Consider the following 57,671-nt stretch of genomic DNA (forward strand, 5'->3'; position numbering starts at 1 on the left):
GCGAGCATCGCCAGCACCTCCGGTGGTGGTTATGAGAACCTGGTCATTGGCACAAGCAGTGTCACCACGACCATCCTGGATCAGACGGGTTCGGATAATCCTCCGGGTGCGGAAGACACTGCAACAGTATCGATTACCGGTCCTGATACAGTACCTGAAGGCAACAATGCGACGTACACCGTGACGCTCGACAGGGCGCCAGCAAGTGACGTAACGTTGACGGTGACGCTGACTCACATCGACACGGTATCGGGTGATATCACCAGCGTGCCCGCGAGTGTGACAATTGCCGCCGGTAGCACCAGTGCTACGTTCGACGTAGGTACTTTCGATGATACGATCTCAGAGTCTGGCGAGAACTACAGCGTAGCGATCAGCCTGCCGGCAATACCCGGCGGTGGTTTTGAGAATCTGATCATCGGTACGGGTAGCAAGACTACGCAGATCGTTGATAATGATAATGCACCTGCTTCAATCAGCGGTGCAGTTACTCTACAGGAAGATACAACTTATACATTCAATATTGCTGATTTCAACTTTACCGATGCTGATTCGGGAGATTCATTACAGACCGTAAGAATTGATTCCATTCCTAATGATGGAAAACTTTACTTAAACGGCTCTGAAATAACACAACTGATGCTTGATGCGGGTGATGTAATTGTAACTGCTGCGCAGATAACCAGTAATGAGTTCACGTTTATACCTGATCAACATGAATCAGGGTCTAATGATTACTCTGCAACAGGCACTGGTGATCAATTAACTGATTATGCATCGTTTAATTTTAGCGTGAGTGATGGCATTAATTGGAGCACCTCTCCTGCAATAATGGCTATCGATGTTACGCCAGTGGCGGATGCACCAACGCTTGATGTAAATGGCACGCAGGCATCTGATGGAAGTAATCTTATTGACTTGATCAATATTCCCAGTGGAATCGGTTTAACAAAAACAGTATTTAGTAATGTAGGCGGCGGCGCATTAATGGCGAGTGATACGCTAGAGGCCTATACAGATGGACTAACAGGTGGTGTTACCACATTAGAAACACAACCTTATCGAGACGGTGGGAATGGTCCAGATAATATCCCTCAATACAGCGTCGAAGTAACTAAGGGACTGATTTATTTAGAAGCTGGATCAACGATCTCTTTTTCTGGTTATAACGATGATGCGTTACTGATTGAACTGGGTGGCAATACCTTGATTAGCACCACGGGTGATGCTTGGGGTAACTATGATACAAGCGTGACAGGCACTACTGCGAGTACGGGTGATGGTAGTGGAACAGTTACTACTGCTGGTGTGTTCACTGTACCTGATACAGGTTACTACACGCTGGAGATGTATATCTATAATCATAGTGGCCCAGGAGATCTGTCGGTAAACGTCTCTCTGAATGGTGCGCCATCGACACCACTGGATACTACTAACTTTAACTTATACACAGACATTTCTGATGTTGATAGCAATAACGGTCAACACTCTGAATTTGAGTTAACGAGTGGTTCTGATGGTGGTTATTTCCCGATCGAGCTCAATAAGGGGTACGAGGGAACACCTATTAAATTGACATCCATAGATGCAGCGCTGGTAGATGTAGATAGTTCTGAGACTCTTTCAAGTATTGTGATTTCCGCCATACCAGAAGGGGCAACGCTATCGGATGGAACTAACAGCTTTACTGCTAGCGCAGGAAACACCACTGTTGATGTCTCAGCCTGGAATCTGGATTCCCTTACATTTGCTGGTACTGCGGACACAGGTGGTGATAGTACGGTCTATACCTTAACCGTTACAGCCACTTCGCTAGAAAATGCTAATGGCGATACGGCACAAACTGTACAGCCACTTGTCATAACCGTACTTGATACGTCGCCTGTTGCAGCGAATGATTATGATGTGCTTGGTATGGGTGGCGTTGCAAATGGTAGTGTAATAACCGGTGCTGGTGGCGCTGGGGATGGCGCCGATACATTAAATACAGAAGATTCTACTGTTCAGGTTACGAGCGTTAGCGGGCAGAGCTTTTCTGGGAGTAGTCTGGCTCTGGAAGGTGACTACGGCATTCTGAATATTTCACAGGATGGTAGTTATAGTTACGCCTCAAACTTGATAGGCAGTGGCAGCGCCGGCCAAAATAACGGTGGCTGGTCAGGTGTTGCGCTATACGGTTTTGTCGGTGGCGAAACCCCAATTAATGCAAGTGGCCCTAGTGTCTTGTTGGAGGCTTCGCTGTTAGATGCTACTCATGCTGGAAACGTGAATGTCAGCAGTGGGCGCGCAGGTATCTCGGATACAAAGATTAATGCGAGTGGAGAGCAACTTGTTATAGATCTTGGTGGCCAAGTAGATTCAGCGGTTATGCGAATGAATGACTTTGGCAATAGTGATCAAGTGACTTGGTATGCTTTCAATGCAAAAGGTCAAGAGGTCGGTAGTGGCTCTCAGTTTGGTACTAATGATGATGTAACTGTTACTGGTTCAGGTCCGATTCAATATATTGTTCTTGATCAAACTTCCGGTTCTGACTCTGAGTTGCAATATATTCAATACACTGCGCTGACTATGCCAGTCTCTGATTCGTTTAATTATGTACTAAGTGATAATGATGGTGATAGTGATAGTGCTGTGCTAAATGTTGTCACGGAAAGCACGGGTAGCGGTAGTACGCCAGTTGCTAATTCTGATACTAACACGGTCAATGAGGCGGGGATCGACGGCATAGGCAGTGCGTCTTCAGCAAATACCGAAGTTGCAACAGGTAATCTCTTTGCCAATGATACTGGCTTAGATGATGGTGGTGTACGGATTACGGCGATCAATGGCGACACCAATCTTGTGAGTGGTATGAATTATATCAATACCACCTACGGCCAGTTGGCTGTCAATACCAATACGGGTGAATATATCTATACCCTTACCAGTGCCTATGGACATGATGGAACTGTAGCGGAGAATGCCAACGCAATCGAGTCATTTACCTATGTAGTTACTGATGGAAATAATGACAGTTCATCATCAGCGTTAACTATTAATATTGTTGATGATTCCCCTGTATCAGGTGGAATCATTCCGCAGGTTATTAGGCCAGAGCCTATTGATACGATACTGACTATCGTGTTCGATAAGTCGGGAAGCATGGGGGATACTGTTCTTGATGCGAATGGCGACCCAATCAGTCGATATGACTTGGCGATGCGGGGTGTTGAGGAGTTGGTTAATACCTATGACTCGTTAGGACAGGTGCGTGTCAACGTTGTGATGTTTGATGCGAATACTGTGGGCGGCGTTAGCTCATGGTTTACCAATGCTACAGATGTTTCTGACTATATTGATAACTATGGTCCTGGTGGTGCCACTGACTATGATGATCCTTTGAGATCACTTGTGGCTGATTATACTCCACCAGTCGGCTTTACACCGGATCAAAGCTTCGCGTATTTCATGTCGGACGGCAACCCGAACACATCCACCTATCAGACAGAAATTACTAACTATGAAACCACTTGGAGAGGCTGGGCTGATACGGTCTATGATACTGTCTATAGCATAGGTATTGGTGCTGGTGTGAGTAGTACATATTTGGATATGGTGGCATCTGAGAAGCCGGATGGTACTGAAAATACCATTATTATTCCTGATGAATCTCTTTTGGTTTCCCAACTCCTGGATACCATACCTCAAGTTCAGAGTGGACAGATCAGTGTCAGCGGATCAGGTTTAAACTCGTTTATTGCGGGTTCCGACCAGCCTGGACAGGTTCTCACTGTCACAATTGATAATGTAGACTACGATACTGATGCTGTGTTGAGTTCGGACTCCTATGATAGAACCAGTCCAGAGGTTTCTAATGGTGTACTCACCGTCACAACTGCACGTGGTTCAGTGCTCCAGGTAAATATGGATACCGGCGAGTATGATTATTTTGCGACTGCTGATAACAATGGTGGGAACGATTTTAAAGAAATCGTCAGAGCACTTTACGCAGATGCTGATGGGGATACCGCACAAGCTTCAGCTACTTTCCTGGTCAACCAGACAGATGGTGTGCATGAGAATGATGAAATACTTCTCTATGATTCCAGTAGCCCGATTGACGGGGGAGTTGGGTTTGATACGCTGATTATCCCAAGCAATGATGATTTGGATTTTAGTGGTATTAATAATCTGAGTAACATTGAAAGAGTTGATCTTTCCTATGGTGATCATGAGTTGATTAATCTGAGTATCAACGATGTGATTGATATGACGGATGGCAATAATCAGCTTGAAATACTAGGGGAGAATTCAGATGCCGTTTCATTGTCAAGTGTCGAATGGCAAGCGACGGGCAGTACTGTGACGCAGAATGGCCATCAATTCACCGAATACCAGGACAGTGGTTCAACGGTTACGCTCTTGATTGAGGATACGGTCAACGTCACGATTGTCTAGCTACTAACGATCAACGGTAAATAGGTGCCGAAAAAGTATCAGGGGTCGGCGATCGGCCCCTAATGCTTTTTCTATAGAGAAAATCCGGGGAAGGTGAAGCGCACGATCGTTGAGCAAAGGTGTGGAATTTGTGCTTTGCAGTGTTTAACAATTGGGTTTAATTGCGACGTATTCTTTTTTAGAGTTGGATGGTAGAATTCTCGTCACTGTTTTGTGACGAATATCAAGTTTTGGAAAGATTCAATGACGAATAAGAATATATTCAAGGGGCTTGTTGGATTTCTTGCGTGTGTGGCGGTACAGAATAGCACTGCGACAACCCTTGAACAGGCCATTCAGCAAGCATTGAATACCAATCCTGATATACGTATAGAGACCAATGAACTGCTCTCCAGAGGAGAGGATGTTGAACAGGCTAAAGCGGGGTATTTACCAAAGGTCGATATTACTGCGGGCTATGGGTATGAACGAAGCGATAACAACTCAACCCGCTCTGCTGGTTATGATAGTCGTGACCTGACACGAAAAGAGGCGGCTATCAATCTTCAGCAGATGCTGTTTGATGGTTATGCCACTGACAGTGAAGTGGAAAGGCATCTGGCTCGCCAGTCTTCTGCGGGTTATCGGGTAGCAGGAGTCAGCCAGAATAAAGCGCTCGAAACAATTGAAGCCTATTTGGACGTTCTGCAGCTGCAGGAGTTGTCGGCACTCTCTGTTGAAAATCTGGATTCTCATAAGCGGATTTTTGAACAGGTTGACCTCAGAAGCAAAGCGGGTATTGGCCGCAGTTCAGATCTGGAGCAGGTGCGCGGTAGACGTGCCTCTGCAGATGCTAGCAGGCTTTCTGATTTGGCCAACTTGAAAGATGCTGAGTCAAACTATCTGAGCATTGTTGGAGACCTTCCTAGAGATCTTGTGCCCGTTCCCTCGCTTAAAAATACGCTGCCCAAAACCCTTGATGACGCCGTTGCGATCGCCCTTAAAGAACACCCAACACTCTTATCAGCACAGGCCGATGTCCGTGCAACGCTGGCCCAAAAAGAGGCGGCTGAAAACAATTTTTACCCGCGTTTTGATCTCGAAGTAGGAAGTACCTGGGGTGAAGATCAGAATGGTGTGACAGGGGTTGATAAGGATCTCACCGCCATGGTGCGGATGCGTTACAATCTTTTTTCAGGCGGAAAGGATCGTGCCCGCCAAAGACAGACGGCCCATTTGATTAATGAAGCCAAGGAAGTAAGAAATAGAACCTACCGTCAGGTCGTAGAGAGTTTAAGATTGTCCTGGACTGCCTACGAGGCAACACAGGCTCAGTTAATCTCTTTGAAGCAACATCTGGTTTCTAGTCAAAATACCCGCGATGCCTATACGAAGCAGTTTAATATTGGTAAACGCACCTTGATTGATTTGCTGAATACTGAAAATGAAGTATTTGAAGCAAAGCGTGCCTACCTTAAAGCTAAAAAGGACAGTCTCTATTCCGAGTACCGAATTCTGGTAGGTATGGGCAGGTTGCTTAATCAGGTGAGTGTGGCTGTTCCTACAGGAGAAGGGCAAGGTGATGCAGCATTAAAGCCTTATGCTGATCTTGCGCCACAGACCGTGTTGGCAAGCGAATTTTTGGCTGATCAGGAAGCCGTTGATCAGATCGATAAGCAGATACAAACTGATGAGAAGATCGTTGCTGACATAAAGGCACAGATAGCTAGTTGGAAGCAGGCCTGGGAAACTCAGGATATGGATCGCTATTTTGCGGCCTACTCATCTCACTTTGTCCCTTCAAACGGCATGCCCCTTCAATCCTGGAAGCTTAGCAGAAAACAGGTGATTACGAAGCCAGCCTGGATTAGGCTGGAGATTGAAAGCCTGGATGTCCGTGTTGATGGTATGGTGGCCAGTGTACAGTTTATTCAGCGGTATAGTGCCAGCAATTTCCAAGATGTTGTTAATAAGCAACTTGAACTACGCCTGGAAGAGGGCACATGGGTGATTACGGCTGAGACAGTACGTTAATCGGTTCTCTCTATGGTTCGTGATATCAAGGGCACTAGTTAAAGCTGGTGCCCTTTTTTAATCGAGATTTTTATCTGCTTTACCCACCCGTATTCTTCAATAACTCGCTCTGGTTTGGCATTAGATGGGAATTCCGGAATAATACCCCCGTTTTTAAATGAAGGCATTGGGGCGCCATGTTGATATTTTTCCCCCTGCAAGGGTAGAAAAAACTGAGGACGCACCCATATTGGAATGCAGTATCTATAATAAGAAAAGATGAAGCACTGAATTAAATACACGTATTCAGTTGTTATTTGCCACTAATATCATCAAGGAATACAGATGGTTAGCGTAACGACCAACCTTCCCGACAGTGATGCTCTGGATGAGCGGGATATTCGTGTCTGGTTGGCGGGACTCTCGGTCAAGCGAAGTGCGGCTGAGATGGAGAAATTGCACGAAGCCTGCGATCTCGCCTTTGAAATTCACCGTGAAGGTGTGGAAGTAACAGGGGAGACGACCCTGCGACACGCGCTGGCGGTTGCTGAAATCCTGGCAGACATGGATCTTGATTGGGAGACATTAGCGGCAGCCATTCTTCATGATGTTCTGCCGGGTGACCAAGTTAATCTCTCCAGACTTGAAAAACTGTTTGGAAAGAGTGTTTCGCGAATGGTCAGTGACATGGCCCGTATTGGCTTTGTTTCTCGGGGTAGAGGCAGTAGCCAGCACGACAAAGAGGCGGAGCATACGGAAAACCTGCGCCGCATGCTGCTCAGTATTGCCGACGATATACGCGTGGTTTTGATTGTCCTTGCAGAACGTCTGCATATCATGCGCATTCTGAAGTCTTTGCCCGAATCGATGCGGGTTCGTGAGGCCCGAGAGACGCAACAGATCTATGCGCCTCTGGCCAATCGTCTGGGCATCTGGCAGATAAAGTGGGAGCTCGAAGATCTGTGTCTTCGCTACCTGGAACCTGAAACCTACAAAGAGATCGCCCACAAACTGGATGGTCGGCGTGCGGACAGAGAAGATTATATTGATGATGTGATCGATGATCTCCAGTCAAAGTTCTCTGAACTGCATATCAATGCTGAGGTGACTGGTCGACCGAAACATATTTATAGCATCTGGAAAAAGATGAAGCGTAAATCGGTACCTTTCGAGCAGATCTTCGATTTGCGTGCGGTGCGGGTTCTGGTTGACTCTGTGGCTGATTGTTATGCTGCCGTTGGTGTTGTGCATGGATTGTGGCGTCATATACCGGGTGAGTTTGATGATTACATCGCTACACCGAAAGCGAATATGTACCGTTCAATTCATACGGCGGTAATTGGGCCTGAAGACAAGACGCTCGAGATTCAGATACGTACCCACGATATGCATGAGCACGCAGAGCTTGGTGTGGCCGCTCACTGGCGTTACAAAGAGGGTGGAAAAAAGGGCGATGCAGAGTTTGAGCGGCGCGTATCCCTCATGCGTAACTGGATTGAGGTTAAGGATGATCCTGCCGGATCGGATGATTTTGTTGATAACCTGAAGAGTGAATTTGAATCGCGGCAGGTTTATGTACTGACCCCACAGGGGAAAGTGGTTGAGTTACAAAAAGGGGCAACCGCCGTTGATTTTGCCTATGCGATACACTCAGATGTTGGACATCGCTGCCGAGGCGCCAAGATTGATGGCAAGATCACGACACTGACACACCCGCTGGAAAGTGGCCAGCTCGTTGAGATTTTGACAATAAAAGAGGGGGGGCCGAGTCGTGACTGGTTGAGCCCTCATCTGGGTTACCTGAAGACCAGTCGGGCACGCAATCGAGTCAGACAGTGGTTTAAGCACCAGGATTATGAGCAGCACCTGCATGATGGGAAGATCAGTCTCGATCGGGAGGTCGGCCGTCTCGGCATGCCAAAGCCTGATCTGAGTATTGCTGCCAAGCGATTTAACTTTAAAAAGACAGATGATCTGCTGGCCGCAATAGGCCGGGGTGAGGTGTCTCCGATACAGGTCGCTGGAATGGGTGCTCCACACCCAATTCCTGATAAGCCGCCTACCAAGGTGGTCTCGATTACTCACCGTAAGGCAGGTAAGAAAAAAACAGGTAATAAGAGTGAGGTGGTCGTTGAAGGTGTGGATGATTTGATGACCCATATGGCTCGCTGCTGCAAGCCAGTACCCAATGATGGGATTATCGGGTTTATCACCCGCGGGCGTGGTGTAACGGTTCACCGCACAGACTGTAGCAAGATCACTCACTTGAAGGGTGATGATCAACAGCGTTTGATCGATGTGTCCTGGGCTGAGGAGGACTCATCAAACGTCTACCCTGTGGATATTCGGATAGAGGCGACAGACAGAAAAGGGTTGCTGAGGGATATATCGGCCATTCTTACCAATGAAGAGGTCGATGTGCTGGGTGTAAATACCCAGTCTAATAGGAAGTTGGATCGCGCTAATATGCGGTTTACGGTAGAAATCTCGAGTATGCGTCAACTGAGTCGATTGATCGATAAAATTTCCCAACTGCCGGATGTATTGAGTGCCCGGCGTGATGTCTGAACTTTGTTTGGTCCGTCTGCGGGATTGATATAAATGGCTTGGCTAAAGAATCATAAATTGCCTGTTTCCCCTGCAGCAAGGTAAACTAAGCGTTGGTTTTGTAAATAGAAAACAGATTCTCTCGGGCGCTACCGCCTTTTTCCGACAATCCTTTAACCTGACCTTCGAAATAGGGCGTTAATCTGGAATGTATGAGTAGAATCTGCACACGTTTCTTGCGTAGCTCTGGAGCTGGGCATGTTTTCTTATTGTTTGAAATAATTGGAGTTTTTAATGGCGATCGAGCGTACATTTTCAATAGTAAAACCTGATGCAGTAGCGAAAAACGTTATCGGTAAGATATACAGTCGTTTTGAAGAGGCGGGTCTCAGAATTGTTGCCTCAAAAATGTTGCAGTTGTCTCGTGAGCAGGCCGGCGAGTTCTATGCCGTGCATAAAGAACGCCCATTTTATAATGACCTGGTCGATTTCATGACTTCTGGTCCCGTTATGGTTCAGGTGCTTGAGGGTGAGAATGCCATTGCCAAGAATCGTGAAGTAATGGGGGCAACCAACCCTAAAGATGCAGCTCCTGGAACGATTCGTGCGGATTTTGCTGAAACCGTTGATGAGAATGCCGTTCATGGTTCAGATGCGCCAGAGACAGCCAAGGTGGAGATCGATTTCTTCTTCCCGGAAGGTGTTTGCGAAAGATTGCGCTGAGGTTGTTTTGACCCGCCTGAATATCCTTCGCAAGGTATTATTTGTGCGAGGTGGCCTGTCTCTGGTTTGGGTTGGCCACCTTAACGCCCCTATGCCTGGAGTAAGGTAATGCAGGTCATGATGCGAAAGACCAATCTACTGGAGTTTGACCGGAAGGGAATGGAATCCTTTTTTGAAGGGCTCGGTGCTAAAGCTTTTAATGGCCGAAATGTCCTGAAGTGGATTCATAAGCATGGCGTCACAGATTTCGACGCGATGACAGACCTCTCCAAGAAATTGCGCGAACAACTTAAGCAGATCGCGGAAGTCAGGGTTCCCGAAATTGTGTTTGAGCAGCCGGCATTGGATGGAACCCATAAATGGGTGCTTGAGCTGGACTGTAACAATCGTATCGAATCCGTTTTTATTCCGGAACCGAATCGCAGCACACTTTGCATCTCCTCCCAAGTTGGCTGTGCACTGGACTGCAGTTTCTGTTCAACAGCGCAGCAGGGTTTTAATAGAAATCTTACTGCGGCTGAGATTATTGGTCAGGTCTGGGTGGCTGAGCGGCAGTTGGGTAAGTCTCTGACCAATGTGGTGTTGATGGGGATGGGAGAACCGCTGGCCAATTTTGATGCCGTAGTGACTGCCACGAACATCATGCAGGATGATCTGGCCTATATGCTCTCAAAATATCGGGTAACTATAAGTACCTCCGGTATTGTACCGGCTTTGAAGGAGTTAACTGCGGTATCTGAAATGAGCCTAGCTGTATCATTGCATGCGCCCAATAATGAATTGCGTGATCAGCTGGTTCCGATAAATCGTAAATATCCATTAGAGATGTTGATTCCTGCTTGCAGGGAATACCTACGCGGTGACAAGCGGCGCAAGGTGACCTGGGAGTACGTCATGCTCGACGGAATCAATGACAGTGACAAACAGGCCAAACAGTTAATTCAGTTGCTTGAGGGAACGCCATCCAAGGTCAATCTTATTCCATTTAATCCGTTTCCAGGTACTCACTATCGATGCTCTTCACCTGAGAGAATTGATGCTTTTCGGCAGCGTTTGATCAAGGCCGGAATTGTTACGACAACGCGTAAGACGCGGGGTGAGGATATCGATGCAGCCTGTGGTCAGTTGGTCGGTCGCGTAAAGGATAAGAGTAGGCGCGAATTGAAACAATCAGGAGGGGTGCATTGAACGTGAGTCTGAGATTTATTCTAGGATTGTCGTTGCTTTTTCTCGTGGCGGGCTGTCAGCAAGGAGGCGTCCGACCTGATTCTACGTCTACTGATCCAATGTCAACGGACACGGTAAATAATACCGGACAGTTTGGTGTTAACTCACGCACTGGCGCGGGTGATGTTTATGTCAAATTGGCGATTGCCTATATGCGTGAAGGGCACCTTGATGTAGCTTTACAAAAAGCTAATCAAGGTCTTGAGATAGAGCCGAACAATGCAGAAGGCCACAATGTCATTGCCCTGCTCTATGATCGCCTGGGAGAGAAGGGGCTGGCCGAGGATCATTTCAAACGTAGCTTGAAAGTAGATCCTAAAAATTCTTATGTGCTGAACGCCTATGCGACCTTTTTATGTCAGCAAACGCGTTATGAAGAGGCTGACAATACTTTCCAGAAAGCGCTCAAAAACCCACTGTATAAAACACCCGAAGTGGCCCTGACAAATGCCGGTATCTGTTCTGAGCGTAATAAGAATTTAACGCAGGCAGAGGCCTATTTTCGCAAGGCATTAAATTACAATCCAAAGTTTTCTGCTGCGCTGATGCAGATGGCGCGGATCAGTTTCGAGGTTGGCGAGAACCTGTCATCTCGAGCTTACCTTCAGCGTTATCTGGAGATTGCCAAGCCCAATGCAGCATCGCTTTGGTTAGGTATACAAAATGAACGAATACTGGGAAATCAAGACGCGGTCTCCAGCTATACACTGATGCTGAAAAACCGTTTTCCTGACTCGGCAGAAGTACTCCTTCTGAGGGATTCTGAAAAATAATGAATGCCGCTGACAACAAACATGAAGAACCGATGCCGATAATTGAAGGCCCAGGAAAGCAGCTCCGGGATATCCGGATTGCGAAAGATCTGGATATCAATCGGATAGCCAGTCTGCTGCATCTGAATGTGGGGCTGCTTAAGGCGTTAGAGGCAGATGATTTTAGTGCGCTCCCGGGAACAGTCTTTGTTCAGGGCTATCTGAAAAATTATGCCCGTCTGCTGGATACACCGGCTGAGCCGATTCTCGAGGCCTTCCAGCAATTTCGCCCACAAGGCGAAGAGAAAATGGATTTAAAGGCCGCCAAGATCAAGCATGAAGTGCGTAGTAGCCATACTGTAGTGCGCCTCATCACTTGGCTGCTGGTGATTGGCATTATTGCGTTGGTCGTTACCTGGTGGCGTGGTTACCTGCAATGGCCAATTGATTTGGGTTTGGAGACAAACGGTACGCTTAACGAGCAACAAATCGATGAGGGTCAGTCGAGTGAAACACTCCCCAGTGAGATAAATGGTTCGGTGGCATTACCCCCTTTGCTGGGCAAGCCTGAAATTCTGGATGCACCCCTTTCAGAAACCTCAGCTTCCAACGAGCCGGGTAGTCAGGCAGAAACCGTGGTGCCACCTGAACTGGCAGAGATACCCATCAGTGAGGAGGCCGCACGTTCTGTTCAGCCTGAATCCCCTGCTGTAGCTGAGACTGAACGCGAGGTGACTGAATCTACCGAATCGCCTGCCGTTGCTGTGTCGGCGGCTGCTGAAAAGACCACTGATGAACCACCAGTACCTGGAGTTATTAATAAGGTAGAGGTGCTTTTCTCGGATGCGTGCTGGACGGATATCCGGGATGCCTCTGGTGATTTTAGATCGGTGGGTAATAAGGCGGCGGGTGAGCGTTTCGTATTGGGTGGTGTACCGCCCTATAAAATGGTGTTTGGAAATGCTGCGGCTGTGAAGATCACGGTTAGTGGGGAGTCCTATGACCTGGCGCCTTATACTCGCGGAAACGTAGCGAGGCTTACCCTCGATCCTAGGTAGCCGGATATTTTAAGTCTTCAAATGACTCGACGTGGAACAGTTTTCAGCTTTGCTCGAAGAAAAGAGTCCGATTAGTAAATTCAAAGAATTAACCTAAGTACTGAAAAAGTAATGGCAAAAAATATACAAGCCATCCGTGGCATGCACGATATCCTGCCGGATCAGTCGCCACTATGGCATTTCTTCGAGCAGAAAATAAAATCGGTTCTTGAGAGCTACGGTTATCGGGAGCTACGCACCCCTGTTGTTGAGGTAACGGAGCTTTTTAAACGATCTATTGGTGAAGTGACCGATATCGTTGAAAAAGAGATGTACACATTTGATGATCGCAATGGGGATAGTTTGACACTCCGACCCGAGTGTACGGCCAGTTGTGTTCGGGCGGGGATTGAAAATGGCCTTTTCCATAATCAAGTTCAACGGATCTGGTATTACGGCCCCATGTTTCGGCATGAGCGTCCCCAGAAGGGTCGGTATCGTCAATTTTATCAGATTGGTGCAGAGGCCTATGGTCTTGCAGGGCCTGATGTCGATATAGAAATTATCCTGCTTACCAATCGATTCTGGGACGCGTTAAATCTGGATGGGCTTGAGTTGCAGATTAATACGCTTGGAACGTCTGAGGAGCGGGCTGTCTACCGTGAACAGCTGGTTGCTTATTTGTCGGCTCACAGTGAACAGTTGGATGAAGATAGCCAGCGTCGCCTTAACAGTAATCCGCTCCGTATCCTGGATTCCAAGAATCCTGACATGCGGGCGTTAATTGAGAGTGCACCCTCACTGATGGATCATCTAGGCGAAGAATCGAGGGCGCATTTTGATTCTCTTTGCTCGGGACTTGATGCGGCGGGTGTGGCTTATGTAATCAATCCACGTCTAGTGCGCGGATTAGACTACTATGCGCGGACTGTTTTTGAGTGGGTGACGGACAAGCTGGGCGCGCAGGGAACGGTCTGTGCAGGAGGCCGGTACGATGGTTTGGTTGAGCAGTTAGGCGGGAAGCCTACCCCGGCTATTGGCTTCGCTATGGGCGTAGAGCGGTTGATTGCCCTGCTTGAAGAAGAGGGCGCTCCAGATCTGCAGAACCTGGATGCCTATCTTGTATTGGTGGGTGAAACCCCTCAGCAACAGGGTGTTGTCCTGGCAGACCAATTGAGAAAAGCGGTGCCAGGTTTAAGATTAATAACCCATTGTGGTGGGGGTAGCTTCAAAAGTCAGTTCAAGAAAGCCGATCGAAGTGGTGCTCGAATAGCACTGGTACTCGGCGAGGATGAATTGGCGCAGGGCGTTATAGGAATCAAGTTTTTACGCGAAGATGTTGAGCAGCAGCAAATAGCGCTCGATGACTTGGCAGATTATCTGAAAAGCATTTTCTGAGAGAATTGAAAGGTATCTGTTTTTCAGGATTGAATTTAGAGCCCTTATTGGGCAGTGGGAGAGGTTGAGATGGTCGATGTGAATCTGTCTGAAGAAGAGCAGGTTGAAGCGCTCAAAAAGTGGTGGAAAGAGAACGGTAAATCAGTCGCTGCAGGCATCATTATTGGTCTGGGAGGTGTTTTTGGGTGGCAGTACTGGTCGCAATATCAACAAGAAATGGCTGAGCAGGCTTCACTGCAATTTGAGCAGTTGACACAAAGCGTGGCCGCCAATTCCCCAGTGGCTGTCGGTCAGGCTGAGAACATTATTGCATCACATCAGAGTAGTGCTTATGCCGTTTTTGCCGCACTCAATCTGGCCAAGGTGAAATATCAACAGGGTGACATCACCGGTGCCAAGGGGCAGTTGCAATGGGTCATCGATAATGCCGATGATCCGTCGTTGCAACAGATAGCGCGATTAAGACAGGCGCGCATTATTCTGAATGAGGGGCAGGTAGATGAGGCCGCTGCATTGATTGCTCAGGCGCCTGTCGATAATTATCGGGGTGATGTTGCGGAGTTACGTGGAGACATAGCACTCAAGCGCGGTGATAAAACTGCAGCCAAAACGTCCTATAAAGAAGCCATTGAATATAAGGTGAGTAATAACGCTTTAGTTCAGATGAAGCTAGATGACTTGGCTGCAGCAGAATAATACTGAGGATCGCCCTATGATGCGTTTTTTCACCGTTCCATTTTTAGCGCTCCTGTTGAGTGGTTGCGGCTCCATGTCGTCCATGAACCCTATAGACTGGTTTGCTGATGAAGATAATTCAGAACCACCGGCCGAGTTGGTAGAGATTGAAAATGCTGTGGCTACCCGTGTGCTTTGGACGGCCTCCGTCAGCGGTGGTTCAGATGAGCAACGGGTCAAGCTGGTGCCTTATGTAAACGATGGCAAGGTTTATGTCGCCAGCAGAAAAGGCGAGGTCAGAGTGCTGGATGCTTCAACCGGTAGGGCCGTTTGGTCAGTAGATACGGACCTGGAGATATCGGGTGGACCTGGTGCTGGAGAAGGTTTGGTTCTTATTGGTACCAGTAATGGTGAAGTGGTCGCGTTGGATGTGGCATCTGGTTCAGAAAAATGGCGCGCCCGAGTAAGCAGTGAAGTGCTGTCAGTACCGCGGGCTGCTCAGGGTGTAGTGGTTGTCCATACGATTGATGGCAAGCTGTTTGGTATTGATGCGGCCACTGGATCACAAAAGTGGCTCTATGATCGTTCCACCCCTGTGTTGACGCTTCATGGTAGTAGTTCGCCGGTGATAATTGGTAATCGGGTCATCTGCGGTTTTGCCAGTGGAAAGCTGGTTATGCTTAATCTGGCCAATGGTGATCTGCTTTGGGAAATTAGCGTAACGGCTCCCAGCGGACGTTCAGAGTTGGAGCGCATGGTGGATATCGACGGTGAACCTCTGGTGGTCGGTGACGTGGTCTACGTTACGACTTACCAGGGCGAAATGGCCGCAATATCGATTGATACCGGTGTCGTCCTGTGGCGCCGCAAGCTTTCATCCTACGCGGGTATGGGTGCGGATTTTTCACAACTCTACGTGTCGGATGATACCGACCATGTATTGGCTGTTGATCCGGGAAATGGCGCTGCGCTTTGGAAAAACCAAAAACTTCAATATCGTAAACTTACCGCGCCCGTTGAGCTGACAGGTACGGTAATGGTGGGTGATTTTGAAGGTTATCTGCATCAGTTATCCCGTGAAGATGGTCGCTTGATGGGGCGTATTCGAATTGCCAAGTCAGCGATCTCCACTCCTCCTATCGTCAAAGATGGCGTGGCCTATATCTACGCCGATAGTGGCGAGATAGCGGCCGTCACGATCTCTGATCGCTGAGTATTAATGTGACAAATATGCTTCCTGTAATTGCCTTGGTCGGTCGCCCGAATGTGGGGAAATCGACCTTGTTCAATCGTTTGACCCGAACCCGTGATGCGCTTGTGGCTGATCAGCCGGGGCTGACCCGTGATCGTCAGTATGGCATCGGAAAAATGGGTGATCGCCCCTATGTGGTGGTTGATACCGGTGGCTTGAGCGGTGAAGAGGGTGGTGTTGACCAGCTAATGGAGAAGCAGGTTCAGGCGGCAATAGCTGAGGCGGATCATATCCTGTTCTTGCTGGATGCACGCGCGGGTTGTACGCCGGCAGACCAGGTAATTGCAGGACAACTTCGGCGCACAGGAAAGCCGATTCATGTCGTCGTCAACAAAAGCGAAAGTCTGGATGGTGATGTTGCCGGTGCAGATTTTTTCTCGCTGGGACTGGGTGAACCGTTACCTATTTCGGCGGCACATGGTCGCGGTGTTCGGTCGCTGATCAATGAGTTGCTGCAAGTTCTTCCAGGTGAATTCGAAGACGTTGTGGAAGAAGACAAAGGGATAATGATTGCCGTGGTCGGAAGACCGAATGTAGGTAAATCAACCTTGGTTAATCGCCTTTTGGGTGAAGAGCGGGTTGTTGCCTTCGATCAGCCCGGTACTACTCGTGACAGCGTTTTCATTACTTATAGCCACGACGATAAACCCTATACCTTGATTGATACTGCCGGTGTCAGACGTCGTGCCAAGGTGAGTGAAGTCATTGAGAAGTTCAGTGTCATCAAAACATTGCAGGCTATTGAGCAAGCCAATGTTGTGATGTTGGTGTTGGATGGTCAGCAGGGTATTGGAGAACAGGATGCAACGCTGGCCGGCCATATTCTCGAGAGCGGGCGTGCTCTGGTTGTGGTCATTAATAAGTGGGATGGGCTGCAGAGTGAGCAGCGTGATCAGGTCAAAGCCGATATTGAGCGGAAATTGCCCTTTCTTGATTTTGCCGTGAAGCGCTTCGTCTCGGCTCTTCATGGTTCAGGTGTCGGAAAGCTCTATGAGGCGATCGACAAGGCCTATGCCAATGCAACGCGTAAGCTCGCAACACCAGAATTGACGCGCATACTTGAGTGGACCGTGCAGGAGCATCAACCCCCCATGGTTCATGGTCGTCGTATCAAATTACGCTATGCCCATCAAGGTGGTCAGAATCCACCGATTATAGTGATTCATGGTAATCAGACTGATTCTGTTCCCATGACTTACAAACGCTATTTGATAAATCGTTTTCGCGAGGTCTTGAAACTGAGCGGCACCCCTATACGTCTGGAGTTTAAATCAGGCGAGAATCCCTTCAAGGATAAAAAGAATAAACTGACCCAGCGTCAGGTGCAAAAACGCCAGCGACTGAAGTCTTTTACCAAGCGGAAATAATCCTTCTTCGGAGGTCAGACAGTTTCAGTCTGGCCTATCTCGTTATCGTCATCATCCTCATCACTGCTGGCCCGGCTCAATCGCAGGAAGCTGACCAGTGTGAGTATTCCCATCAGGGCAATCGAGAGTGCCATGGATAAGGGTGATCCATCATGGTAGTGCCCTACCAAAACGCCAATAACGGCGGCGAAGGACATCTGTATAAAGCCCAGAAAGGCTGATGCAGTCCCGGCCATATGAGGGAATGGCGCCAAAGCCCCGGCCATGGACTGTGGCATCACAATACCGACGCCCATCATATAGATCATTTGTGGCACAACGATCGCTGCCACATGGTGAACCTCCGCGATCGCCAGTGCTGCCATGGTGACTCCGCCCGTTACGGCAACAAGTGAACCATAGCCCATGAGTCGGTTAATGCCGATACTTCTGACCAGGCGCCCCGCAATCAAGGTGCCTATCATAAAGCCAGCAACGACCAAGGCAAAAAAGAGTCCGTATTGCTCCTCTTTGTATCCAAGAAAGTCGATGATTACAAAGGATGAGCCGGAGAGGAACGAGAACAGGCCGGCAAATACGAAACTACAAGAGAGAGTGTACCAGCGCCATGTCCGGTGTTTCAGCAGGGTCGTGTAGTTCTTGATCAGATTACTGACGGAAATAATGTGATGACTTCCGGGGGGGGCGGTTTCCGGAATACTCATTCCCAGTAGCATTACACCCACAACACCATAGGCTGCCAGAAAAAGGAAAATAGATTGCCAGCCAAACCATACGGTTAAATAGCCTCCTAATATGGGTGCTGCCGCTGGTGCAACGGCCATGGCGGTACTGATGTAGGAGAGCAGTCTGGCCGAGTCCTTCGGGCCATGAATATCCCGAACCATTGCGCGCCCCAATACGGGGCCTGCACTCCCCCCAATGGCCTGAAAGAGTCTTAAGGTCGAAAGCGTGGCGATCGATTCAGCAAATACAATGGCCACACTGCTGAGAAGAAACAGGAGCAGTCCGCCCATCAGAACCGGTTTTCGGCCAAAACGATCAGACAGCGGCCCGTAGATCAATTGCGCCAATGCAAAGCCGATCAGGAATATGCTGAGTGTGTGCTGCACCTGATTGATGTCGGCGTTAAAACTTTGCATCAAAACCGGGAAAGCCGGGAGGTACATGTCGGTTGAAAGTGGCCCAATGGCCACAAGTGAGGCAATGATGGCTGTGGCCAAGAGTGATTTAGGCGATGTCATGTAGCATTCTTAACCTGTTTCTCTTTAAAACGCAATGGTTGCAGATGAAACAAATATATTGACGTTTATTTTTGCAGGAAATACAGATGCGAAGGTTGTGCGTAATATCCCTGCAAAATTTTAAGCATGCCGAAGCGAGACATTACTGTTCTGAGGATGTAGTGAGTACTGAAGAGATGATGCGCCCATTCGAAATGCGGGTTTCCAGTGTGTCGCCGGGATGGGTATTCCTCACGTCATCGAGCACGTCCTTACCGGGTAACAGGTAGGTAATGGAGTAGCCTCGATCCAGGGTCCCTAGTGGACTTAGTGCGTTGAGTTTTCCGGCAATCAGTCCCAAGTCATGATGCTTTAGGTTCATATGCCCCTTTATGATTCGCTGTAGGCGGTGGTGAAGTGTTGTACAGCGTTCATCCTGTTGCTTGAGTCGGGTTGTGGGCGTTGTACTTTTCAGTTTGGTTTTTGCAAGCTCAAGTGTTGTTTTCTTAGTGCTGATAATGACACTGATACGGCGGTTAAGTTGTACATAGAGATCATCCAGGTATTGCTGTTGTTGTTGCAGGCGATTCCCGGGATGCCCTCTCAGTAGCCGTTGTTCGAGTGCCTTGAAAGATGCCGTTTTATGTTGAGCCTGGCGCGCCGTCGCTAGCGTGACTCGGCGACTCAATGTGAAGAGCTTTTCCTGTATCTCTTGTTGGTCAGGCGTTGCCAGTTCTGCGGCTACCGAAGGGGTTGGGGCGCGCAGGTCGGCTACAAAATCGGCAATGGTAAAATCGACCTCATGCCCGACTGCAGAAATGAGAGGGATCGAGAGATTATGGATGGCCCTGGCCACACTTTCATCATTAAAGGCCATGAGATCTTCCAGAGAACCACCGCCTCGGGTCAAAATCAGCAGGTCACAATCGCGTCGTCTTTCGGCGAGGCGGAGTGCATTGAGGATTGAGCGCGGCGCCTCTTCACCCTGTACAGCGACAGGATAGATCAGTAGTGGAACAGCGGGAAAGCGTCGTTTGAGGACAGTGACAACGTCCTGAATGGCTGCGCCAGTGGGTGAGGTGATAATGCCAATCCGCTTGGGGATTTTTGGCAGTGTTTGCTTATGTGCGCTGTCAAAAAGACCTTCCGTCTGAAGGTCTTGTTTAAGTCTCTCGAAGGCCTGTCGGAGATCGCCTTCTCCTGCGGGTTCCATATGCTCCGCGATTAACTGAAATTCGCCCCGTCCCTCATACAGACCAACACGGGCACGAATCAGTACTTTAAGTCCGTTTTTTGGCTGAAAACGCAAGTATTGCCGCTTCATGCGGAACATGGCGCAGCGCACTTGAGCGTGCGGGTCTTTAAGGGAGAAATAGATATGTCCAGAGGCCGGTGAGGCCAGGTTGGATATCTCACCTTCCACCCAAAGGAGTGGAAAACTGCCCTCCAATACAGCTCTGACCTCGCTGTTAAGACGGGAGACGGAGTAAATATCGCGCTGAAAATCCGCTTCTAGATCGTAAGAAGGCATAAATCCGTCGTTTTGTGTCCAGTTTGCCTATAATTAAGTGCTAATTTAAGTTTACCTCGAATTAGCAAGATTTTATAATACTCTGTTTACTGAAAACCTTTCACTTGGGAATCGATTATGCGCCTAGTTCAGGAAGCCCTTACCTTCGATGATGTTTTGCTCCTGCCGGCCCACTCCGCAGTACTACCCAAAGATGTGGACCTGAGCACCCAGCTCACCCGTGAGATTCGCCTCAACATACCGCTGATCTCTGCTGCAATGGACACGGTGACAGAATCCCGCTTAGCCATCTCAATGGCGCTGGAGGGGGGTATCGGCATCATGCATAAGAATATGACGGCCGAACAGCAGGCCGCCGAAGTCCGTATAGTCAAACGCTATGAGAGCGGCATTATTGTTGATCCAATTACAGTTGATCCCTCTATGACTATTGGTGAGTTGGTCACGATTACCCAGGCCAACAAAATCTCGGGTGTGCCGGTTGTTGACGGTGACGACTTGGTTGGTATTGTCACCAACCGGGATGTACGTTTTGAAACGCGTATGAATTTACCTGTTTCTGCCATCATGACGCCCAAAGAACGCCTGATTACAGTGAAAGAAGGCGCGGATCGAGAGGAGGTTTTGGTTAAACTCCAAACCAACCGTATTGAGAAGATATTGGTCGTCAATGATGCCTTCCAGTTACGAGGTATGATCACTGTCAAAGATATCCAGAAGGCAAAAGATTATCCGTTTGCCTGTCGTGATGATCAGGAAAGATTACGTGTAGGTGCCGCCGTAGGTGTAGGTGAAGGCACCGAAGAGCGGGTGGAAGCTCTGGTCAAGGCAGGTGTGGATGTGATTGTGGTTGATACCGCACATGGACATTCCCAAGGTGTACTGGATCGCGTTGCTTGGGTTAAAAAACATTACCCGCAAGTACAGGTGATCGGCGGTAACATCGCGACGGCCGCTGCGGCTCGTGCGTTGGCAGAGGCGGGTGCCGATGCAGTCAAGGTGGGGATTGGCCCCGGCTCTATATGCACAACGCGTATTGTTGCCGGTGTGGGTGTGCCGCAGATCACTGCGGTGGCCAACGTGGCTGAGGCCTTGGAAGGCACCGGTATTCCACTGATCGCTGACGGGGGTTTGCGCTACTCGGGTGACATCGCCAAGGTGTTGGTGGCGGGTGCCCACTCCGTGATGGTTGGTGGCCTGATGGCCGGTACCGAAGAGGCGCCTGGCGAGGTTGAGATCTTCCAGGGGCGCTCCTATAAGGCTTACCGTGGAATGGGTAGTCTGGGTGCCATGCAAGCCAGAAATGGTTCCAGTGACCGCTATTTCCAGGAAGATACCAAAGAAGCCGATAAGTTGGTGCCAGAAGGCATTGAAGGCCGGGTGCCATACAAAGGGCCGCTGATCAATGTGATTACCCAACTGACCGGTGGAATTCGTGCCAGCATGGGCTATACCGGGTGCGCCACGATTGATGAGATGCGTACCAAGCCTGAGTTTGTGCGTGTGACGAATGCCGGTATGCGGGAGTCACATGTGCATGATGTGACGATCACCAAGGAAGCCCCAAACTATAGACAGAGTTGATGGGCTAAAGGGCAAAATTTAAAACCGCAGGAGGGTTGGAGTGAGATTCTTACCATTCTGCGGTTCTTTCGTTTCAGAACAGTTGGAAAGTGACTATGACTAATCAGGATATCCACGCACACCGCATCATGATCCTTGATTTCGGATCTCAATATACTCAGCTGATAGCCCGGCGCGTTCGCGAGGCAGGAGTCTATTGTGAGATCTGGCCTTACGATAACTGTGAAGAGGCGATTAAAGAACAAAATCCTGCGGGTGTAATCTTGTCAGGTGGCCCGGAATCGGTGACAGCCGACGACACTCCTCGCGCCCCTGATATGGTGTTTAAGCTCGGTGTACCGGTATTGGGTATCTGCTACGGTATGCAAACCATGGCGGCTCAGCTCGGCGGCAAAGTCGCCAGCTCTGCGGCGCACGAGTACGGCTATGCGCAAGTAAGAGCCAGAGGCCACTCGAAGCTATTGCGCGATATCGAGGATCACACGACACCTGAAGGGTATGGACTGCTCGATGTCTGGATGAGTCACGGTGATCGAGTTGAAGTTCTGCCGGAAGGTTTTACGGTAATTGCCGAGACAGATAATGCGCCACTGGCGGGTATGGCCGATGAAGCACGTGGGTTCTATGGTATTCAGTTCCATCCTGAAGTGACCCATACCCGCCAAGGCGGTCGTATTCTTGAACGTTTTCTGTTCGAGATATGCGGTTGTGAGGCGCTGTGGAATCCGGCAAGCATTATTGACGACAGCATTGCTCATGTCAGGGATATGGTTGGTGATGATGGCAAGGTGCTTTTGGGGTTATCGGGAGGTGTAGACTCCTCAGTGGTTGCCGCCATGTTGCACAAGGCAATCGGTGATCGCCTAACCTGCATCTTTGTGGATAATGGTCTACTCAGACTGCACGAAGGCGATCAGGTGATGGCCACCTTTGCCCAGCATATGGGTGTTAAGGTGATTCGCGTAGATGCAGAGCAGCGGTTCCTGGATGCCCTGGCCGGTGAGGACGATCCAGAGAAGAAACGCAAGATTATCGGCAACCTGTTTATCGACATCTTCGAGGAAGAGGCGGCAAAGATTGAAGGTGTCGAATTCTTGGCCCAGGGCACCATCTATCCCGATGTGATTGAGTCTGCCGGAGCCAAATCTGGCAAGGCCCATGTAATCAAATCCCATCACAATGTGGGTGGGCTGCCCGACTACATGAAACTGCAACTGGTGGAACCGCTGCGCGAACTGTTCAAGGATGAAGTACGCAAGATCGGTGTTGAACTCGGTTTGCCTTCTGAAATGGTCTACCGTCATCCGTTCCCCGGCCCCGGTCTGGGTGTTCGTATCCTGGGTGAGGTGAAGAAGCCTTATGCGGATATCCTGAGACAGGCCGACCATATCTTCATACAAGAGCTTCGTAACCATGATCTCTATGATCAGGTGAGCCAGGCCTTTGCAGTATTCCTGCCGGTGAAGTCGGTAGGTGTAGTGGGTGATGCCCGACGTTACGAATATGTGGTTTCCCTCCGTGCGGTCGAGACGGTCGATTTCATGACCGCCCGTTTTGCCCATCTGCCGTTTGAATTCCTGGAGCTGGTATCACGACGTATCATTAATGAGGTGACGGGTATCTCTCGCGTGGCCTACGACATTTCCAGCAAGCCACCGGCTACGATTGAGTGGGAGTAGTGAGTGTGACGTGAGTCAGCTCTATATTCACGCCACTTATTGACTATAGTATGGCGTGAATGAATGCTAGCATTGCGCCATGACGTGGATATGGCAACAACCCGGCTGGCCAGATTTTTGCTACGACAATCGCGCGCTCAATGATCGGGAGCTTGAATTTCGCCTGAAATCAGAGTGACTGGCCGGCAGCTTTGATGCGCTTCCGATGGCATCCCAAGAGGACGCCACTATCAACTTGATGCTTTCCGAGGCCATCAAAACCAGCGCCATTGAGGACGAGGAACTGGACAGAGAATCGGTCAGGTCATCGCTACTCTCTTTGATAACATCGGATACGCTACCGAACAATTCGGACCAGAAAGCGGCGGGGGCTGCTTCGTTGATGGTGGACGTTCGCAAGAACTGGCAAACATCCCTAACGCATGACCTACTGGGCAAGTGGCAGTCCATGGCTGTCCCGGAACAGCGCTACACGCCTATTCTGCGTGGCGCATACCGTAGCGATCCTTCACCGATGCAAATAGTGAGGTTTATCGACTGGTACAACCAAACCAGTCCTTTGAGCAGGAATAAGACCATACCCGGGATCGCCCGGACAGGTATTGCCCATCTTTGGTTCGAAGTGATACATCCCTTCGATAACGGTAATGGGCGAGTCGGCAGGGCAATCGCTGACCATGCGCTTTCCCAGTCTCTCGGTTATCCAACCACGGCCTGTCTTGCCACGGCGATAGAAGGGATAAAAAAACCTATTACCGGCAACTGGAGAAAGCCAGCTGTGGAAGCTTGGATGTTAACGTTTGGCTGGATTATTTCGCGGATACAATAATCAAGGCACAGGAAGTTGCCAGGGAGGGAGTGAGCTTTGTCTTGGCCAAGACACGTTTCTATGAAGTCTATGGCGACCAACTGAACGACCGGCAGGCCAGGATTGTGTCGCGGGTGTTTGCTGAAGGACGAAAGGGCTTTGAAGATGGCATAACCACCAGAAAATATGAAGCAATCACCAAATGTCCCAATCGAACAGCCAGCCGCGATCTTTCTGACCTGATTGCCAAGGGTATCATCATCCCGCTACCGGATGGTGGCAGAACAACCCGATATGAGTTGACGATGGTTGAACCGGCTCTGCCTGGTCTGATGAGGAAATGATTCTCTTCGCTCTGGAGCGAGCGATTTAATCTGACAAACCTGAATGATTTAATGAATTTCCATTTTGTCCTATGAGCGTCGATACACTCAAAGAAAAACTGGCTCATATCGAAGCAGATACCTTGCGAGATTTTATACTTGACATCTACCTCTGCTATCCGGAGTTGAGTGATAAGATCGAAGCGTTGACATTAGTAAATGATCCGGCCGCCCTGTCCAAGGTGCTACGCAAACGCATTGCATCGCTGAAACGAGGGCGGAGGTTTATCGAGTATCGGGCGAGTTTTGATTTTGCACGCGAACTGGAAGTCGTGCCCTCTGACATTGAAAGCGTACTGCTGGGGCGCTCACCGGAACATGCGTTTGATTTGGTCGACCGGTTTCTGGCGACGGCAGAATCGGTGCTCAACCGTGTCGATGATTCTGGCGGGGCAGTGGGCGAGGTATATAGGCATGCCGTACTGTTGTGGTTGACGGCGGCTAAAGGCTGTCGGGATGCTAATGTCGACTGGCTCGAGCGGATATATAAGCTGGATCAGCAGGATGATTATGGTGTGCTTGATCTACTATTGCCAAATGCCAACCTGCTGTTGACGTCGGATCAGCTGAAACAACTTGCATGGTTCCCTGGAGGTAAAAATGACAGTGAAGAAAAAATGGTTACGCCGCTCGGGATTCATCGTACCTGTCTTTCTAGCCCTTATTGTTCTGGTGGTAGTGCCCCGGATGAAGAGCCCACCGGAAAAAGTGGAAATTACGGAGCGTGCGGTCAAGGTGCGCGTCATCGAGGCGCTGAACCTGCCGATTGTTCCGCGGGCAGTGGGGTACGGTACGACTAGGCCAGGCCGGAGCTGGGAGGCGGTGGCCGAGGTGGCTGGACAGGTGGCCTGGGTCTCGGAGGAACTCAAGAGCGGCAAGTTCGTCCAGCAGGGAGCGGAAATGCTTCGGATTGACGATGCCAGTTATCGGTTGGCGCTTACCCAGGCCGAAACACAACTGAATACCCTAGCGGTCAAGGACAAGACCACCCATGCCTCCCTCGCCCTTGAAGAGCGCAGCCAATCGCTGTTGAGAAAAGATATCGAGCGCAAACGCAAGCTCAAGCAGCAGGGAACGCTGTCGGCCTCCATTTTGGAAGAGGCGGAGCGCAGCCTGCTGAAAGGCGAAGTGCTGGTTCAGAATCTGAAGAATGCCATCGCCTTGAACGAGGCGGAGCGGGAGGTGCTCAACACCCAAAGGGCGAATGCCGAACTCGATCTGCGGCGCACCCGGTTTGTTGCACCCTTTGATGTGCGGATCACCGAACGTAAGGTCAACCAGGCCCAGTACGCTAACAAGGGGCAGCTGCTGTTCTCGGCCGACGGGCTGGCGGCGGTGGAGATAGAGGCGCGTTTTCCCATCGGTAAGCTGCGCCCGCTGATTGCGGACAAGACATCGACCGAAGACGAGGCGGGCAGGCCCGCTGTGGCGCAGGTGCCGGGGGCGCTCAAGCTCGATGCGCGGGTGCGCCTGCGGACAGCGACCCACACCATCGAGTGGGACGCCCGGGTGGATCGGGTGGCCGGGGTGATCGACCCGCAGTCCCAGACCCTCGGGGTCGTGGTGGTGGTGGGCAATCCCTATGAACAGGCACGCCCCGGTCAACGCCCACCCTTAGTGAGAAACACCTTCGTGGAGGTGGAACTGCGTAAGAGGCCGAAGGGTAGGCCGGTGGTCGTGCCCATTTCCGCGCTGCATGACGGCAAGGTGTACCTCCTGGACCGGGACAACCGCCTGGAGATCCGGCCGGTACAGACCGCATTTATCCAGGACGGCGCCGCTGCCATCGGCAAAGGGCTGGAGGCGGGCGAGACCCTGGTGGTGTCGGACCTGGTTCCCGCGGCGGCAGGGATGCTGTTGTCTCCGGAGGTCGATGAAAAGGCCATGCAGCGCCTGAAGAGGGAGGCCAGCGGGCAGAAGGGGGGCAGGCAATGATCGCCTATTTCGTCCGTCATCCCACGGCCGCCAATCTGTTGATGGTGGCCCTAATGATCCTGGGGCTGGTGACTCTGCCCAAGCTGCAGCGTGACACCTTTCCGATTGTGCCGCCCACCGAGGTCGAGGTCCGTATTCCGTACCCCGGGGCGACCCCGGCCGAGGTTGAGGAGGGCATCTGTCTGCGCAGTGAGGAGGCGCTCGATACTCTCTCCCAGCTCAGGGAGGTGCGTTGCGACGCACGTGAGAACCTTGCCATCCTCACCGTGCAGATAGAGGAGGGAGGCGACATGGACGCGTTCCATACCGATGTCAAGGCCCAGATCGAATCGATCGCCACCTTTCCGGACAAGGTGGAGACCCCCGCCATCGAGGTCCTGGAGCGGGTGGCGGTGGTGGCCGGGGTGATGATCACCGGCGAGCTGAAGGCTGAAGACCTGAAGGCTTACGCCGAGCAGGTCAAGACGCGGTTCAAACTCGACCGGCGCATCGCCCAGGTGCGCATACTCGGCTTCTCCGAACAGGAGATCGTTATCGAGATACCGGCGGAGGTGCAGCAACGTTACAGCCTGGGCATCGCGCAGATCAAGTCGGCGATCGAGCGCCAGAGCATCGACCTCCCGGCCGGTACGGTGCAGTCCGACGAGGGCGATCTGGTGGTGCGCTTTGCCGAACAGCGGCGTACACCGCGCGAGTTCCGGGATCTGGTGCTAGTCTCCGGGCAGACCGGCGGCGTGGTGCGCTTGGGCGATGTCGCGACCATACGCACGGCGTTCGAGAAGGCGGAGGAGAAGATCCTGTTCAACGGCCGGCGCGGCGCCCTGCTGGAGATCTCCAAGAACTACACCCAGGACTCCCTGCGTGTCATGGATGCGATCCAGGAAAACCTGCAAAGGGAGCGTGGCATGGCGCCCAGGGGTGTGCAGCTGGAGATCAGCCAGGATGTCACCTCCAACATTCGCGATCGGTTGCGCATTCTGCTGGAGAACGGCCTTCAGGGGCTGGTCCTGGTGTTCCTGACCTTGTGGGCCTTTTTCAGCCTGCGTTACAGCTTCTGGGTGGCGATGGGACTACCGGTCTCCTTTCTCGGCGCCATCTTCTTCATGCACCTGTTCGGTTACACCCTGAACATGATGACCATGGTGGCCCTGCTGGTGGCCATCGGTCTGTTGATGGACGATGCCATCGTCATCTCCGAGAACATTGCTGCGCAGATCCGAAAAGGCAGGAGCACCCTGGAGGCCGCCGTCGAGGGTACGCGCCAGGTGCTTCCGGGCGTGCTCTCGTCCTTCCTGACCACGGTGATGGTCGTGGGGCCACTGGCATTCATGGCGGGAAAGATGGGGGAGGTGCTCAAATACATCCCGGCGGTGCTGGTGATCGCCCTGGCGGTGAGTCTGATTGAGGCCTTCCTCATTCTTCCGGCCCACCTGCACCACTCCCTGGGCCATCTGGCAAGGCAGCGGCGCTCGTCCTTTCATACCCGTTTCGATCGCTGGTTCAGCGGTGTTCAGGACCGGCGTTTTGGCCCACTGCTGGAACGGGCGGTGCGGCAACCCTATCTGACCGCGGGTCTGTTGTTGGGGCTGGTGATCCTCTCGTTCGCCATGATCCCGGCCGGGGTGCTCAAGTACCGGGCCCTGCCGGTGCTCGAAAGCGATGTGATCCAGGCCCGGGTGTTGCTGCCCCAGGGGACACCGCTGCGCCGCACCGAGGCGGTGGTGCAGCGTCTGGTGACTGAGTTGAAGGCGCTGGACGAGACGTTTTCGGGTCGCCAGAAAGGGGGCACCCGCTTGGTGAAGAATGTCTCGATACTGTTCAATACCAATGCGGATGCCCAGGAGAGCGGGCCCCACCTGGCTACGGTCAGTGCCGATCTCCTAGCGGCAGAAGAACGGGTGGGAACCATACCGGAGATGCTTGACGACTGGCGCGAGCGGGTGGGTGAGCTGCCCGACGTTTTGTCGCTCAAGTTTACCGACAGGGAGCGCGGGGTCGCGGGTAAGGCCATCGACATCCGCCTTCAGGGCAGCAAACCGGAAATGTTGAAGCAGGCCTCCCTGGAACTGCAGCACTGGCTGGGCGGCTTTCGCGGCGTACTCGATCTCTCCGACGATCTGCGCCCCGGCAAGCCGGAATTGCGGATCCGTCTGCGTGAAGTGGCGGGGTCGCTCGGGGTGAGCGCTCGCGATATCGCCGATGAGGTACGCGCCGCCATCCACGGGGCCACCGATCTGGATGTACGGATCGGCAGCAGTGCCTACGATGTGGTTGTCCGGCTGGCCGCGGCCGACATCATCGGCATCGATGACCTGCACTACCTTCCGGTGCGCTCCCAGAATGGTCAGCTGGTACCGCTCTCGGCGGTAGCGGAGATCCAGACGACCCGCGGTTTTTCCCGGATCCACCGGGTGAATGGACAGCGGACCGTCACGATCCAGGGCGCCCTGGATACCGAGGTGGCCAACGCCCAGGAGCTGATGGGGATCACCAAAGCGCAGTTCCTGCCCGAGATGAAACAGAAATATCCCGGTGTCCGAGTCGCCTTCGTGGGCCAGGGCAAGGAGAGCGCCACCACGGGCTCCTCCCTGCAGACCAATATCCTGATCGGCCTGGTCGGCGTTTTCATTATCCTGTCGTTTCAGTTCCGTAGCTACCTGCAGCCGATCGCGGTGTTGCTGGCGATACCCACCGGCCTGATCGGCGTGGTCTGGGGGCATCTGTTGATGGGGCTCGAGCTGTCCATGCCGAGCCTGGTTGGGCTGGCGACACTCACCGGCATCGTGGTCAACGACAGTATCCTGCTGGTGAGCTTTATCAAGGAGAAGCATGCCAGTGGCATGGTTATGATAGAGGCGGTCCAGCTGGCGGCTCATGACCGTTTCCGCGCTATCATCCTGACGTCGATCACGACCATTGTTGGCTTGCTACCGTTGTTGCTGGAGAGCAGTACCCAGGCACAGTTCCTGATCCCGCTGGTGGCCAGCTTGGCGTTTGGGCTCTTGAGTGCCACTGTACTCTCCTTGTTTCTGCTCCCCGCATGTTTCGTCATCTTCGAAGAGTTGGATTGGTTCAAGCGAACGAATACGGAGGTAGAGCAATTGGTGGATTCGTCGCAAGCGCCTTAATCCAACCCACTAAGAAGTAGGATGGAACAAGCTTGCGACTTAATGGCTCCCCTTTTGGCGCCGACTAAGTAATGGGGGGATTGCCATCCTAACGGTGTTCCAATTGTCCTTTACTCCGCCATAGTGCCATGGATTGGATGAAATCATGTTCTCATTAAGCCGTTCGCTTGGGAGGCTTCACCTTCGACATGCAACCCAGGGGGGCGTAAATCTTGTAGTAATGTCCCCGTCACCGATCGATTTCCCTGCTCGCCTCAAACAGTGGGCAGTGTTGGTTTTTGCTTGTTGATTCCGCCCCTCCGCTTATGTGGCGTCCTCCAATCGTAACGTAATGTCTTGACTGTTAGTCTCAAATGAGTAAGATAGTAATAACTTACTTACTTTGTAATTGATGATGAAAAAACACCCAAAGCACCTGTCAGCCGATGAGCGCCGTGCTGCCACAGTCGACGCGGTAGTAGAGCTGGCCGCCGAACAGAATCCCAGTGAGATCACGACAACGGCCATCGCCAAACACATGGGCGTGACCCAAGGCGCCTTGTTCAAGCACTTCCCTACCAAGGATGCCATCCTGCAGGCGGTTATGGAGTTTGTGGCGAACCGTCTGCTCTCCCGTGTGGACAAGGCTGCCCGCACGGCACCCTCGCAGGTCGCAGCCATCGAGGCGATTTTCATGGCCCATGTCGAGTTTGTCGTCGAAAACCCGGGAGTCCCGCGCATGATGTTCGGGGAGTTGCAGCACGCCAAGCTGACAGCGCCCAAGCGCATCGTGCAGACGCTCGTTCGCCGCTATGGCGAACGTCTTCATCGGATTATCGAAGAGGGGAAAGCCGAGGGTGAGTTATCGGCATCATTAGATACCAGTGCTGCCGCAACCCTGTTCATTGGCACGATTCAGGGGCTGGTCATGCAGTCAATGCTCGCAGGTGACGTTGAGCAGGTGCGTAAGGATGCGCCGAGGGTCTTTGAGATATTTCTTCGCGGGATACGGAGCGGGCAATGAAAAAGTTATTACGCAAGGCAGTTGTACTGCCCCTGATCGTGGTGGTTGCCCTGGCCCTTGTGATATACAAGGTGAAATCGAAGGCGCCGGTAGAGCATGAAGTGCTGCAGTTTCCAACCCGGGCGGTAGAGGTGGTCAGGCTGAAACCGTTGCCATTTCGTGCACGCGCCATCGCCTACGGAAATGTGGAACCGTCGGTTCTGTTAAAGGCGAAAGCTGAGGTCGCGGGAAAGATCAGCTATATACATCCCGGGCTGGAAAAAGGCGGGAGTCTCTCCAAGGGTACTCTGGTCATGCGTATTGAGCCTACCGCCTATGAATTTTCGTTGGATCAGAAAAAAGCGGCCTTGGTGGGCAGCCAGTCCAGCCTGACACAATTGGAGGCTGAAGAGGTATCCACACGCAGCGCCCTGCGTCTGGCTGAGAAGAACCTCCAGGTTGGGGAGAAGGAACTTAACCGCCTGCTTGCGATCTGGGACAAGAAGCTGATTGCGCGCTCTGTGGTCGACGCTGAGGAGCAGAAAGTACTGCAGTTGCAACAGCAGATCGAGGATCTGCAGGGCAAGCTGGCGAGTTATGAGAGCAGAAAGGCCAGCAGCAAGGCACAGATAGAGCAGTCGGAGTCACAACTTGCACAGAGTGAAGATACCCTGGGGCGAACAGAAATACGTCTGCCTTTTGATGCCAGGGTTGGCCAGGTCTTTGTCGAAGAGGGGGAGTTCACCTCGGTCGGCGGTGTCCTGTTCGAGGCGCTTGGGACGCACTCGGTTGAGATCAATGCGCAGATTCCCACCCGTCAACTCAGTCCCTTGCTGATTGCGTCCGGTACTGAATCGATCAATATGCGACAACCCGAGGAACTGCAGTCGAGACTTTCGCAAATGCAGTTAAAGGTCCATGTCAGCCTGGTGGGGTATGACGGCGATGTACCCAGATGGGAGGGTAATCTGTTGCGTGTTGGTGAATCAATTGATCCCGTGCGTGACACCATTGGCTTGGTGGTCGCTGTTGATAAGCCCTATGACGGGGTAATTCCAGGCAAACGACCACCACTGCTTAAAGGGATGTACGCGATGGTGGAACTCTATTCGCCGGTGCAGAAGTTGTTGGTTATTCCCAGAAGGGCGATGCACCAAGGGCGGGTCTATGTTGCCAACAGCGAGAATCGATTGGAGATTCATGAGATCACCGTCCTGTATAAACAGGGTGATCTGGTTGTGATTGAAGCGGGACTCAATGAAGGCGACCGGGTTATCGTTACGGATGTCATTCCTGTTATGGAAGGATTGCCTGTCGCTCCCATTGTGGCGGAGGAGTATGAGCGTGAATTGGCGGAAGCGGCTTTGGGTGAGGACCGCGTTACGGCCTTGATTGAAGGGAGTGGGGCGGATAAGCATCAGTCGATGCCTTCCCCTAAGACGGTTGAAGGCGGTGCGGAATGATCCGCTTTTTTGCTGCACACCCGACTATCGGCAATATTTTGATGATGGCGATCATCGCCATGGGGCTGGTCTCCGTGGGTGGTCTCAACAAGGAGTCCTTTCCTCTGCTCAAGCCGAGCAAGGTACAGGTGACGGTCGCCTATCCCGGCGCCAGTCCTGCGGATGTTGAGGACGGAATCTGCAACCCGCTGGAAGATGCAACCGATGGCATCAGTTTCCTGATTGAGCAGGAGTGTGATGCCCGGGACAATATCGCTATTGTCACCCTTGAGATGCACGAGACTGGGGATATTCGTCAGTTCACCGACGATGTCAGAAGTGCTGTCGATGGCATCAGTAACTTTCCGGAAAACTCGGAAGAACCGATCATCACCCAACTGGGAAGAATCAATCCGGTCGCCAATATTGCGATCACCTCAGATAACCTGACCCACTCAGAATTGAAAGCACTGGCCGAGTTTTATCGAGACCGACTGGTGGCGATGCCCGAGATACCGATTGTGACGATCGACGGCTTTTCTACCCATCAGCTGCAGGTACGGCTTCGTCCCGATACCCTGAAAAAATACAATCTGAGTGCTGAAAGTGTCGCCGGACTGATTGCGTCACAGGCGCTGGAGTTGCCGGCTGGCCTCGTGGAGGCCACGGAAACTTCTTATCAGATAAGGTTTGATAATCTCAGAAAGAGTATTGATGAGCTCGCAGATCTGGTGGTGATCAACACCCGGGACGGGGGTGAAATAAAGCTGGGTGACATCGCCGTTCTAGAGGATCGCTTTGACAAACCGGAAGAGCGAATCGAACTCAACGGGAAGCCGGCGGCACTGCTCAAGGTGAGTAAGAATACCATCGACGATACACTGAAAGTGGCTGATGCGCTGTTGCAGTTTGTCGAAAGGGAAAACAGTATCCTGCCACCGAGTACCCGTTTGACCGTGATGAATGACAACTCTACTTCGGTGCGCGATCGGCTGAAGCTTTTGCTAACCAATAGTTGGCAAGGCCTGTTGCTGGCAACCACTATGCTGCTGCTGTTTTTTTCCTGGCGCTATACCCTCTGGATTGCCCTGGGCCTGCCGGTCTCTTTTCTCGGTGGTGTCGCGTTAATGTCGATGTTTGGTATCAGTATCAATATGATATCTATGGTCGCTCTGTTGATGGCTATCGGTATCCTGATGGATGATGCCATCGTCCTTTCAGAGAACATCGATCACGAATACCGCAAGGGAAAAAAACCCCTGGAGGCGGCCATTGACGGGACGAAAAAGGTGGTCCGGGGTGTTTTTTCCTCCTTTCTCACCTCTGCCTTCCTGTTCGGAAGCCTGTTGATGATGAAAGGAGATATGGGGCAGATACTGGGCGTTCTGCCTGTGGTCCTGCTTTCGGTGCTTACCATCAGCCTGATCGAGGCGTTTTTGATCCTGCCTCACCATCTGAAACATTCGCTGGAACACGGTCATGACAAGACGCCGCCAAAATGGCGCCTTGTTTTTGAAGCGCAGTTTGATCGTCTGCGTCACGCCATCTCCCGGGCTGCAAAAGGGGCGATGGCATTTCGTTATCTCACTGTGGGTGCCGCACTCTCCGCGCTGATTCTCTCAGTTGGTCTGATCGCAACCGGCACTGTCAAGTTCAAGGCCTTTCCGGATCTTGAAGGAAATAATGTCGAAGCCAGAGTTTTGCTCTCTCAAGGGACCCCACTGGAAAAAACTGAACAGGTGGTTACCACACTGCTTGGCGCACTGGATAAAACCAATCTACAGTTGAGCGAGTTGGAATCCGAAACACTGGTAAAGAATATTCAGGTCTCATACGGTGAGCACGGCGATGTACCCGAAACCGGTCCTCACTTAGCTACTTTGAGCGTCGACATTCTTACCACCGAGCAGCGTCATACCACCATGGCGGGTTTGATTCGGAGTTGGAAAGAGAATGCCGGGGTACTGCCCGATGTGCTGAATATCCAGTACAAGGAGCCGAAAGTGGGCGCCGCTGGCCGGGCGATACATATTCGCCTTGGTGGCGATGACCTCAAGCAGCTATCCCGGGCTTCCTGGGATCTTCAGAACTGGCTCAGAGGGTATGCCGGGGTGACCAATCTCCTGGACGACCTGCGCCCGGGGTTGCCGCAATACAGCATCCGGCTCAAGCCGGGAGCGCTGGCCAAAGGTATCGATTCCCGTTCTATTGCATCGCAACTTCGCTCGGCCTACCTTGAGGCAAAGATCAGTGAGATCTATCGGGGACGTGAATCCTATGAGATAGTCGCCCGGCTGGATAGCCCCAAACAACAGGCGCTGCGTGATTTTGATGACTTCACGGTGTTTTCAAAAAGTGGTGAGGCACTTCCCCTGAGCAGTGTTGCCACGATTACTGAAACCCGTGACTTCTCACGGATAGGGCATGTCAATCATCTGCGCACGGTCAATATTTACGGAGACGTCGATGCGGATGTTGCCAATACATCCGAGGTGATTGCCAATCTGCAGGATAGCTTTCTTGAGACCTTGCTGGCGCGCTACCCCGGTGTCGCCGTCACCTTCAAGGGAGAAGTAGAAAACGGTACGGAGACCAAGCTATCGATTCTCTCCGGTTTTGGTCTGGGCGCATTCGCTGTGTTCCTGTTACTGAGCCTTCAATTCGGAAATTATCGTGAACCGTTGATCGTGATGATCACAATCCCACTGGCTCTGATAGGTTCCATCTGGGGCCATTTCATCATGGGTTTAGACTTTACCCTGCCGAGCATGATCGGCTTTGTCTCACTAGCAGGTATCGTGGTAAACGACTCCATTCTGCTAGTTGAGTTCATCAAGTATCGGGTGGCCGAGGGCAGCTCTTTTCACCGGGCTGCGCAGCAAGCAGTGTTCGACCGTTCGCGTGCCATCTTTCTGACCTCGGTGACCACCGTTGCCGGAATGACGCCGTTGCTGTTCGAGACCAGTTCACAGGCGTTGATACTGGTTCCGCTGGTCACCAGCATTGTATTTGGAATGCTGACATCCACGGTATTGATCATGCTGGTACTGCCTGCGATGTACGCCATCATGGAGGATGTGGGTTTTGTTAATATGTCAGTGCCAGTATCCGACTGATTTTCATTTCAGTGGTGCGGTATACCCACTGGAGAGGAGCAACATTGGAAATACGTAGATCACGCGGTATTTGGATCTGGGCAATTTCAATAATCGAGATCGGTTTCAGTCTGCTGACCATCAAGGCGGACGTTCATCGCAGTCGTCCGGGTTCGTCGCTTGCCAGATAGGCCTCCTCCTCGGTCGTTAGGTCGACGGTATCGAATCCGGTGATCATCGGACGGACATGGGCGCGGAACGATCCGCCGACCGTCAGCAGGTAGACATGCGCCACGATGAAAGCGGCAATGGCGAAGGCCGTGAGGCTGTGCAGGTTCGCTACAACTGGGAGCCATACGGCTACTTCCGGGATCGCGCCCCACAGGTTATAGGTCAGATACATTAGCCCGGTGATCCAGATCGCCGGGAATAGTGCAACCTTCAGTGCCAGATACGTCAGCGCCTGAAGAGGGTTGTGCTTGCGCCAGTAAGCTTTGCGGTAGGGATGATGTTCGCCCCTGAAGATGCCGTAGGCATAGAAGCGCGCGACCTTGCCGAGCCCTTTGGTGGTCGGTACGTAGTGCCGCCAGGTGCCAGTCGTCAGGTGCCAGAAGATCGCGAAGACCCAGAGCACCATCAGCGCCGTAGCAGCTCCAATATGTAACATGAAGGCTGCGCCGAAAGGCAGTCCGCCGATGAGTCCGGAAACCCTTAGCCCCGAAGCCATCAGTGTGAAGATCAGCGCGACCTGCGTCCAGTGCCAGAACCGCTCGAAGCGTGGATAGATCTTGACCTTGCGTTCAGTCATAGCGTGCTCCTTTTCGGCCGATCAGCCGCAAGAGGCTGTGCCCTGCCACGCCCACTACCGCGAGTGCCAGAAGGATCAGTCCCGCCGTCCCGCCTGGCCCCATCGGATTAGCTCCCGGTATGTAGACGCCTGAGAGATTGGCGAGTCTACCGTTCTTTGCATGGCAGGCGTTACAGTTGAGTGCCCTATCAGCTGGCGCGACCATGTGGGTGATAGGCCAGTACATATAGGTATCGACGAAGCCGAATTTGCCTGAATAAGGCTCGCCCACGTAATCCATTGCGGCCTTGATCGACTTATCCCAGTTGAAATTCGTCCAGAAGGCGGATGTCGTGTCGGGACCGTAGGTGTGGGTATAGACTAGTTTGGCAAGCTCGCTGTCATAGGCCTGTCGTCCCGCCATCTGCTTGAAAGGCCAGATACGGGAATTTGAATCGGAGGCGGAGCCCTTGATCCGGTTAATTTCGACCGTCTGTGCTGGGTCGATAGTCGTGAGGCCGGTCGTGTATTCGACCTGTCCGTTGAACCAGGCGTAATAGGGTCTGACGTTTTCGTCCCATTTGAACGTGCCTTTGGTGGAGAGATACGTGTGTAATTTCCTGCCGTCCGACTGGGTATGTTCGTCCAGCATGATCGGCTTGCCGTTTTCGAGTCGGCCGGCGGTGGACCAGTCCCATGATGTCTTGGTGGCTACGCCGCCGCGGGCAAATTCGGGGATGTGGCATGTCTGGCAGGCAATTCGGTCGGTATGGTCATTCAGCTTCATGCCGATTAGCGTGCTTTGATGGGGCGTTGAAGAATGGCAGCTTTCACAGGTTGCCACGTCGCGGCGCTGGCCAGGCAGGCCTGTGCCACCGGTGTCCCTAGCAAGGACGCTGTAGCGTGACCCTGCTACTTGGTGACGGTCGCTGACATGACAGGAGGCACAGGTGAAGTTCTGGCCATCGGACGACATGTGGACATCGACCTCCTTTGTAGGATCGTAGAGCGCCGATGACAGGTCTCCGTGTTTAACGTTGTCGCCTCCGCCGCCGAAGAAATGGCAATTGCCACAATTGTCGCGCCCCGGCAGGCCGACGGATTGTGCAGCCTTAGTCAGATCCACCGCCCATGCCTTCTTGCCCGTGATGGTCTTTGCGCCGGGGGAGACCGGGTCTAGTGGGGGGTGACCCGCGAGATTGTCTTGCTTGGTGTACTGCCCCGAGCGGTCGTGGCAAACGAGGCAATCCACCCGTGTAGGGTCGGCCGGCGTGGCGACGCGGATATCTTCCCAACCGTAGCCAGCATGGCAAGATGTGCAGCGGGTCTCGTTCGCCGCGACATTGCCGCAGAAAGCGTTGAGCACGTTGCGTTTGCCGAGACGCTGTCCGGTATCGGGATTGGTGTAGTCCCAACTGTAATGCAACGTGTGCATTATTTGATCGCTCGCCTCGGTATGGCATTCCAGGCAAGCGGCCGTCACTTCGGGGCCGGATGTGAATTCGCGCATCAGGGGTTCCAGCTTGCTGTGGTCAGTCGTGCTGTCCGGGCCGGAAAGAGGCGGGGTGTTCTGCTGCGCCAGGGTCACCTGGCCCATAAGTAAGGCAGAAATGAGGATTGAAGCAAGATTGAACATATTTCGCATGCTGTCTTACTGTATCCTTTTAGAATTGAAGTACCTGCACCGCAATGAGCGCGATCACGATCCATACGCCCATTCGGATGATCATCGTAAGACCATGCGCGTCTGATTGACGCCTTCAGTGTCACCCAGAAGTGAAAGCCGTCGAGAACGGCGGGCCCTTATGCTCCAGAAATCAATTCAGTGATATTTAACTATAGAAACCGTTCGCTTACAATCATGGCTGACTCACTTGCTTGATGACATTTGAATATATCGCCTCACTCTTAATTTCTTGTTTTTGCAGAGAATACTGTGCCAATCAAAGGTATTAGTGGCAATAATCGAGAGATCATCTGATTGGTCTTCTAGCTGTTCTCCAGATTCTTCTAACATTGCGGTCGTGATGTAGTAATACACCACAGGGTTAGTCGTACCTAAATGGGATTGTCAGTGGGGCTTCATATCGGCTTTGTCGCTTGTGGGGAGCGATTCGATAAGCCAATCGCTCAGGTTGGTGTGCATTGCGAACTATCAATGCTTAGTTGGTCGTTATTATCATAGTATGGCACTAGGTTATTTGGTTCCCCAGGAGTTTGCCATGCTGCCAGCGTCTCGCCTTCAACACTTTCCGGTCGCCTTCTTCTCCATGATCATGGGCCTGTCCGGCCTGAGCATCGCCTGGGACAAGGCTCACACTGTTCTCATTCCCGATCTCGACTTGGGAGCGGTACTCGGCCTGTTGACCGGCATCGTCTTCCTGGCCTTGGCGTTGGCCTATGCGGCCAAGCTGATGCGCTTTCGTACCGCCGTGGTAGCGGAACTACACCATCCCATCAAGCTGAATTTCTATCCGACTATCTCCATTAGCCTGATCCTGCTCTCCATCGTCAGCCTGGAACGTGCTCCCGCGCTGGCCCAAGGGCTCTGGCTGGTGGGCACCGGCCTGCATCTGGTCTTGACTCTCTATGTAATGAGCGTGTGGATACACCACAAGCATTTCCGTATCGAGCACATGAACCCCGCCTGGTTCATTCCCGTAGTGGGTAATGCGCTGGTGCCCATTACCGGTTGCGGTCTGGGTTTCGATGAACTGTCCTGGTTCTTCTTCAGCATCGGCGTGGTATTCTGGCTGGTGTTGATGACCATCTTCTTCAACCGGGTATTCTTCCACGAACCGCTGCCGGAGAAGTTGATGCCCACTTTCTTTATCCTCATCGCACCACCAGCGGTCGCTTTTCTCGCTTACATGAAGCTGCAACATGCCGAGTTGGATGTGTTTGCCCGCATCCTCTACTACAGTGGGCTGTTTCTGACGCTGCTGCTGCTCACCCAGGTCGGCCGTTTTGCCCGGCTGAACTTCTCACTGTCCTGGTGGGCCTATTCCTTCCCGCTATCGGCCATCACCGTGGCCACCCTGGTCATGGCGCAGGTAACCGGGCAGCCGTTTTTCACTGGGCTTGGCTGGGTACTGTTGGGCTTGCTGAGTGTCGTGGTGGCCTATCTGGTTCTGCGTACCACCAGGGCCGTCATGGTCGGCAAAATCTGCCAACCTGAATGAATATTTAAATGAGTAGGCAAACCATGAAACAGACTCTCTTACAAGAAAAATACCCGATCCTCGATCTCGAAATCCCCAAGGTAGAGACCACGCTCGATAGCGTGGGGGCGATTATCGGTTATCTCAAAAATTGCATCGAGGCGCATCCGGTCGCACGCTACATCGCCACATTTGACCACTACGATCATACCGCTTCTTTAGACGACGGGGAGATTGCCGAGACTATCCTGGCCGCACAGAACATCGTCTTCTGTTTTGGTACTAAATTGCCCAGCGCCCATGTGATGGCAGTGCGTCCGCGCTCCATCGGTGTCACTGAAATAGCCGACCGCTTCATCATTAGTTTTATGGAGGCCCCCATGCCTATGGCCAACCAGGCTATGGAAGAATGGGTGAAGACAATTCCCGATAAACAGGACGATTAGGAGACAAATCATGAAAATAGGCGTCACCAGCCAGAACTGGCGCACCATCACCGGCCACGCGGGAAAAGCGCGCCGGGTCCTGGTGTATTCACCCGGAGCGGATGGCTATCCCGTGGAGGTTCAACGCATCGACTTGCCCAAGGAGATGAGCATGCACGAGTACCACGGCGAGGATCATCCATTCTACGCCCTGGATGCGTTGATCACCGCTGGTTGTGGCAACGGCTTTGTAAAGCGCATGGCCGGGTATGGTGTGGATGTGTTCGTGACCTCCATGAGTGATCCTGCAGCTGCCGCAGCCGACCTGTTGGCAGGCAAACCGCTACCGCCTCCGCAGCCCCATGGTCACGATTGAGCCAACCAGGGACCGCTTTACCCGCAACTACCTCATCTTTCTGGGCGTCCTCGGTGGCCTGTTGCTCGCCTGGTGGTTGCCGACTCTCGATCCCCGGGTCTGGGGCCTCAACGACCAGTTGGCGACCGACCCAGAGCTGGCCGTATATAGCTACAGATTTCGGGTTCAGTCCATCGATAATGGCGTGGCGCGGGTCTACAGCCCACGCTCCACGCGCATCCCGGCGTTGCGCTTCCTGGCCATCGTTGAGCCACGCTTGCGCGGCCGCCACGCGAACGATCCTCAGGTCATCGCAGCCCAGCGCAAACTGGGTAAAGTACAAGGACGGGCACGCGAAATCGTCTTGTTCCACCCTGGAGTGAGTCGCCTGGTCTGGGTGGAGGACATTGACTGGTATGCCAGGCGGGGAATAGTGATACCCTAACCACACAAATGCCGGATGTCCCAAGGAGCAGGGCCAGAAAAAGCCTAATGGGCCTTCATTGACGCTGCTAAACCTAGTCGCGGTAAAGGGGCTTGACGTATTGGCCTAGGAAAGTAACCACGTTGCTAAAGATTATTTTTGAAGAAATTTCTGAAGATGGTATTTTTTGGAGCTCGGCCAAGTAGGCGTATTGATGACTGCTTTTAGGAGCCCCAGAGTGTGGACAGAGGAGCAGCCCATAGGTTGCTACCCAGAGGCATTGTTTCATCACCATCGTACAGCAACACACCTGCTGTGAACTGATCACCAGCCAGACTGGCGAGTTTTTTCAATCCACGCAGATCTTGTTCTTTGACAGTGGCAGAGGCTTTTACTTCGACGCCTACCAGTTGTCTTGCGCTGTTCTCAATCACCACATCAACTTCATACTTGTCCGCATCCCGGTAGTACAGTAGCCGATAATCATCATCAGAGGTTGCCGTGTGTTTGAGCAATTCACTGAAGACAAAGCTCTCCAGAATGTGCCCGTAGCCTGTTTTGTCCAACTCAATATCTTTGTGGCCAATGTTGGTGAGCGCGCCCAACAAACCGGAATCGATGAACTGAAGCTTTGGGGTCTTGACCACGCGTTTCAAGCGATTGCGTGCCCATACGTCAATACGTTTCAGCAGGTACATATGTTCAAATACACTGATGTAGCGAGAGACCGTCTTGCCATCGAGACCGACTTGACCGCCTAACTCGGAGTAGTTGCACATCTGACCAGCGGTCTGCGCCAGTGCGCGTAGAAAGCGTGGCAACTGATCCAGTTTATCGATTTCGGCGACATCGCGGACGTCGCGTTGAAGAATGGCATTGATGTACTGCCGTGCCCAGGTAGTACGTCGTTTTTCCGTTGGTCTCGCAACTGCTTCCGGGTATCCTCCACGTAGAACGCGCTCTACCAGATTGCTGCCGAGTACAGGGGGATTCGATATCAGGATTTCTCCGACAAAAACGCGATCTATCCAGTTAGCTGGTCTGTTCTCGATTTCACTCTGTGATAGGGGTAAAAGCATCAAGGTTTCCATGCGCCCGGCCAGCGAGTCGGCAACCGTGGGTAGCGCCATCAGATTGGCCGAGCCAGTGATCAGAAACCGCCCCGGGCGACGATCCTCGTCAACGCTTTTCTTGATAGCCAGAAGCAACTCGGGCGCACGCTGGATTTCATCGATGACGGCGCGATCCAGATTGCGAATCATGCCGACCGGGTCTTCACGCGCTGACAACAATGTCAGTTCATCATCCAGGGTCAGGTAGTGCAGTCCCCGTTCAGCGATTTTGCGTACCAGGGTCGTTTTGCCAGCCTGGCGTGGCCCGGCAAGTAAAACCACGGGTGTATCCTGCAAAGCCTCATCAATTCGTGGTTCAATCCAACGTGGATACAGGGATGGTGTATTCATAGCGAAACAATATCGTAAATTGCGGAATGTTTCAACGTAAATAATGGAATAAGAAGGCGTAAAACAAGGAAATATAGAGGCGTGTGCGAACTATACCAATCGGGAAAGGGTTGGGGAGTGCCGGAAATCAATCGGCACATTTCGAGCATTTTGAAGCATTTTCTGAGCATGGTATTTTTCATGGTATTTCCAATTAGAAGGAAAATAAGCCATTGAATATAAGAGATAAAAATGGCTCGTTTACAATCGAGTGGGAGTGGCCGGTACCGGTAGGCACTGTCTGCGCTGATTGGCATTAATTTGATTTGATATCGATACCGCGTGAATCTGGGCTATGCCTCTGAAATGCGAGGTATGCTAATGCGCCGACCAGTGCCAAACTCACGCAATTGGCGCACAAAATAGCCAACAGGGTGGTCGTTTCCTTGGACCTCAAAGGAGATTGCTGGGAGCGTGACGCGGAAAACAGCTGATTGGTCTCAGTGGCAGTGGACAGTGAACTGATGATTCAATGGCTGGGGTTTGGTGATCCCGCAATTCTTAGCCATTGACCCGTCTGATTCGATAGGATAGCTTCGTTCGATCTGAGCTTCAGAAATCAGCGGCGGGTAGATCATTGCAATGCGTGGGCCTTATCACTCGGGGCTTGTAGGAGCCTTAATAGTTACCCTCTTGGGTGTCGCCTATCTCTTCCTGCAACAGGGTGCAGAAGCACCACTCTCTCTGCATTCAGCCAATGCTGCTAGCGCACCGGCTGAGAAGGTCGTATCGGTCGAGGCTGTGCAAGTTTCCGTCGATACAGTGCTCGAAACCATCCATGCGGTCGCTTCCTTGAAGCCAAACGAGGCGGTCGTTGTATCGCCGGAAATTGCCGGGCGCATTGCACGCATGCCGTTTGCCGAAGGTGACAAGGTTGAAGCGGGTGCGGTCTTGGTTGAACTTGATTTTACCATCCTGCAAGCGGAATTGAGTAAGGCGCAGTCTGAACTGGCCCTTGCCGAAACAAACCGAAATAGGATGATGTCCCTTGCAAAGCAGGGTACTGGCTCGTTCCGTGAGCGTGACGAGGCGGTCGCTGCCTATCAGTCGGCTCAAGCGAACCTTGCCCTTGCCAAGGCGCGGCTAGAGAAATCGACGATTACGGCACCTTTCTCGGGTGTGATCGGGGTGCGTTCGGTGAGTATTGGGGCCTATGTCAGTCCAGGTCACCACATCGTGGAACTCGTTGATATTGATCCGATCAAGGTGGATTTTCGAGTGCCGGAACTCGCCCTCCCTAGCTTACAGCCGGGCCAATTCGTTCGCGTCACCGTCGATGCCCTGCCGGGTCAGGTTTTTGATGGTGAGGTCTACGTTATCGATCCCATCGTGGATGCAAACGGGCGCGCTATTCGACTGCGTGCCCAAATACCGAATCCTAACGGTCGGTTGTCTCCGGGGCTGTTCGCCCGAGTGCAGATTGTCGTCGAGCGGCGCGAAAATGCATTGCTGATTCCTGAGCCAGCGGTATTTGCGGACGGCCAGGCACGTTATGTCTACCGGATTGTGGATGGACGTGCAGTGCAGACGGAGATTGAGCTGGGCCAGCGCCAACCGGGCTTTGTCGAAGTACGCAGCGGAGTGGATCGCGATACCGTCGTTGTCACGGCCGGACACCAGCAGATCAGGGACGGTAGCCGGGTAACAATCGTTAAGCCCCGCGCTGGTACTTGAGATGGGGTTCTTCGAATTCTTCATTCGCAGGCCTGTCTTTTCGACAGTCATGAGCCTGATCATTATTCTGATCGGTATCGTTTCCTATTCACGGCTCACCGTCCGGGAATATCCGAACATTGATGAGCCCGTCGTCTCCGTTAAGACCGGCTATCAAGGCGCCAGCGCCGAGATCATCGAGACCCAGGTCACCCAGGTTCTTGAAAGCTCCATCGCCGGCATCGAAGGCATCGACACGATGACCTCGAGCAGCAAGCCGGAACAAAGTCTGATCACTGTGCGGTTTCGCATGACCACCGATCCTGACGTCGCTGCAAGCGACGTGCGTGACCGCGTGGCGCGGGTTCGTAGCCGGTTGCCTACCGAGATTGATGAGCCGGTAATCGCGAAGGTGGAAGCGGATGCACAGGCGATCATTTATGTTGCTTTCACCAGTGATCGCCATAAGCCGATTGAAATCTCCGATTATGCCGACCGCTACGTCCGGGACCGCCTGCAGAATATTCCTGGCGTTGCTGAGGTACGAATCTTTGGCGAAAGGCGTTACGCCATGCGCATCTGGCTCGATCGTGCCCGCTTGGCTGCCTATGACCTGACGGTTGCGGATGTAGAGAACGCTCTGCGTGAGCAGAATGTGGAAGTGCCCTCGGGCCGGATCGAGAGCCTGGACCGGGAGTTTACCGTCCTGTCACGAACAGGTTTGGTGACGCCGGAAGAGTTTGAGCGTGTCGTCGTGAAGGATGTAGGCGGCTTTCCGGTGAGCCTGCGCGATGTTGCGAAAGTGGAGTTGGGGCCTCAGGATGAGCGGCGCATTACCCGGTTCAATGGCAATGGTGCGGTCATCCTTGGTGTGGTCAAACAGGCGACCGCCAACCCTCTCGACGTGTCCGTTGCTATGCGTGAGATCTTGCCCGAACTGTCCCGCGATTTACCCCAGGGTATGAACGCCACTATAGCCTACGACAAGTCCATTTTTATCGATCGTTCTATTGAGGCTGTATATGTCACCATTGCCGAGGCAGTCGCCCTCGTCGTCGCCGTCATATTCTTCTTTTTGAGGACCGTAAGGGCGACGATTATCCCTCTCGTCACGATTCCGGTCTCGCTCATTGGTGCCTTTGCACTGATGGACTTGATGGGTTTTTCCATCAATACACTGACACTCCTGGCAATGGTTCTGGCTATCGGTCTTGTTGTCGATGATGCGATTGTCGTACTTGAGAACATTCACCGTCATGTCGAAAAGGGCATGAAGCCGTTTCGTGCAGCGGTCTTGGGTATACGTGAAATTTCGAGTGCCGTAATCGCGATGACACTGACGCTTGCCGCAGTCTATGCGCCAGTTGCCTTTGCGCCGGGCCGAACCGGTAAGTTGTTCGCGGAATTCGCTCTGACCTTGGCTGGCGCGGTCCTGGTGTCTGGTCTCGTGGCGCTGACGCTTAGTCCGATGATGTGTTCTCGCTTGCTCCGCGAACATGAGACTCATGGTCGGGCGTACAATTTTCTGGAGCGATTCATCCGTGGACTCGATACCAGTTACAATAAGATTCTCACAATCACCCTCCGCATGCGTCCCGTGGTCGTGGCCGTCGCGCTTATCGCCGCAGGTGCAGGCTACTTCCTTCTCACAGGGCTAAAGTCGGAACTGGCGCCGATTGAGGATCGTGGCGTGCTTTTCACCGCCGGTAATGCACCCGAAGGCTCGACCATCGATTTCACCGGTCGCTATGTGGCAGATTTTGAGGCAATGCTGCGGGATATCCCCGAGGTGCAGCACTCTTTCGTCATCATCGGTTCACGTGCGGTAACCGAACTGATCTCGTTCTCCCCGCTTATTCCCTGGGAACAGCGTGAGCGTACTCAGATGGAAATCCTGCGTGAGCTTGGTCCAAAACTTAAAAAGGTTACGGGCGTTCGCGCCTTCGGCAACAACCCCGGATCCTTCGGTCAGAGTGCCCGCAATAAGCCAGTCGAGTTTGTCATCCAGACCCCAGAGAGCTACCAACAACTTGATGAGTATGTGGAATCGATCCTTGCGGAGGCCGAGAAATATCCTGGTCTTATCAATCTCGATAGCGATCTCCGGTTGAACAAGCCACAGATCGATGTGGTGATGGACCGCGACCGGGTGGCTGACATGGGCGCGGGCGTGCTGACTGTCGGACGGACATTGGAAACCTTGCTTGGCGGCCGGCAGGTGACGCGTTTCAATCAGAACGGTGAGCAGTACGACGTTATCGTCCAGGTCGCACTTGATGATCGCCGTACACCCGGTGATCTCAATGACATATACGTGCGCGGTCGCGCTGGAACGATGGTACAGCTGTCGAACCTTGTTCAGATGCACGAGACCGTCGCCCCCAAGGAGCTGAATCGCTTCAACCAATTCCGCTCGGCCACGATCACTGGCAATATCGCGCCCGGATATTCGCTTGGTGATGGACTTGATTTTCTCGAGTCCGCTGCTCAGCGCGTCCTGCCGCAGTCGGCGCGCTACGACTTGTCTGGCGAGTCCCGCGAATTCAAGGAGACGGGTAGTAGTCTGCTGTTCGTCTTTGTGCTGGCACTCGGGTTCATCTTTCTTGTGCTCGCGGCGCAGTTCGAGAGTTTTGTGGATCCGCTCATCATTATGCTTACAGTGCCGTTGACCATGACGGGTGCATTGCTCGCACTCAACCTGACTGACGGAACCCTGAACATCTACAGTGAGATTGGTCTGGTAACACTGATCGGCTTGATCAGCAAGCACGGCATCCTGATCGTCGAATTCGCCAACACTCTCCAAGCACAGGGTAAGTCGGTCCGGGACGCGGTGATCGAGGCGGCAGGGCTGCGGCTGCGCCCGATCCTGATGACCACGTCAGCCATGGTGGCGGGCGCCCTGCCTCTCGCCATGGCGACGGGAGCGGGTGCGCAAAGCCGGCAGGATATCGGATGGGTGATCGTCGGGGGCATGACCTTCGGGACCCTTTTGACGCTGTTCGTGTTGCCGACGGCCTATGTGCTGCTTGCCAAAGATCTATCCAAGCGAGAAGTGATCGACGAGCTGGCGGTCGATCTTCCGAAGGCAGTTGAATAGACGAAGGCAGTGTATGCAGAGCAGAAGGGGGTATAGATGTTGGGTCAACTGCAACAGGCCCTTTCGGTCTCCAGCGCCGATCTTCTTCAAAATGGATTAGCTATAGCATGTTGTGATTAGGGTGCTTTTGCTGGCATCGACGCTATGAAAAAGTATAATTCGTTGAAATTACGTGAATTGTTATGCAAATGTGCAATCGGATGAGAATCACTGAAGTCGACAATCTGAGAGACAGCGCATCATCGAATCAGGATGAGTTATTCATGCGCCAAGCCATTGCTCTGGCGCAGCGTGCTGAAATAGAAGGCGAAGTTCCGGTTGGTGCCGTGTTGGTTTTGGATGGCCAGGTGATCGGTGAGGGATGGAATCGTCCGATTACTACCAGTGATCCCACGGCACATGCAGAGATTATGGCGCTGCGGGATGCTGGGAGCCGTGTGGCCAATTATCGTCTGCCCAACACAACCCTCTATGTCACGCTAGAGCCTTGCCCTATGTGTGCCGGGGCGATTGTCCATTCCCGTGTCGATCGTGTGGTGTACGGCACAACAGATCCCAAAGGGGGCGCGGCCGGGAGTGTTTTTAATCTGTTGCCATCAGATGATCGGTTTAACCACTATGTCAAAGCGGAAGGTGGCGTGTTAGCGGAAGAGTGTGCAAACCTCTTGCGAAATTTCTTTCGATCTCGCCGCTGATCTTTTGCTCACAACACGGCGGGCATTGTGCTGATGATCGCCTCGGTTTTTTTCTTTTTCTGTTTTTTGTTGTGCCAGACCAGTAGATCGTAATAGCTGCGAATATTATCGACGTAATGGACCGGCTCTTTGCCCCGCGCAAAACCATGCTTTACCGTTTTGTAGTATTTCTTTTGTGCTAATAGAGGTAGATGTTGTTTTACATCAGACCACTTGTCCGGATCGCCATTGTTTCGCTGTGTCAGTATCCTGGCATCCTCCAGATGCCCTAACCCAACGTTGTAGCTAGCCAGTGCCATCCAGGTACGATCGGGCTCTTGAATTCGCTCCGGTAGCTTTCTCCGCATTCTGCGTAAATAACGGGCGCCACCGGATATGCTCTCTTCGATGTCGGTACGATCTTCAACATTCATCTGTTTAGCGGTAGCAGTGGTCAGCATCATGATTCCCTTGACCCCGGTGGGGGATACCGCGTCCGGATTCCAGTGTGATTCCTGATAACCAATAGCGGCGAGCAACTGCCAGTCTATTCCTGTTGTTTCAGAGGCTTGTTTGAAGAAAGGGATGAGTGGAGGCAGTCTTTGCACCAGGTGGCGGGCAAAGGTGCGATTATCCACAAACCCCAGTTTCTCTACATAGCCGTAATAGCGCTCCAGCATCTGTTCAAGTGAGCCGTCATCCTTGATTTTGTTGATAAAGGTCTTGGCAGCTTTATAGAGACTGTTATCTTCCGCATGTGGGAAAGCCCAGGCGAGTGATTGTTCTTCTCCCAACTCAAAGGCGACCTTTAGTTCAGGGTGAAAGCGTCTGGCGAGCGATACTTCATTGGAATTTGCGATGGTGTAATCAATCAACTCTTCATTGACTAGGTTGAGCAGCTCTGCACTTTCTACCGACTGAAGGGCAGACCAATTCAATTCCGGATGCTCTTTTTTTAATTGATTTAACAGCTCCTCATGACTACTGCCAGCGAGTACCTCCAGAGCACCATCAATGGTGTCTGTAATCTTTTTTGGTCGCCGTTTACCTGCCTTGTAGACAAGCTGTGCAGAGACCGTTTGATATTCAGGGGTAAATCGCACGGCCACTTCCCGGGCTTTTGTTACACTTAAAGCCGCGGCTGCAAAATGGGCCTCATTACGGGTAATCGTTGGCAGGATCTGATCGAAGCTCTCAGGAATGATGTATTTCACCTTGACGCCCAGTTCCTCGGCAAACTGCTCGACCAGTTCATACTCCAGGCCCCGAATCTCCTCTTTTTCTTTAAAGTAAGTGGTGGGGCTCAGGCGAGTCACCACAATCAATTGACCCTCCTCCTTAATCCGCTCGATTAGAGGTTTCGGGATGCTACAGCTGACTACCATCAAGCAGAGCAGTAAGGTGAAGAACTTATAAATATGCATCAGGTATCTTGATGTTTTGCCTTGGCGTTAATCATGGCTGAATTCTTCGCTATTCGACCGCCTATTCTAGAGTAGGTTTTACTAGATCGCGAAGCGATATCTATCTTATTGTTTTTATAAGGCTTTAATTGTTTGTCATGATGTCTTGCTATGAGGATAATAACACCAGCCGAAAATAGGCTATGAATAGGCTAATTGGAGAGGTGCCGGAGTGGCCGAACGGGACTGATTCGAAATCAGTTGACCCTTTGCGGGGTCCGAGGGTTCAAATCCCTCCCTCTCCGCCAATTTATTTATGTGATTTCACCCATTCATCGGTATGGCGGTGGTGTAAGCCGGGAACTTCTTTATAGAGCATATGATTACCCACCACAGCTACAACATCACATTATCAATTCCCCAGAAAAGTGAGATTGCCTGAGTGTTTTTTTCGGAGGGTCGGGAGCACTTTTTCAGGCTGCTCAATGGTAAGTATCGTGGTCAGATTGTTGACTGTCTCAGTCTCTTTTATGCGCGATTATATGGTTCGCTAGCGGATTACAGCCGTAGTTTTAATCGGGATCAGATAATCGAGATTCTTGAAGAGGCGATAGCCCGCAGTCCGGTGTTGGACGAAGATGATGCCGACGCGTACAGTGCCCCTGCCCGGAGCCAGCGTGAGCAGGCCAACTGGATTCTCAATCAACTCCTGGAGTATGGCTGGCTTGAGCGGCAGATGGATGAGGCCACGCTGCACAGTACGTACGCTTTTACCCGCTACGGCCGGATGTTCACGCAGCCTATGGTGGAGGCTTCCGGCGGGCGTTTTCGTACCCGCCACCGCAATACCCGCAATACCCGCAACGCCCTGCAGTCCTTTCTTGATAAAGGGGAGGTCTATGATTTGCTGGATGCCTTTGAGTATTCGGAACGGATTATCTCTGATTTTTCGGATGTCATTGCTGAACTGGATGAACGTAAGCGCCAACTGGTGAAAGAGGTAGAGGCGCAGCAGGTCGTGCAGCGCGCTTCGGATGAGTTTTTTGATTTCATGGAAAAGCGTTTTATGCCGGATCTGGCGATTCGGCTGTCGGCGGATTCGGTGGAGAAGTATCGGGATGAGATTAGTGACCTGATCAGTAAGGCACGGCGTAAACGTAAGGAGTTCAAGGCACAAGCCGAGCGTGAGTTGCGCCGTATGGCGCCGGAGTTGATTGAACATACTAATCGCTCGGTCTATCTGACGATTCTCGACGGCATCGAAACCCGTATGCATAACGCCTCGGCCGTGATGCTGCCGGCACTGCGTCAGGCGCTGAATGGATTTACCCGTCGTGCTGATATCATTATGCGGCAACTCAGTTATACCGGTGCGGCTAGTCAGAACCGTCTGTTTTCTCTCTGTGATCAGTTGCGACAATCGCCTGAAGCAGTGGAGCTTCAGGCGCTGGATGCCGCAGGTGAGGCCTTATCTGTGCTGGATGTTGGCTTTGTTGATCCTGAAGGCCTGCGGTTACACGTGGGTCGCAAACCGCGCCTGGTGAATGCCGGTGTTGAGGAGGAGGTGGGTGATGACCGTGATTCGCGCAAGTCGATGTTTGTCCAGTCGGCTGTGGATCTTGCATTTACCTTTAATAGCCAGGGTCAGCGGGATTATCTGGTGAAGGCTCTGTGCGAAGGGCACCGTATACAGAGCCAGCACCTTCCTGTGCGCGATGCGCGGGAGCTACTTATGAGTGCCCATGCGATTGAAGTGGGCTCACTGGTCACGCCGGAGTTTGCCTTCAAGGTCACCCCGACTCAAAATCGAGTGACCAGTGATTACTTTGATCTGTCCGACGAATTTACTATTGAACTGATAGAAAGAGAGCAACATGCTGACTGAATGTCTCGTTGAGAGTCTTGAGCAAGAGGGCGTTGGCCTGCAGGAGTTTCGGGAGCTCTGTATCCGGTTGCTCAACTATGGTGTGCTCTGCCGTGCCGAGAATCAGACGGAGCAGCAACTCTATGACCGTTTTGTTCGTATTGAATCGCTGGTGGAAGAGTACCTGGATGTGATTGGCATAACGTTATTCCATGATCGGCGTTTCGCCTACCTGCGGCTCTATCCGCCAGGTGCACAGGTCCCTGGAATGGAAGATGTGAGTGACACGGCGTTTACCGGTGGTCTCAGGGCGCGGTTGCGCCAGGATGAGGTGGCACTGTTGTTGGTGTTACGTCTGCAATATGACAAGGCGTTGCGCGAGGGTCAGCTGGATGAAGAGGGCTATGTACTTGAGTCGGTAGAATCACTCTCTATTGCCATGCGCAATCTGTTGGGTCGTACGCTGCCGGATAAGGTTGTCGAGCGGAAACGAGTGTTTAACCGCTTGCGCCAACTCAGGCTCATCGAGTTTAGGTCGGATGATGAGATGGAGAGCGGCGAGGCCTGGATAAAGATCCACCCGATGATCGTTACCTTTGTGAACGATGAGGCGATCACGGCCATTGAGCAGGCGCTGCCTGCTGAAGCAGCGTCTGAGGTGGAAGATGTTTCTTAAGCAGTTTGTCTATATCAACTGGGGCAATATTCCCAATCTTGAATTCGACTTTGGTCCGGTGAATCTCTTTTCTGGAGGTAATGGTTCAGGCAAGACCACGGCGGCGGATGCCATACAAACAGTCATGACCGCCGCGCATGAAAATTTGTTTCAATACAATCCAGGTCAGGATGAGACAACCCAACGGGGCCGCGGTGGCAAGCGGGTGCGCACACTCTCTTCCTATGTGCTGGGTTGTGATGACGGCAGCTATGCCCGGCTCGATCCAACGGATGGTTATCTGGCAGCCGTATTTCATCCCACGCAAGGTGAAGGCGGGGAGCCGTTTACCGCCGTGATAGCGGTACGTGCCTACCTGGATACCACCGGCAGTAATACGGTGGCACGTCAGGATGATGCGCAATTCTTTATTATCACCGGTGAATCGTTGGGCCTGTCACACTTCGTGCGAGAGGACAGCGCCGGACGCTATGTGGTGCCGTTACCGGATTTTCAGACACTGCTGATTGCTGAATTCGGTAAGCGTCGAATAGAAAAATATGAGACCAAAAAGGCCTATCTGCGGCGTCTGTATGGGGCGTTGAGGGGTAAGTCCGATGCGGTGGCCGAAGCGGAGGCGATTGCTGCGGCCCGGGCCTTCTCGCGCTTCATGTCCTATAAGCCGATCAAGGGCATCAACCGTTTTGTAGCGGATGAGATTCTCGAGCAGAAGGATCTTGGTGAAGCCGTGCGTTCGGTCTCCAGTCAGTTGAAGACAATCCATGGCATGGAGCGTGATGCCGCCAATCTGGTCGAGTCAATCGAGATTCTGCAGCGTGCCAAGGGTCATACCCAGCACTACATAGAACAGTGGAGTGAACTGAATGTGCTGGATTACACGCTGGCGCAGGCGGAATATCTGCTCAGACAGGATGATTATCTGCGCGGAAAGCGTGAACAGCAGACACAGCAACAGATACAGCGTGAGACTGAAAGAGAGATTGCCGAGATTGTAGTGCAGAGCGATCAGCTGCACGATCAGCTGATTTCACTGGAGGCACAGCGCCAGGGCATTGAAGCACTGCGTGAAAAAGACGCCCTGGAACGGGAACGCAGTCAGCTCGATACGCAATTGGTGCAACAGGCCAAGCAGCTACTGGCGCAGGATCAGATCGTCAGCGAGAACATACAGGTCAGTCGGGAGATGAGTGAGTTGCTGGCGACTCAGCAGTTCAAAGTCGATCTTCCTTTGTTGAATCACTTGGAAGTGGATGCGCTGGTCAAGGAGGTGGTTGCCAGCGAAAGGGCGATGATTCCAGAGCTGCATAACCTGGTTCAGCGAGATTTTTCGGGAGAGATACCCGCGCTATCACGCAGTCTGGAGCAGATCCAATCGGTACAGCAGGTTCACAACCGTTGGCATGCGTTCTGGCATACGCAGGGTGATGAGGAATCGGTCAGGAGCCAGTTGGCAGCGACACAACATGCCCGGCGCTCTCGCTATCAGCAACTCACCGATCAACGTCGGCATAAACAGCAGGAGATCGAACGGCTCAATGCCAATCAGGTCACCTATCCGCCGTTTGTGGAGCGAGCCGTCAAGGTGATCGCTCAGCAGTGCCCCGGGGCTGATCCGCGTGTGTTGTGTGATCATGTGGAAGTAAAAGATCCGCGCTGGCAATCTGCTATTGAGGGGTATCTCGGCGGTGCGCGTTACGCCATCTTGGTGGAGGCGGAGTATGAGGCGGCAGCCATACGGGCCGTTCGCGGTATGTCGGGCCGGGACAATCGGGCCCGGGTGGTTCAGGGAGATAAGGCGGCAAAGGATGCTGCCCGCAGTGAGCTCCATCCCGATTCAATTATTCACGCCCTTGAGTTCACCCACGCCGTGGCAAAGGCCTATCTGACCGCCAGCTACGGTTCGGTGCTGCGGGTTGGTTCGGCTGAAACCCTGCGCATGACCCGCCGGGGTATTACCGAAGACGGCATGGCCTCTGGCGGCTACAGCATGTGGCGCTGTGATCTGGCGGATGCGGATCTGGTATTTGGGGTGGCGGCACGGGAGCGGGCCTTACACGCCAAACTGGAAGAGTTGTCACTCATTGAGGTTGAATGGAACCAGGCCAACGATCAGCTACAACAGATCACTTATCTGTTGCAGTCAGTGGATCGTCTGAAAGAGAGTTGTTATGCGGAAGGTCTGAAATATGTCATGGATACGCATCTGCAGATCCATCGGGTTGATAGTCTCTTGAAACAGCTTGACCTGAATGAACATGAAGACCTGGAGACTCAGCTCCAACAGCTGAAGCAGGAGCAGCGTGGTCTGGAAGAGCAGAAGGGCCGTCTCAATCAGAAGTTGGGGGAGACGCGCTCCAGTCTGGAGGTGATACACAAACAGCTCAAGGCGTTGAGTGATCTGCAAGAACAGAATCAGTCACGACTGGAGGAGCGGGAGGCCGCACTGAATGAATTGGCCGCTGTCTGGCCAGAGTTTGATACCGAGTCACGGCTGCAGGTCGCTGACGAGGAGGCCCGTGATCTGGATGTTCAGATCGCGAAAAACTTCCGCCATGAACTGGAGCGAAATCTTCATGCAGCAGAGCGGCGTGCAGAAGAAGAGGTCAAGGCACACAACCAGCACTGCCGCCCGGCCGATACCATCATCTATCCCTCTTTCAATGGTGACTATGACGCGGCGCTGTTTCGCCAGATCTGTTTGCTGCAACGTGATATTGATCGGGTCTACAACATCCTGAAAAACAATATTCTTGTTGAGAAGCATCAACAACTCAATGAACTGAAGGGGGCGTTCAATAATGCCTTCGTCACCCACCTCTGCCACACTATTCACCAGGCCCTGAATGATGGTAAGCGACAGATTGAGCAGTTGAATCGCGAGTTGCAGCACCACCATTTTGGCGCTGACCGGGAGACCTTCCGTTTTGATAGTGACTGGATTCCTGAATACCGGGATTATGCCCGCTTCTTCCAGGAGGTGGTAAAAAATCCGGTGCTCACGGATGAGGCCACCCTGTTTGAGGTGGAGTTGTCAGCCAAATCCCGCAAGGTGCTGGATGAGTTGATGGCGATGTTGCTGCATGAGGATGAGCAGCACGCCATGCGGGATCTGGAACGTATTGCGGATTATCGCAATTACCGGCGCTATGAGATCTACAAAGAGGTCGAGGGTAAAGAGCCTATCCCGCTGAGTGAATATGGCACTGGCTCGGGCGGTCAGCTGGAGACACCCGCCTATATTATTCGCTCCGCCGCTATCACTTCCGCATTCCGTTTTGCCGAAGGAAATACCCATCTTCGGATGGTGCTGGTGGATGAGGCATTCTCCAAGATGGATGAGACCCGTTCACGCGAGGTGATCAGCTATCTGACGGAGCGGCTGGGGTTGCAGTTATTGTTTATCATGCCAACCAGTAAATGCGGACCCTTTATGGATCTGATCAGTCACGAGTTCGTATTTGCCAAGGTACCGAGCGCGCAACTGCGTGGACAACTCCATACCCGGGTGTTGGTGGATCGTAAACAGTGCAATCAGGAACGGATCAAGACACTCTGGGCCAATCATCGTCGCAATGTTTATCACCAGGCGGAATTGGATTTTATGGAAGAGTTTGCGGTGGCCGAATAATCAAAGAAAGCATATAAATGGAGTTTTTGTTGACTATGGAGAGTAACCATCTTGTTGAGCGACCACCTTGGTTGGAGGATGAACCGGAAATAGTGGGCTTGTTGAACCTATTCATAACAAGGCTCGATGATAAATCCCAAGAGGTGCGGCGGAGGTCTTTGAGTATAAAGCTATCTCCCGTTAAGATGAAAAAGCTCTTTAAGAATAATGACGATTCAGATCGAACATGGTTGTTGTTAAAGTCATTAGAGAGGGTCGTACTTACTATTACCGAGAATGGCAGAAGAGGCTTATATGAGCCCGTTTATCATGGAGCGATGATCCGGTTACTTTCTGGGAAAGAGGATAAGGCGGAGAAGATACTCAGAAACTGGCTTAATCGTCCGGTTAATGTGCCCTATCCTGAGCAATGGAAAACGGCTGTTTTAAATGCTGTCGAGAGGGGTCACGATATTTTCAACTCATGGGATCTGCTTGCTCAGCGTCCTCAGAGAGTTTCTGGGAAAAGTGCGGTGGAAGTGGTCAGGGCATTTTTATCCATCGCAGATCATCTTAAAGAAGGATTGACGCTAAGGCAGTTGAGTTCAAGGTGTTTTTGGGGGCAGTCTAAATATTTGGACTCTAAAGAGGAGTTTGTTCAACAACTTTATCCTGATCTACTTATTCAACCACGACCTGTAGTGGTTAATGTTTATCTCCCACAGGCTATTTCAGATGTGCTTTTTATCGAAAATCAGGATACTTATATACATGTACTAGCGGGCGGGTTAGCTACTAGTGAAACGACGGCTATTGTGTACATGGCTGGATTTAAGGGGGCGGCCGGTCGAATTAGAAATGCCGAGGGTGTATCTATTCATCTACATGGACAAAGCCATGTGGCCTCAAGAGATCTGTTTTTAAAATGGTGGATCAAAGCGTGTCAGTGTAATTGGGCGTTGTGGTTTTGGGGGGACTTGGATTTTTCTGGGTTTATGATTCTTAAATCACTTCGCGGGGTATTTGGTGATGTGCAGGCGTGGCCGGATGGTTACACTCGTATGTTGGATTTACTGAACAAAGCTGAGGGCCATTCCGCAAAATTTGGCAACAAGGAAGCTCAGATGGATCCGGGAACTACGGGTTGCACGTTTTCCGATCAGGTTCTTCTCCCTGCTTTACGTTCGATGGGTATCTTTATTGATCAAGAGGCGATTGCTGGATGATCAAATTGTCTATTTGGGTAATTAACACCTGAAGCGTAATTTTAAATCCTACTGCTACGGTATTTGTAACGTACCTTACAGTGTAGATTTGGATGTCACACTGATTTCAGATGTCCGTACTGGCCTTGCCGGGCAAAGAAAAAACGGCAGCCTGTGGGCTGCCGTCTTGCCTATGGTGTTCGGTCTATCAGTGATTAGGCCGATTTGCGACGACGTACGGCAGTCAATCCCATGAGGCCGATGCCAAGCAGTGCCAACGACACGGGTTCTGGCACGGGGTTAGGATTCACGACCTGGCCGTTGCGCACCTGGAAATTGTACTGGCCAAGCGTGTTGGAGTTCAACGAGTTGCTGATCAGCGCGTTCACGCCGCCATCAACCAGTGCACCGTGCACCAGCGAGCCGTTCAGCGTGGAATTCGATGTGGGGCTGGTCCAGTAACCAGCCAGCGCCGATACGCAGCTCGGGAAATTCACTGGGTCATTGCACAGGCCACCCGAAGGCGCGCTACTTGCAGTGCCTGCCTCCCAGACAATCGTGTCATAATTGAACTGGATGTCGAAATCGCCTGCCGCGATATCGGATCGATCCGTCAGGATCATTTGGAAGTCGTTGAAGATGCTCTGTTGGCCATATACGCCAACATGGATATAGTTGACACCGAAGACGTTGAATCCACCCAGCGACGCGCTGCCGTAGGTTACAGTATTAGATCCCGATGCCCGGGTGTCTACGTCTGCGAAAAACGGGGCGATGATGGGGCCGAATGAGCCGTTGCTGATAGCGGATGGTGTGTAGGTTCCCATGGCACTGTTAAAAGTGATATTGCCGTTGTTGTTAACGTAGGTCTGGGTGTAATTTGTACTGTTGATGTTGGCTGTGAAGCCCAGATTAACCAAGCCCGTCGAGCCGTCGTCGTTGGCTCCCAAGACGTTGGTGAACAGCGCCGCATCGTGGATTGCGCCTGCATTCGCACCACCCGAAATGGCGGCCAGACCTGCAAAGGCGAGTGCTGCGTAAAGATTTTTCATAACAGAAATACTCCAGTGAGTTTATTATGCGTGGAAAATACCCTAATTATCATTTTCCGTACATTTTTTGTGCCATATTTGTTTTTATTATGAAAATCAAATGAATAAGGAATGTGTTATTTCGATTACGTATTCAAGTTTCTGCTGTATGTAAAAAAAACCGACACAGGGTGCAGCCGTATTTGTAAAAAAATCGGCGCAAATCCATCAGTATTTAAGGGTGTCAGTCTTCGCTATGTATAAAATAATGATGATTCAGATCGAACATGGTTGTTATTAAAGTCATTGGTTAGCAGGTGTCGTACTGACCATTATCGCGAATGCCAGGAGGCATCAATATGAGCCTGCCTTACTCGTCCGGTCAACGTCTCCTATAGTGAACAATGGAAAACCACGTTTTAGATGCGTTAGATAAGGATCATGATATTTTCAACGCATGGGATTTGCTTGCTCAGCGTCCTCAGCGAGTTTCTGGGAAAAGTGCGGTGGAAGTGGTCAGGGCATTTTTATCCATCGCAGATCATCTTAAAGAAGGATTGACGCTAAGGCAGTTGAGTTCAAGGTGTTTCTGGCGGGATCTGGA

General features: G+C 52.1%; 41 protein-coding genes, 1 tRNA gene and 1 pseudogene (1 of these 43 running past the window's edge). 35 read left to right on the plus strand and 8 right to left on the minus strand.

Annotated elements, in window-relative coordinates:
- Positions 1–237, minus strand: a 237-nt coding sequence (locus tag FHP88_RS19290; protein ID WP_222106673.1) for a hypothetical protein, incomplete at its 3' end; no start/stop codon positions are given.
- Here FHP88_RS19290 and FHP88_RS19190 point away from each other — a divergent pair.
- From FHP88_RS19190 to der, 11 genes are all read left to right on the plus strand, one after another.
- Positions 133–4,440, plus strand: coding sequence for a beta strand repeat-containing protein (locus FHP88_RS19190; RefSeq protein ID WP_313957295.1), 4,308 nt, complete (start codon positions 133–135; stop codon positions 4,438–4,440). The two genes, FHP88_RS19290 and FHP88_RS19190, sit on opposite strands and share 105 nt — an antisense overlap.
- Before the next feature lie 243 nt (positions 4,441–4,683).
- A complete protein-coding gene (locus tag FHP88_RS14260) occupies positions 4,684–6,453 on the plus strand; it encodes a TolC family outer membrane protein (protein WP_144359767.1) in 1,770 nt (589 codons plus the stop codon).
- Positions 6,454–6,777: 324 nt separating this feature from the next.
- Positions 6,778–9,000, plus strand: coding sequence for a GTP diphosphokinase (gene relA / locus FHP88_RS14265; RefSeq protein WP_144359768.1), 2,223 nt, complete (start codon positions 6,778–6,780; stop codon positions 8,998–9,000).
- A 273-nt stretch (positions 9,001–9,273) separates the two neighbouring features.
- Positions 9,274–9,702 (plus strand): nucleoside-diphosphate kinase, encoded by a 429-nt coding sequence (gene ndk, locus FHP88_RS14270; RefSeq protein ID WP_144359769.1) that lies wholly within the window; start codon positions 9,274–9,276, stop codon positions 9,700–9,702.
- A gap of 108 nt (positions 9,703–9,810) precedes the next feature.
- A complete protein-coding gene (gene rlmN, locus FHP88_RS14275) occupies positions 9,811–10,890 on the plus strand; it encodes a 23S rRNA (adenine(2503)-C(2))-methyltransferase RlmN (protein WP_420493005.1) in 1,080 nt (359 codons plus the stop codon).
- Between the two features lie 2 nt (positions 10,891–10,892).
- Positions 10,893–11,702: a type IV pilus biogenesis/stability protein PilW gene (pilW, locus tag FHP88_RS14280; protein WP_186297737.1), complete on the plus strand. Its 810-nt coding sequence runs from the start codon at positions 10,893–10,895 to the stop codon at positions 11,700–11,702.
- Positions 11,702–12,739, plus strand: coding sequence for a RodZ domain-containing protein (locus FHP88_RS14285; RefSeq protein WP_144359771.1), 1,038 nt, complete (start codon positions 11,702–11,704; stop codon positions 12,737–12,739). Before pilW ends, FHP88_RS14285 begins: the two co-directional genes overlap by 1 nt.
- Positions 12,740–12,850: 111 nt before the next feature.
- Positions 12,851–14,116 (plus strand): histidine--tRNA ligase, encoded by a 1,266-nt coding sequence (gene hisS / locus FHP88_RS14290; RefSeq protein ID WP_144359772.1) that lies wholly within the window; start codon positions 12,851–12,853, stop codon positions 14,114–14,116.
- A 69-nt stretch (positions 14,117–14,185) separates the two neighbouring features.
- On the plus strand, positions 14,186–14,812 hold the full coding sequence (locus FHP88_RS14295; RefSeq protein WP_144359773.1) for a YfgM family protein: 627 nt from the start codon (positions 14,186–14,188) through the stop codon (positions 14,810–14,812).
- Between the two features lie 16 nt (positions 14,813–14,828).
- Positions 14,829–16,004, plus strand: coding sequence for an outer membrane protein assembly factor BamB (gene bamB, locus FHP88_RS14300; RefSeq protein WP_186297738.1), 1,176 nt, complete (start codon positions 14,829–14,831; stop codon positions 16,002–16,004).
- A 17-nt stretch (positions 16,005–16,021) separates the two neighbouring features.
- Entirely contained in the window at positions 16,022–17,410 is a 1,389-nt protein-coding gene (gene der / locus FHP88_RS14305; RefSeq protein WP_144359775.1) for a ribosome biogenesis GTPase Der, read from the plus strand.
- A gap of 14 nt (positions 17,411–17,424) precedes the next feature.
- On the opposite strand, the gene FHP88_RS14310 is transcribed toward der, so the two are convergent.
- Positions 17,425–18,654: a Bcr/CflA family multidrug efflux MFS transporter gene (locus FHP88_RS14310; protein ID WP_144359776.1), complete on the minus strand. Its 1,230-nt coding sequence runs from the start codon at positions 18,652–18,654 to the stop codon at positions 17,425–17,427.
- Positions 18,655–18,796: 142 nt separating this feature from the next.
- Positions 18,797–20,164 (minus strand): exodeoxyribonuclease VII large subunit, encoded by a 1,368-nt coding sequence (gene xseA, locus FHP88_RS14315; protein ID WP_144359777.1) that lies wholly within the window; start codon positions 20,162–20,164, stop codon positions 18,797–18,799.
- 117 nt (positions 20,165–20,281) lie between these two features.
- Between xseA and guaB the strand changes: the two genes are divergently transcribed.
- The 11 genes and pseudogenes from guaB to FHP88_RS14370 all read left to right on the plus strand — a co-directional run bounded on the left by guaB (position 20,282) and on the right by FHP88_RS14370 (position 35,221).
- Positions 20,282–21,748: an IMP dehydrogenase gene (guaB, locus tag FHP88_RS14320; RefSeq protein WP_144359778.1), complete on the plus strand. Its 1,467-nt coding sequence runs from the start codon at positions 20,282–20,284 to the stop codon at positions 21,746–21,748.
- A 95-nt stretch (positions 21,749–21,843) separates the two neighbouring features.
- Positions 21,844–23,427 (plus strand): glutamine-hydrolyzing GMP synthase, encoded by a 1,584-nt coding sequence (gene guaA / locus FHP88_RS14325; protein WP_144359779.1) that lies wholly within the window; start codon positions 21,844–21,846, stop codon positions 23,425–23,427.
- Positions 23,428–23,506: 79 nt separating this feature from the next.
- A pseudogene (locus FHP88_RS19385) lies at positions 23,507–23,728 on the plus strand (DUF4172 domain-containing protein); the annotation flags it as partial.
- A 213-nt stretch (positions 23,729–23,941) separates the two neighbouring features.
- Positions 23,942–24,256, plus strand: a complete 315-nt coding sequence (locus tag FHP88_RS19390) for a Fic family protein (RefSeq protein WP_260843325.1) — start codon at positions 23,942–23,944, stop codon at positions 24,254–24,256.
- Between the two features lie 29 nt (positions 24,257–24,285).
- A complete protein-coding gene (locus FHP88_RS14340; RefSeq protein ID WP_144359781.1) occupies positions 24,286–24,579 on the plus strand; it encodes a hypothetical protein in 294 nt (97 codons plus the stop codon).
- 71 nt (positions 24,580–24,650) lie between these two features.
- The gene (locus tag FHP88_RS14345) at positions 24,651–25,418 is read left to right on the plus strand and encodes a DUF6880 family protein (protein WP_144359782.1); all 768 of its coding nucleotides are present in this window, start codon (positions 24,651–24,653) and stop codon (positions 25,416–25,418) included.
- A complete protein-coding gene (locus FHP88_RS14350; RefSeq protein ID WP_144359783.1) occupies positions 25,306–26,553 on the plus strand; it encodes an efflux RND transporter periplasmic adaptor subunit in 1,248 nt (415 codons plus the stop codon). The genes FHP88_RS14345 and FHP88_RS14350 overlap by 113 nt, the downstream gene beginning before the upstream one ends.
- A complete protein-coding gene (locus FHP88_RS14355; protein ID WP_144359784.1) occupies positions 26,550–29,681 on the plus strand; it encodes an efflux RND transporter permease subunit in 3,132 nt (1,043 codons plus the stop codon). Before FHP88_RS14350 ends, FHP88_RS14355 begins: the two co-directional genes overlap by 4 nt.
- A gap of 394 nt (positions 29,682–30,075) precedes the next feature.
- Complete coding sequence (locus tag FHP88_RS14360; RefSeq protein ID WP_144359785.1) at positions 30,076–30,684, plus strand: TetR/AcrR family transcriptional regulator; 609 nt, start codon at positions 30,076–30,078, stop codon at positions 30,682–30,684.
- Positions 30,681–32,126, plus strand: coding sequence for an efflux RND transporter periplasmic adaptor subunit (locus FHP88_RS14365; protein ID WP_186297739.1), 1,446 nt, complete (start codon positions 30,681–30,683; stop codon positions 32,124–32,126). Before FHP88_RS14360 ends, FHP88_RS14365 begins: the two co-directional genes overlap by 4 nt.
- Positions 32,123–35,221: an efflux RND transporter permease subunit gene (locus tag FHP88_RS14370; RefSeq protein WP_144359786.1), complete on the plus strand. Its 3,099-nt coding sequence runs from the start codon at positions 32,123–32,125 to the stop codon at positions 35,219–35,221. Before FHP88_RS14365 ends, FHP88_RS14370 begins: the two co-directional genes overlap by 4 nt.
- 133 nt (positions 35,222–35,354) lie before the next feature.
- Here FHP88_RS14370 and FHP88_RS14375 read toward each other — a convergent pair whose 3' ends face one another.
- Positions 35,355–36,008 (minus strand): cytochrome b/b6 domain-containing protein, encoded by a 654-nt coding sequence (locus FHP88_RS14375; RefSeq protein ID WP_144359787.1) that lies wholly within the window; start codon positions 36,006–36,008, stop codon positions 35,355–35,357.
- Positions 36,001–37,623, minus strand: a complete 1,623-nt coding sequence (locus tag FHP88_RS14380) for a tetrathionate reductase family octaheme c-type cytochrome (protein ID WP_260843323.1) — start codon at positions 37,621–37,623, stop codon at positions 36,001–36,003. Before FHP88_RS14380 ends, FHP88_RS14375 begins: the two co-directional genes overlap by 8 nt.
- A gap of 586 nt (positions 37,624–38,209) precedes the next feature.
- Here FHP88_RS14380 and FHP88_RS14385 point away from each other — a divergent pair.
- Genes FHP88_RS14385 through FHP88_RS14400 form a run of 4 tightly spaced genes read left to right on the plus strand, consistent with a single transcriptional unit; the run spans position 38,210 to position 40,373 of the window.
- On the plus strand, positions 38,210–39,169 hold the full coding sequence (locus FHP88_RS14385; protein WP_144359789.1) for an SLAC1 anion channel family protein: 960 nt from the start codon (positions 38,210–38,212) through the stop codon (positions 39,167–39,169).
- Between the two features lie 23 nt (positions 39,170–39,192).
- Complete coding sequence (locus tag FHP88_RS14390) at positions 39,193–39,594, plus strand: DUF6858 family protein (RefSeq protein ID WP_144359790.1); 402 nt, start codon at positions 39,193–39,195, stop codon at positions 39,592–39,594.
- 10 nt (positions 39,595–39,604) lie between these two features.
- Positions 39,605–39,949 (plus strand): NifB/NifX family molybdenum-iron cluster-binding protein, encoded by a 345-nt coding sequence (locus FHP88_RS14395; RefSeq protein WP_144359791.1) that lies wholly within the window; start codon positions 39,605–39,607, stop codon positions 39,947–39,949.
- Entirely contained in the window at positions 39,936–40,373 is a 438-nt protein-coding gene (locus FHP88_RS14400) for a hypothetical protein (RefSeq protein WP_144359792.1), read from the plus strand. Before FHP88_RS14395 ends, FHP88_RS14400 begins: the two co-directional genes overlap by 14 nt.
- Positions 40,374–40,576: 203 nt before the next feature.
- On the opposite strand, the gene FHP88_RS14410 is transcribed toward FHP88_RS14400, so the two are convergent.
- Positions 40,577–41,815 carry an ATP-binding protein gene (locus FHP88_RS14410; RefSeq protein ID WP_144359793.1) on the minus strand — a complete coding sequence of 413 codons (1,239 nt, stop codon included), beginning with the start codon at positions 41,813–41,815 and terminating at the stop codon, positions 40,577–40,579.
- A 621-nt stretch (positions 41,816–42,436) separates the two neighbouring features.
- On the opposite strand from FHP88_RS14410, the gene FHP88_RS14420 reads away from it, so the two are divergent.
- From FHP88_RS14420 to tadA, 3 genes are all read left to right on the plus strand, one after another.
- Positions 42,437–43,528, plus strand: coding sequence for an efflux RND transporter periplasmic adaptor subunit (locus FHP88_RS14420; protein WP_144359795.1), 1,092 nt, complete (start codon positions 42,437–42,439; stop codon positions 43,526–43,528).
- Position 43,529: 1 nt separating this feature from the next.
- Entirely contained in the window at positions 43,530–46,607 is a 3,078-nt protein-coding gene (locus FHP88_RS14425) for an efflux RND transporter permease subunit (protein WP_144359796.1), read from the plus strand.
- A 200-nt stretch (positions 46,608–46,807) separates the two neighbouring features.
- A complete protein-coding gene (gene tadA / locus FHP88_RS14430) occupies positions 46,808–47,302 on the plus strand; it encodes a tRNA adenosine(34) deaminase TadA (RefSeq protein WP_144359797.1) in 495 nt (164 codons plus the stop codon).
- 8 nt (positions 47,303–47,310) lie between these two features.
- On the opposite strand, the gene mltF is transcribed toward tadA, so the two are convergent.
- Positions 47,311–48,705: a membrane-bound lytic murein transglycosylase MltF gene (gene mltF / locus FHP88_RS14435; protein WP_144359798.1), complete on the minus strand. Its 1,395-nt coding sequence runs from the start codon at positions 48,703–48,705 to the stop codon at positions 47,311–47,313.
- A gap of 197 nt (positions 48,706–48,902) precedes the next feature.
- Here mltF and FHP88_RS14440 point away from each other — a divergent pair.
- The 5 genes from FHP88_RS14440 to FHP88_RS14460 all read left to right on the plus strand — a co-directional run bounded on the left by FHP88_RS14440 (position 48,903) and on the right by FHP88_RS14460 (position 56,057).
- Positions 48,903–48,992: transfer RNA gene (locus FHP88_RS14440), tRNA-Ser, on the plus strand.
- A gap of 134 nt (positions 48,993–49,126) precedes the next feature.
- Positions 49,127–50,569, plus strand: a complete 1,443-nt coding sequence (locus tag FHP88_RS14445; RefSeq protein ID WP_144359799.1) for a Wadjet anti-phage system protein JetA family protein — start codon at positions 49,127–49,129, stop codon at positions 50,567–50,569.
- The gene (locus FHP88_RS14450; RefSeq protein ID WP_144359800.1) at positions 50,559–51,224 is read left to right on the plus strand and encodes a DUF4194 domain-containing protein; all 666 of its coding nucleotides are present in this window, start codon (positions 50,559–50,561) and stop codon (positions 51,222–51,224) included. Before FHP88_RS14445 ends, FHP88_RS14450 begins: the two co-directional genes overlap by 11 nt.
- A complete protein-coding gene (locus FHP88_RS14455) occupies positions 51,214–54,852 on the plus strand; it encodes an ATP-binding protein (protein WP_144359801.1) in 3,639 nt (1,212 codons plus the stop codon). The genes FHP88_RS14450 and FHP88_RS14455 overlap by 11 nt, the downstream gene beginning before the upstream one ends.
- 17 nt (positions 54,853–54,869) lie before the next feature.
- Entirely contained in the window at positions 54,870–56,057 is a 1,188-nt protein-coding gene (locus FHP88_RS14460) for a Wadjet anti-phage system protein JetD domain-containing protein (RefSeq protein ID WP_144359802.1), read from the plus strand.
- Between the two features lie 194 nt (positions 56,058–56,251).
- Here FHP88_RS14460 and FHP88_RS14465 read toward each other — a convergent pair whose 3' ends face one another.
- Positions 56,252–57,088, minus strand: a complete 837-nt coding sequence (locus FHP88_RS14465; RefSeq protein ID WP_144359803.1) for a PEP-CTERM sorting domain-containing protein — start codon at positions 57,086–57,088, stop codon at positions 56,252–56,254.
- Between the two features lie 383 nt (positions 57,089–57,471).
- Between FHP88_RS14465 and FHP88_RS14470 the strand changes: the two genes are divergently transcribed.
- Positions 57,472–57,671: the start of a hypothetical protein gene (locus FHP88_RS14470; RefSeq protein ID WP_144359804.1), read on the plus strand. The gene runs 244 nt beyond the window's last position; the window shows 200 of its 444 coding nt (coding positions 1–200); it begins with the start codon at positions 57,472–57,474; its stop codon lies off the right edge, out of view.

Origin of the sequence: Sedimenticola selenatireducens (assembly GCF_007625115.1) — a bacterium.
Classification (GTDB): domain Bacteria; phylum Pseudomonadota; class Gammaproteobacteria; order Chromatiales; family Chromatiaceae; genus Sedimenticola; species Sedimenticola selenatireducens_A.

Coding starts and splice junctions, on each gene's coding strand:
- FHP88_RS14260 (WP_144359767.1), top strand. CDS start 4,684: ATGACGAATAAGAATATATTCAAGGGGCTTGTTGGATTTCTTGCGTGT.
- FHP88_RS14425 (WP_144359796.1), top strand. CDS start 43,530: ATGGGGTTCTTCGAATTCTTCATTCGCAGGCCTGTCTTTTCGACAGTC.
- FHP88_RS19390 (WP_260843325.1), top strand. CDS start 23,942: ATGCAAATAGTGAGGTTTATCGACTGGTACAACCAAACCAGTCCTTTG.
- guaB (WP_144359778.1), top strand. CDS start 20,282: ATGCGCCTAGTTCAGGAAGCCCTTACCTTCGATGATGTTTTGCTCCTG.
- ndk (WP_144359769.1), top strand. CDS start 9,274: ATGGCGATCGAGCGTACATTTTCAATAGTAAAACCTGATGCAGTAGCG.
- FHP88_RS14285 (WP_144359771.1), top strand. CDS start 11,702: ATGAATGCCGCTGACAACAAACATGAAGAACCGATGCCGATAATTGAA.
- FHP88_RS14395 (WP_144359791.1), top strand. CDS start 39,605: ATGAAAATAGGCGTCACCAGCCAGAACTGGCGCACCATCACCGGCCAC.
- der (WP_144359775.1), top strand. CDS start 16,022: ATGCTTCCTGTAATTGCCTTGGTCGGTCGCCCGAATGTGGGGAAATCG.
- FHP88_RS14455 (WP_144359801.1), top strand. CDS start 51,214: ATGTTTCTTAAGCAGTTTGTCTATATCAACTGGGGCAATATTCCCAAT.
- FHP88_RS14390 (WP_144359790.1), top strand. CDS start 39,193: ATGAAACAGACTCTCTTACAAGAAAAATACCCGATCCTCGATCTCGAA.
- FHP88_RS14410 (WP_144359793.1), bottom strand. CDS start 41,815: ATGAATACACCATCCCTGTATCCACGTTGGATTGAACCACGAATTGAT.
- tadA (WP_144359797.1), top strand. CDS start 46,808: ATGAGAATCACTGAAGTCGACAATCTGAGAGACAGCGCATCATCGAAT.
- FHP88_RS14350 (WP_144359783.1), top strand. CDS start 25,306: ATGAAGAGCCCACCGGAAAAAGTGGAAATTACGGAGCGTGCGGTCAAG.
- FHP88_RS14355 (WP_144359784.1), top strand. CDS start 26,550: ATGATCGCCTATTTCGTCCGTCATCCCACGGCCGCCAATCTGTTGATG.
- mltF (WP_144359798.1), bottom strand. CDS start 48,705: ATGCATATTTATAAGTTCTTCACCTTACTGCTCTGCTTGATGGTAGTC.
- FHP88_RS14400 (WP_144359792.1), top strand. CDS start 39,936: ATGGTCACGATTGAGCCAACCAGGGACCGCTTTACCCGCAACTACCTC.
- FHP88_RS14385 (WP_144359789.1), top strand. CDS start 38,210: ATGCTGCCAGCGTCTCGCCTTCAACACTTTCCGGTCGCCTTCTTCTCC.
- rlmN (WP_420493005.1), top strand. CDS start 9,811: ATGCAGGTCATGATGCGAAAGACCAATCTACTGGAGTTTGACCGGAAG.
- FHP88_RS14365 (WP_186297739.1), top strand. CDS start 30,681: ATGAAAAAGTTATTACGCAAGGCAGTTGTACTGCCCCTGATCGTGGTG.
- FHP88_RS14310 (WP_144359776.1), bottom strand. CDS start 18,654: ATGACATCGCCTAAATCACTCTTGGCCACAGCCATCATTGCCTCACTT.
- bamB (WP_186297738.1), top strand. CDS start 14,829: ATGATGCGTTTTTTCACCGTTCCATTTTTAGCGCTCCTGTTGAGTGGT.
- FHP88_RS14375 (WP_144359787.1), bottom strand. CDS start 36,008: ATGACTGAACGCAAGGTCAAGATCTATCCACGCTTCGAGCGGTTCTGG.
- FHP88_RS14380 (WP_260843323.1), bottom strand. CDS start 37,623: ATGTTCAATCTTGCTTCAATCCTCATTTCTGCCTTACTTATGGGCCAG.
- FHP88_RS14360 (WP_144359785.1), top strand. CDS start 30,076: ATGAAAAAACACCCAAAGCACCTGTCAGCCGATGAGCGCCGTGCTGCC.
- FHP88_RS14420 (WP_144359795.1), top strand. CDS start 42,437: ATGCGTGGGCCTTATCACTCGGGGCTTGTAGGAGCCTTAATAGTTACC.
- xseA (WP_144359777.1), bottom strand. CDS start 20,164: ATGCCTTCTTACGATCTAGAAGCGGATTTTCAGCGCGATATTTACTCC.
- relA (WP_144359768.1), top strand. CDS start 6,778: ATGGTTAGCGTAACGACCAACCTTCCCGACAGTGATGCTCTGGATGAG.
- hisS (WP_144359772.1), top strand. CDS start 12,851: ATGGCAAAAAATATACAAGCCATCCGTGGCATGCACGATATCCTGCCG.
- FHP88_RS14450 (WP_144359800.1), top strand. CDS start 50,559: ATGCTGACTGAATGTCTCGTTGAGAGTCTTGAGCAAGAGGGCGTTGGC.
- FHP88_RS14295 (WP_144359773.1), top strand. CDS start 14,186: ATGGTCGATGTGAATCTGTCTGAAGAAGAGCAGGTTGAAGCGCTCAAA.
- FHP88_RS14370 (WP_144359786.1), top strand. CDS start 32,123: ATGATCCGCTTTTTTGCTGCACACCCGACTATCGGCAATATTTTGATG.
- FHP88_RS14465 (WP_144359803.1), bottom strand. CDS start 57,088: ATGAAAAATCTTTACGCAGCACTCGCCTTTGCAGGTCTGGCCGCCATT.
- guaA (WP_144359779.1), top strand. CDS start 21,844: ATGACTAATCAGGATATCCACGCACACCGCATCATGATCCTTGATTTC.
- FHP88_RS14345 (WP_144359782.1), top strand. CDS start 24,651: ATGAGCGTCGATACACTCAAAGAAAAACTGGCTCATATCGAAGCAGAT.
- FHP88_RS14460 (WP_144359802.1), top strand. CDS start 54,870: ATGGAGTTTTTGTTGACTATGGAGAGTAACCATCTTGTTGAGCGACCA.